The 57671-nt window shown below is 71.7% G+C and carries 55 protein-coding genes (1 of these 55 running past the window's edge); 30 read left to right on the top strand and 25 right to left on the bottom strand.

Going from position 1 to position 57671, the window contains the following annotated elements:
• Nucleotides 1–116 precede the first annotated feature (116 nt).
• On the bottom strand, nt 117–1502 hold the full coding sequence (locus DEU32_RS06845) for a serine hydrolase (RefSeq protein WP_114849900.1): 1386 nt from the start codon (nt 1500–1502) through the stop codon (nt 117–119).
• Between the two features lie 27 nt (nt 1503–1529).
• Entirely contained in the window at nt 1530–2723 is a 1194-nt protein-coding gene (locus DEU32_RS06850; protein ID WP_114849901.1) for a D-alanyl-D-alanine carboxypeptidase family protein, read from the bottom strand.
• Between the two features lie 151 nt (nt 2724–2874).
• Here DEU32_RS06850 and DEU32_RS06855 point away from each other — a divergent pair, with 151 nt between their 5' ends.
• Nucleotides 2875–4011 (top strand): acetamidase/formamidase family protein, encoded by a 1137-nt coding sequence (locus tag DEU32_RS06855; protein WP_114850116.1) that lies wholly within the window; start codon nt 2875–2877, stop codon nt 4009–4011.
• Entirely contained in the window at nt 4008–5528 is a 1521-nt protein-coding gene (locus DEU32_RS06860) for an AtzH-like domain-containing protein (protein ID WP_114849902.1), read from the top strand. Before DEU32_RS06855 ends, DEU32_RS06860 begins: the two co-directional genes overlap by 4 nt.
• Before the next feature lie 51 nt (nt 5529–5579).
• Here the strand turns inward: DEU32_RS06860 and DEU32_RS06865 are convergent, their stop codons facing one another.
• The gene (locus tag DEU32_RS06865) at nt 5580–6398 is read right to left on the bottom strand and encodes an RNA methyltransferase (protein WP_114849903.1); all 819 of its coding nucleotides are present in this window, start codon (nt 6396–6398) and stop codon (nt 5580–5582) included.
• A 74-nt stretch (nt 6399–6472) separates the two neighbouring features.
• Here DEU32_RS06865 and DEU32_RS06870 point away from each other — a divergent pair, with 74 nt between their 5' ends.
• The 3 genes from DEU32_RS06870 (at nt 6473) to DEU32_RS06880 (ending at nt 8883) form a co-directional block, all read left to right on the top strand.
• Nucleotides 6473–7306: a Sir2 family NAD-dependent protein deacetylase gene (locus DEU32_RS06870; RefSeq protein ID WP_058740909.1), complete on the top strand. Its 834-nt coding sequence runs from the start codon at nt 6473–6475 to the stop codon at nt 7304–7306.
• Complete coding sequence (locus DEU32_RS06875; protein ID WP_114849904.1) at nt 7303–7941, top strand: histidine phosphatase family protein; 639 nt, start codon at nt 7303–7305, stop codon at nt 7939–7941. Before DEU32_RS06870 ends, DEU32_RS06875 begins: the two co-directional genes overlap by 4 nt.
• Before the next feature lie 114 nt (nt 7942–8055).
• Nucleotides 8056–8883, top strand: coding sequence for a hypothetical protein (locus DEU32_RS06880; RefSeq protein WP_114849905.1), 828 nt, complete (start codon nt 8056–8058; stop codon nt 8881–8883).
• 96 nt (nt 8884–8979) lie between these two features.
• On the opposite strand, the gene DEU32_RS06885 is transcribed toward DEU32_RS06880, so the two are convergent.
• Together DEU32_RS06885 and DEU32_RS06890 are read right to left on the bottom strand one after the other, a co-directional pair.
• Nucleotides 8980–10059 carry a glycosyltransferase family 1 protein gene (locus DEU32_RS06885; RefSeq protein WP_114850117.1) on the bottom strand — a complete coding sequence of 360 codons (1080 nt, stop codon included), beginning with the start codon at nt 10057–10059 and terminating at the stop codon, nt 8980–8982.
• Between the two features lie 5 nt (nt 10060–10064).
• Nucleotides 10065–11015, bottom strand: coding sequence for an alpha/beta fold hydrolase (locus tag DEU32_RS06890; protein ID WP_058740890.1), 951 nt, complete (start codon nt 11013–11015; stop codon nt 10065–10067).
• 250 nt (nt 11016–11265) lie between these two features.
• On the opposite strand from DEU32_RS06890, the gene treS reads away from it, so the two are divergent.
• The 13 genes from treS to DEU32_RS06955 all read left to right on the top strand — a co-directional run bounded on the left by treS (nt 11266) and on the right by DEU32_RS06955 (nt 24735).
• On the top strand, nt 11266–12978 hold the full coding sequence (gene treS / locus DEU32_RS06895) for a maltose alpha-D-glucosyltransferase (RefSeq protein WP_114849906.1): 1713 nt from the start codon (nt 11266–11268) through the stop codon (nt 12976–12978).
• A 132-nt stretch (nt 12979–13110) separates the two neighbouring features.
• On the top strand, nt 13111–13827 hold the full coding sequence (locus DEU32_RS06900; RefSeq protein WP_058740911.1) for a 3'-5' exonuclease: 717 nt from the start codon (nt 13111–13113) through the stop codon (nt 13825–13827).
• A gap of 78 nt (nt 13828–13905) precedes the next feature.
• Nucleotides 13906–15033, top strand: coding sequence for a DUF475 domain-containing protein (locus DEU32_RS06905; RefSeq protein ID WP_114849908.1), 1128 nt, complete (start codon nt 13906–13908; stop codon nt 15031–15033).
• A 62-nt stretch (nt 15034–15095) separates the two neighbouring features.
• On the top strand, nt 15096–15683 hold the full coding sequence (locus DEU32_RS06910) for a TerD family protein (protein ID WP_114849909.1): 588 nt from the start codon (nt 15096–15098) through the stop codon (nt 15681–15683).
• Nucleotides 15684–15703: 20 nt separating this feature from the next.
• Nucleotides 15704–16285 carry a TerD family protein gene (locus DEU32_RS06915; RefSeq protein ID WP_114849910.1) on the top strand — a complete coding sequence of 194 codons (582 nt, stop codon included), beginning with the start codon at nt 15704–15706 and terminating at the stop codon, nt 16283–16285.
• 43 nt (nt 16286–16328) lie between these two features.
• A complete protein-coding gene (locus DEU32_RS06920) occupies nt 16329–16907 on the top strand; it encodes a TerD family protein (protein ID WP_058740895.1) in 579 nt (192 codons plus the stop codon).
• A gap of 56 nt (nt 16908–16963) precedes the next feature.
• A complete protein-coding gene (locus DEU32_RS06925) occupies nt 16964–18184 on the top strand; it encodes a toxic anion resistance protein (RefSeq protein WP_114849911.1) in 1221 nt (406 codons plus the stop codon).
• Nucleotides 18185–18202: 18 nt separating this feature from the next.
• Nucleotides 18203–18778 (top strand): hypothetical protein, encoded by a 576-nt coding sequence (locus DEU32_RS06930; RefSeq protein ID WP_114849912.1) that lies wholly within the window; start codon nt 18203–18205, stop codon nt 18776–18778.
• A complete protein-coding gene (locus tag DEU32_RS06935) occupies nt 18775–19335 on the top strand; it encodes a TerD family protein (RefSeq protein WP_114849913.1) in 561 nt (186 codons plus the stop codon). The genes DEU32_RS06930 and DEU32_RS06935 overlap by 4 nt, the downstream gene beginning before the upstream one ends.
• Complete coding sequence (locus DEU32_RS06940) at nt 19332–20114, top strand: hypothetical protein (protein WP_114849914.1); 783 nt, start codon at nt 19332–19334, stop codon at nt 20112–20114. Before DEU32_RS06935 ends, DEU32_RS06940 begins: the two co-directional genes overlap by 4 nt.
• A gap of 3 nt (nt 20115–20117) precedes the next feature.
• Nucleotides 20118–21299 (top strand): HpcH/HpaI aldolase/citrate lyase family protein, encoded by a 1182-nt coding sequence (locus DEU32_RS06945; protein ID WP_114849915.1) that lies wholly within the window; start codon nt 20118–20120, stop codon nt 21297–21299.
• Nucleotides 21296–23929: a phosphoribosyltransferase domain-containing protein gene (locus DEU32_RS06950; RefSeq protein WP_220152771.1), complete on the top strand. Its 2634-nt coding sequence runs from the start codon at nt 21296–21298 to the stop codon at nt 23927–23929. Before DEU32_RS06945 ends, DEU32_RS06950 begins: the two co-directional genes overlap by 4 nt.
• Nucleotides 23926–24735, top strand: coding sequence for an HAD family hydrolase (locus DEU32_RS06955; RefSeq protein WP_114849917.1), 810 nt, complete (start codon nt 23926–23928; stop codon nt 24733–24735). Before DEU32_RS06950 ends, DEU32_RS06955 begins: the two co-directional genes overlap by 4 nt.
• A gap of 301 nt (nt 24736–25036) precedes the next feature.
• Here the strand turns inward: DEU32_RS06955 and DEU32_RS06960 are convergent, their stop codons facing one another.
• The 3 genes from DEU32_RS06960 to glgA form a co-directional block, all read right to left on the bottom strand.
• Nucleotides 25037–25285, bottom strand: coding sequence for a type B 50S ribosomal protein L31 (locus DEU32_RS06960; protein WP_058743381.1), 249 nt, complete (start codon nt 25283–25285; stop codon nt 25037–25039).
• Between the two features lie 120 nt (nt 25286–25405).
• On the bottom strand, nt 25406–26188 hold the full coding sequence (locus DEU32_RS06965; protein ID WP_114849918.1) for an ABC transporter ATP-binding protein: 783 nt from the start codon (nt 26186–26188) through the stop codon (nt 25406–25408).
• 10 nt (nt 26189–26198) lie between these two features.
• The gene (gene glgA, locus DEU32_RS06970) at nt 26199–27398 is read right to left on the bottom strand and encodes a glycogen synthase (protein ID WP_114849919.1); all 1200 of its coding nucleotides are present in this window, start codon (nt 27396–27398) and stop codon (nt 26199–26201) included.
• Between the two features lie 47 nt (nt 27399–27445).
• On the opposite strand from glgA, the gene DEU32_RS06975 reads away from it, so the two are divergent.
• Together DEU32_RS06975 and serB are read left to right on the top strand one after the other, a co-directional pair.
• A complete protein-coding gene (locus tag DEU32_RS06975) occupies nt 27446–28687 on the top strand; it encodes a glucose-1-phosphate adenylyltransferase (protein ID WP_114849920.1) in 1242 nt (413 codons plus the stop codon).
• Nucleotides 28688–28780: 93 nt separating this feature from the next.
• The gene (gene serB, locus DEU32_RS06980) at nt 28781–29419 is read left to right on the top strand and encodes a phosphoserine phosphatase SerB (protein WP_114849921.1); all 639 of its coding nucleotides are present in this window, start codon (nt 28781–28783) and stop codon (nt 29417–29419) included.
• Between the two features lie 18 nt (nt 29420–29437).
• Here the strand turns inward: serB and fabG are convergent, their stop codons facing one another.
• Nucleotides 29438–30151, bottom strand: a complete 714-nt coding sequence (gene fabG, locus DEU32_RS06985) for a 3-oxoacyl-ACP reductase FabG (protein WP_114850118.1) — start codon at nt 30149–30151, stop codon at nt 29438–29440.
• A 165-nt stretch (nt 30152–30316) separates the two neighbouring features.
• Between fabG and DEU32_RS06990 the strand changes: the two genes are divergently transcribed.
• Genes DEU32_RS06990 through DEU32_RS07000 form a run of 3 tightly spaced genes read left to right on the top strand, consistent with a single transcriptional unit; the run spans nt 30317 to nt 32072 of the window.
• Nucleotides 30317–30778 (top strand): DUF3099 domain-containing protein, encoded by a 462-nt coding sequence (locus DEU32_RS06990; RefSeq protein ID WP_114849922.1) that lies wholly within the window; start codon nt 30317–30319, stop codon nt 30776–30778.
• A complete protein-coding gene (locus DEU32_RS06995) occupies nt 30778–31086 on the top strand; it encodes a hypothetical protein (RefSeq protein WP_373286835.1) in 309 nt (102 codons plus the stop codon). Before DEU32_RS06990 ends, DEU32_RS06995 begins: the two co-directional genes overlap by 1 nt.
• On the top strand, nt 31083–32072 hold the full coding sequence (locus tag DEU32_RS07000) for an SURF1 family protein (RefSeq protein WP_114849923.1): 990 nt from the start codon (nt 31083–31085) through the stop codon (nt 32070–32072). The genes DEU32_RS06995 and DEU32_RS07000 overlap by 4 nt, the downstream gene beginning before the upstream one ends.
• Nucleotides 32073–32084: 12 nt before the next feature.
• On the opposite strand, the gene DEU32_RS07005 is transcribed toward DEU32_RS07000, so the two are convergent.
• Nucleotides 32085–33683 carry an ABC-F family ATP-binding cassette domain-containing protein gene (locus tag DEU32_RS07005; RefSeq protein ID WP_058743387.1) on the bottom strand — a complete coding sequence of 533 codons (1599 nt, stop codon included), beginning with the start codon at nt 33681–33683 and terminating at the stop codon, nt 32085–32087.
• A 115-nt stretch (nt 33684–33798) separates the two neighbouring features.
• On the opposite strand from DEU32_RS07005, the gene DEU32_RS07010 reads away from it, so the two are divergent.
• A complete protein-coding gene (locus tag DEU32_RS07010; protein WP_114849924.1) occupies nt 33799–34398 on the top strand; it encodes a biotin transporter BioY in 600 nt (199 codons plus the stop codon).
• A 359-nt stretch (nt 34399–34757) separates the two neighbouring features.
• Here the strand turns inward: DEU32_RS07010 and DEU32_RS07015 are convergent, their stop codons facing one another.
• From DEU32_RS07015 to sufB, 5 genes are all read right to left on the bottom strand, one after another.
• Nucleotides 34758–35087: a metal-sulfur cluster assembly factor gene (locus tag DEU32_RS07015; RefSeq protein WP_022902786.1), complete on the bottom strand. Its 330-nt coding sequence runs from the start codon at nt 35085–35087 to the stop codon at nt 34758–34760.
• Nucleotides 35087–35854, bottom strand: coding sequence for a Fe-S cluster assembly ATPase SufC (gene sufC / locus DEU32_RS07020; RefSeq protein ID WP_058727807.1), 768 nt, complete (start codon nt 35852–35854; stop codon nt 35087–35089). The genes DEU32_RS07015 and sufC overlap by 1 nt, the downstream gene beginning before the upstream one ends.
• A 70-nt stretch (nt 35855–35924) precedes the next feature.
• On the bottom strand, nt 35925–36251 hold the full coding sequence (locus DEU32_RS07025; protein ID WP_213143203.1) for a non-heme iron oxygenase ferredoxin subunit: 327 nt from the start codon (nt 36249–36251) through the stop codon (nt 35925–35927).
• Complete coding sequence (gene sufD, locus DEU32_RS07030; protein WP_114849925.1) at nt 36251–37525, bottom strand: Fe-S cluster assembly protein SufD; 1275 nt, start codon at nt 37523–37525, stop codon at nt 36251–36253. Before sufD ends, DEU32_RS07025 begins: the two co-directional genes overlap by 1 nt.
• On the bottom strand, nt 37525–38943 hold the full coding sequence (sufB, locus tag DEU32_RS07035) for a Fe-S cluster assembly protein SufB (protein ID WP_114849926.1): 1419 nt from the start codon (nt 38941–38943) through the stop codon (nt 37525–37527). Before sufB ends, sufD begins: the two co-directional genes overlap by 1 nt.
• A 266-nt stretch (nt 38944–39209) precedes the next feature.
• Here sufB and DEU32_RS07040 point away from each other — a divergent pair, with 266 nt between their 5' ends.
• Nucleotides 39210–40196 (top strand): heme A synthase, encoded by a 987-nt coding sequence (locus tag DEU32_RS07040; RefSeq protein ID WP_114849927.1) that lies wholly within the window; start codon nt 39210–39212, stop codon nt 40194–40196.
• Nucleotides 40197–40622: 426 nt separating this feature from the next.
• Here DEU32_RS07040 and DEU32_RS07045 read toward each other — a convergent pair whose 3' ends face one another.
• Complete coding sequence (locus DEU32_RS07045) at nt 40623–41555, bottom strand: heme o synthase (RefSeq protein WP_114849928.1); 933 nt, start codon at nt 41553–41555, stop codon at nt 40623–40625.
• 395 nt (nt 41556–41950) lie between these two features.
• Between DEU32_RS07045 and tkt the strand changes: the two genes are divergently transcribed.
• The 5 genes from tkt (at nt 41951) to pgl (ending at nt 48816) form a co-directional block, all read left to right on the top strand.
• Entirely contained in the window at nt 41951–44044 is a 2094-nt protein-coding gene (gene tkt / locus DEU32_RS07050) for a transketolase (protein WP_114849929.1), read from the top strand.
• Nucleotides 44045–44172: 128 nt separating this feature from the next.
• Nucleotides 44173–45285, top strand: a complete 1113-nt coding sequence (gene tal / locus DEU32_RS07055; protein WP_114849930.1) for a transaldolase — start codon at nt 44173–44175, stop codon at nt 45283–45285.
• Between the two features lie 192 nt (nt 45286–45477).
• The gene (gene zwf / locus DEU32_RS07060) at nt 45478–47016 is read left to right on the top strand and encodes a glucose-6-phosphate dehydrogenase (protein ID WP_114849931.1); all 1539 of its coding nucleotides are present in this window, start codon (nt 45478–45480) and stop codon (nt 47014–47016) included.
• Entirely contained in the window at nt 47013–47957 is a 945-nt protein-coding gene (locus DEU32_RS07065; protein WP_058742906.1) for a glucose-6-phosphate dehydrogenase assembly protein OpcA, read from the top strand. The genes zwf and DEU32_RS07065 overlap by 4 nt, the downstream gene beginning before the upstream one ends.
• 88 nt (nt 47958–48045) lie before the next feature.
• Nucleotides 48046–48816, top strand: coding sequence for a 6-phosphogluconolactonase (pgl, locus tag DEU32_RS07070; protein ID WP_114849932.1), 771 nt, complete (start codon nt 48046–48048; stop codon nt 48814–48816).
• 226 nt (nt 48817–49042) lie between these two features.
• On the opposite strand, the gene DEU32_RS07075 is transcribed toward pgl, so the two are convergent.
• From DEU32_RS07075 to uvrA, 9 genes are all read right to left on the bottom strand, one after another.
• On the bottom strand, nt 49043–49402 hold the full coding sequence (locus DEU32_RS07075) for an RNA polymerase-binding protein RbpA (protein WP_058742908.1): 360 nt from the start codon (nt 49400–49402) through the stop codon (nt 49043–49045).
• A 2-nt stretch (nt 49403–49404) separates the two neighbouring features.
• Nucleotides 49405–49656, bottom strand: coding sequence for a preprotein translocase subunit SecG (gene secG, locus DEU32_RS07080; protein ID WP_058742909.1), 252 nt, complete (start codon nt 49654–49656; stop codon nt 49405–49407).
• Nucleotides 49657–49828: 172 nt separating this feature from the next.
• Nucleotides 49829–50608: a triose-phosphate isomerase gene (gene tpiA / locus DEU32_RS07085; protein ID WP_114850119.1), complete on the bottom strand. Its 780-nt coding sequence runs from the start codon at nt 50606–50608 to the stop codon at nt 49829–49831.
• Nucleotides 50605–51822: a phosphoglycerate kinase gene (locus DEU32_RS07090; RefSeq protein WP_114849933.1), complete on the bottom strand. Its 1218-nt coding sequence runs from the start codon at nt 51820–51822 to the stop codon at nt 50605–50607. Before DEU32_RS07090 ends, tpiA begins: the two co-directional genes overlap by 4 nt.
• On the bottom strand, nt 51819–52829 hold the full coding sequence (gene gap, locus DEU32_RS07095) for a type I glyceraldehyde-3-phosphate dehydrogenase (protein ID WP_058742911.1): 1011 nt from the start codon (nt 52827–52829) through the stop codon (nt 51819–51821). Before gap ends, DEU32_RS07090 begins: the two co-directional genes overlap by 4 nt.
• 257 nt (nt 52830–53086) lie before the next feature.
• A complete protein-coding gene (whiA, locus tag DEU32_RS07100) occupies nt 53087–54067 on the bottom strand; it encodes a DNA-binding protein WhiA (protein ID WP_058742912.1) in 981 nt (326 codons plus the stop codon).
• Nucleotides 54068–54175: 108 nt separating this feature from the next.
• Complete coding sequence (gene rapZ / locus DEU32_RS07105) at nt 54176–55147, bottom strand: RNase adapter RapZ (RefSeq protein WP_114849934.1); 972 nt, start codon at nt 55145–55147, stop codon at nt 54176–54178.
• A 203-nt stretch (nt 55148–55350) separates the two neighbouring features.
• Nucleotides 55351–57408 (bottom strand): excinuclease ABC subunit UvrC, encoded by a 2058-nt coding sequence (gene uvrC, locus DEU32_RS07110; RefSeq protein ID WP_114849935.1) that lies wholly within the window; start codon nt 57406–57408, stop codon nt 55351–55353.
• Nucleotides 57409–57671, bottom strand: partial view of an excinuclease ABC subunit UvrA gene (gene uvrA, locus DEU32_RS07115; RefSeq protein WP_217507640.1) — the end only. 2743 nt of this gene lie beyond the right edge of the window; the window shows 263 of its 3006 coding nt (coding positions 2744–3006); the start codon falls outside the window, past its right edge — the gene reads right to left on this strand; it ends in the stop codon at nt 57409–57411.

The raw sequence follows: 57671 nt of genomic DNA on the forward strand, positions 1-57671 counted from the left end.
CACCCTGGATCGAGCACTACAACACTGAACGGATCCACTCGAGCCACGGACTCACGCCCGCAGCCCGAGTGTCAACAACCTGACGGCTCAGTACACCTAGCGCGGGCGACGGCCGATCAGTCGGCCGGGCGCCGGAGCGTCAGCGGTCCGTCGTGCAACGGCTGCGTCGCCCAGGCCGAGGTCGCCGTACCGGTGCCGGTGTCGAGCCGGAGGCCGAGCAGATGCGGGCTCTCGACGAAGCGGACGTCGACGGCGACGACCCCCTCGCGTCGGCGGGCCCCGCTCGCGGCGAGCGGACCCTCGACCGCCCACGCGCCCTGGCCGACCGGGCACGTCAGCGTGCCGCCGTCGACCTCCACCGTGACGCGCCAGCCGTCGCCCGAGCGGGCGAGACGCACCCCGTCGGCGACGCCGGTCGCCGCGTAGGACGCGTTCGCGTCGTCGTGCAGCTCCACCCCGTCGACGGGCGGCAGCCCCAGGGAGGCGAGCCGTGCCTCCAGGGCGGTGTCCGCTGCCACGTCGGTGTCCGCAGCGTCTGTGTCCACAGCATCGACGGCGGGCAGCAGGTGCTGCCAGGCCGCGTCGAGGACGGCCTGCATGTCGGTGCTCTGCCCGGTCATGGCGAGGACGACGTCCTGCTCGGGCAGGACGACGCAGAACTGGCCGTACGCGCCGTCGCCGCGGAAGCCGTGCCGGGCCATCCAGAACTGGAAGCCGTAGCCCTGTCGCCAGTCGACGTTCTCCTCGTCCGGGTTCGCGACCTGCGTGCTTGTCGCGGCGGCGACCCAGTCCTCGTCGAGGATGCGCTGGCCGTCCCACACGCCCCGCTGCAGGTACAGCTGCCCGAGTGCGGCGACGGCCGAGGTCGGGGCGTAGCAGCCACTGAAGCCGAGCTCGGCGCCGGTCTCGTCGGTCTTCCAGGCGAGGTTGTCGATCCCGAGGGGTTCGAGGACGTGCGGGCGGAGCCAGTCGACCAGGGAACCGCCGGTCACGCGTCGGACGATCGCCGCGAGCGTGTAGGTGCAGGGCTGGTTGTAGGCGAAGACGCTGCCGGGCTCCTCGTCCGGGGGCGTCAGGAGGAACCCGCGGACGAGGTTCGTCGGGTCGGCGGCGCGGGCGCGCTCGAGGGCCTCCTCGCGGTGCCCGGACGCCATCGCGAGCAGGTGCCGCACGCGGATGCGCCGGCTGCGCTCGTCGGTGACGTCGGCGTCGAGCTCGGGGAAGTACGACAGGACCGTGGCGTCGAGGTCGACCAGGCCGGCGCGGACCGCGGTGCCGACGGCCGCTGCGGTGAAGCTCTTGCTCAGCGAGTAGAGCAGGTGCACGCGGTCGGACGAGTACGGGGCCCACCAGCCCTCGGCGGCGAGCTGCCCGTGCCGGAGCAGTTGGAACGAGTGGGGTTCCACGCCCGGCGTGGACTCGAGGGCGTCGAGGAACGCGGACACCCCGCGCGGGTCGATGCCGAGGGCGGACGGGGTGGACCGGGGGAACGTCGTCGTCACCCCGCCGACACTACGCGGTGCTCGGGGTCAGGCGGCGGTGCCCTGGAACGGGTTCGTCCAACGCCACCAGACGCCGGGATCCTCGATCCCGCGCTCGAGGACGAGCGGCACGGTCACCGGGTCGTGGTCGGAGATCGTGAAGCGCACGCGCCCGACCCGCTCCCCCGCGGCGCCGAAGGTGAGCTGCTCGAGCGTGGTCTTCGCGGTCACGGTGGTCCGTCCCCAGACCAGGACCTCGGCCGCCCTCGCCGAGACGGCGTCGGCCTCGTCCCGCCACGGCGTCGAGAACGTCCCGAACGTCTGCCCGGCGTGCGTCAGGGTGACGACCTGGAAGTTGTCGGCGACCGAGCGCAGGAGCCGCTGCACGTCGACGTCGAGCGAGTCGTGGTCGACCCCGCCGAGCATCGCCCCGACGACCGTGACGGTCCGGCCGCCCCGCTCGTAGGTGGCGGCGAACAGCAGGCAGGCGCCGGCCTGGTCGAGCGTTCCGGTCTTGATGCCCTCGACGCCGTCCATCCCGAGCAGCTTGTTCGAGTTCTCGATCTGCCCGGCGCCAGGGACCGTGGCCTGCGCGGTGCCGACGATCTCCTTGACCACGGGGTCCGCGAGTGCGAGCTGCCCGAGGTCGACGAGGTCGGTCGCGGTCGAGGTGTTGCCCGCGTCCAGGCCCGTCGGCTCGTGGATCGTGGTGTCGTCGAGCCCGTGCGCGTGCAGCCAGGTCGTCGCGGCGCGCTGGTAGGCGTCCATCGAGCCGAACGCCCAGAGTGCGAGCGCGCCGGCGTAGTTGTTCGCGGACTTCATGAGCATGACCTGCATGGTCTGGTACTGCGACAGCTGCAGCCCCGCGGGCATCGGGGCGACCTCGCCGTTCTGCGCAGCGTAGGTCGCGTAGAGCCCCTGCATCTGCGCGTCAAACGTGATCGTCGGTCCCGCCTGGCCCTGTCGGAGCGGCTTCGCGTCGAGGACGACGAGCGCGGTCACGACCTTCGAGATGCTCGCGATCGACCGGGCCCTGCGGTCCCCGCTCGTCCGCAGGCTCTCCGGGAAGTCGGTGGCCTCGACCGCGGTCGCGCCGTAGCCCGGGAAGGACAGCGCCGGCAGCGTCGAGGTCGGGGCGGCGTACGTCGTGGTCCGCGCGCTCGCCGGGGCGAACGGCACGACGGCCGCCGCGACGAGGAACCCGACGACGAGCACGAGGACGGCGACGACGGTGATCGTCACGGGCCTCCTGATGGCGGAGCGGGGGCGACGGACGACTGCTGGCACGGCACAGGAGCGTACCGGGGCGTGACCGGGTGCCGCGTGTGACGAACGTGTAAAACATCGGCGGGACGGCCCGGTGCGGCCCCGGACGCCCCCTACCGTGACGGACATGCTCCACGGATCCACCCCGGGCACCGCGCCCGTGCCGCCGTCCTCGGCCGCCCCCGCCGTGTCTGTCCTGCAACCGGGCACGGGTCCGGTCCGCTCCGACCGGTACCTGCCGGTCGACCCGGAGCAGGCGCTGTGGGGACGCCTGCCGAGCGACGCCGACCGCCCGGTGATGACGGTGTCGTCCGGTGCCGAGGTGACGATCGACACGCTCAGCCACGAGGGGCTCCTGCCGGACCAGGGCAGCGACCCGGTGGCGTTCTTCGCCCGGCACGGCGTGCCCCGCGAGCACGTCCTCGACGACGCGGTCGCCGTGGCCCGTGCCGCTCGCCGCGACCCGGAGCACGACGGACCGCACGTGGTCACCGGCCCGATCGCGGTCGAGGGCGCAGAGCCCGGGGACGTCCTGACCGTCACGGTGCTCGAGACGCTGCCCCGGGTCCCGTACGGGGTCGTGTCGAACCGGCACGGCCGCGGCGCGCTGCACGGCGAGTACCCGGTCGACGGCACGACCGTGAGCGTCTTCGCGGACGTCGTCCCCGGACCGGACGGGCTGCTCGGCCGCATCCCGCTCACCGAGTCCCGCGACCGGTACGCCCGCTTCCCGCTCGCCCCGTTCCTCGGCATCACCGGTGTCGCGACCCCGGGCGAACGGCTCCACTCGGTCCCACCGGGGCGGCACGGCGGGAACGTCGACGTCAACCTGCTGCAGGCCGGAGCCCAGCTGCACCTGCCCGTGCTCGTGCCGGGCGCGTCGGTGTACGTCGGCGACCCGCACTTCGCGCAGGGGGACGGCGAGGTCGCGCTCACGGCGATGGAGGCCTCGCTCCGGGCGACGCTGCGCTTCGACCTGACGCCCGCTGCCGAGGCAGTCCAGCGGTTCGGCGACCTGGTGTGGCCGCTCGTCGAGACGCACGAGTTCCTCGTCCCGACCGGCATGGACCCCGACCTCGACGAGGCCGTCCGGGCCTGCGTCCGGCACGCGATCGCGATCCTCGGCGCCCGCTACGGCATGGAGCCGCACCTGGCGTACGCGTACCTCAGCGCCGCGACCGACTTCAACGTCTCGCAGGTGGTCGACCTCGTCACGGGGGCGCACGCCCGCATCCGCAAGGCCGACTTCGAGGACGTCCGGTGAGCGGGCCGGACGCCCCGGCCGGGCTCCTCGAGGCCCTGGACGCCTACGAGCGCGCCCTCGCCACCGACGACCTCGCCGCGCTCGACGACGCCTTCGTCCGCTCCCCCACGACCCTGCGCGGCGACGACCGCGGTCTGCTCGTCGGCCACGACGCGATCAGCGCCTTCCGCGGCGCGCGCGGTGGGGTCGCGAGCCGGACCCTGACCCGGGTCGAGGTCCGAGCGCTCGCCGACGACCTCGCCCTGGTCGTCGCCGTGTCCACCTTCGACGCGGGCGGCTCCGGCCTGCAGACCCAGCTGTGGCGCCGCCAGGACGGCACGTGGCGGATCGAGGCGGCGCACGTCACCGGACGCCCGCGGGCGTTCGACACCACGGTCTGGCGCGTGCTCGGCGACCCGCTCGTCGCCCCGACCGGGACCGGCCCGCTCGACGGCGAGACCGTCGCCGTGAAGGACCTCTACGCCGTCCCCGGGCACCCCGTCGGTGCCGGGAACCCCACGTACCTGCGGGAGTCGGTCCCCGCCGCGACGGCAGCGGCCGCCGTCGCGGCGCTCCTCGCCGCCGGCGCGTCGATCCGCGGCATCGCGCGGACCGACGAGTTCGCCTACGCGCTCACGGGACGCAACGAACACCACGGCACCCCACCCAACGGGGCGGTCCCGACCGCCGTACCGGGAGGATCGTCCAGCGGCTCAGCGTCGGCCGTCCGTTCCGGGACGGCCGGCATCGGACTGGGCACCGACACGGCCGGCTCGATCCGGGTCCCGGCGTCCTACCAGGGGCTGTGGGGCCTCCGCACGACGCACGGGCTCGTCGACCGGGCCGGACTCCTGCCCCTCGCGCCGTCGTTCGACACCGTCGGATGGCTGACGCGGGACGCCGACACGCTCCTCCGCGCGCTCGACGCCTCGGTGCCGGACGACATCGCCCGACAGCCGGTCGGCGACCCGGTGGTCCTGACGGACCTGCTCGACGCCGCGGACCCGGCGACGCGGGAGGCCTTCCGCGCCGCGGTCGGGCCCGACGTGCCGGAGACCTCCCTCGCCGCGCTCGGACTCCCCGGACTCGACGAGCTGCGCGAGCTGCTCCGGCTGGTGCAGGGCGCCGAGGCCACGGCCGTGCACGGCGACTGGATCGCCGCACACCCGGGAGCGCTCGGCGCCGTCGTCGGTGGACGGTTCGCCGCGGCCGCCGCCGCTCCGGCCGACCAGGTGGCGGCGGCGCGCGAGCGGTTCCCCGTCGTCCGGGCCGCGATCCGCGAGGCGCTGCACGACCGCGTGTTCCTGGCGCCGACCGTGCCCGGCCCGGCTCCCGCGCTCGCCGCCGACGCGGTCGAGCTCGAGCGGGTCCGGACGGCGACGACCGCGATGACCGCGCTCGCGAGCGTCGGCGGCCTCCCGTCGGTGAGCGCGCCGGTGCTCACCGTGGACGGCGCGCCCGTCGGGGGGTGCCTGACCGGCGGGCCGGACACGGACCGCGCCCTGGTGACCGCCGTCGGACGGTGGCTGCCCGCCTGACCCGCCACGATCCTCCCGGCCGGTGCTGCTGCCCGCCGACCGGATCGGTGCCTAGCGGGCCGCCCGCTGCGCGTGGGCGACCGCCCACAGGCCGACGGCGCTCGCCGCAGCCACGTTGAGCGAGTCGACGCCGTGCGCCATCGGGATCCGGACGGTCGTGTCGGCTGCGGCGATCGCGGCGGGCGTGAGGCCCTGGCCCTCGGTGCCCATCACGAGCGCGATCCGCTCGGGGATGTCCTGCACGAAGGCGTCCAGGTCCACCGAGCGGTCGGTGAGCGCCATCGCGGCGAGGTGGAACCCCTGCGCGCGGAGGTCGTCGCCCGCCGCGGGCCAGTCGCCGATGCGGGTCCACGGCACCTGCAGGACGGTGCCCATGCTGACCCGGACGCTCCGTCGGTAGAGCGGGTCGGCGCAGCGCGGGCTGACGAGCACCGCGTCGGCGCCGAGTCCGGCGACGCTCCGGAAGACGGCACCGACGTTCGTGTGGTCGACGATGTCCTCGAGCACGACCACGAGCCGGGCGTCCCGCACGACGTCCGCGACGCTCGGCAGCTCCGGACGGTGCATCGCGGCGAGGGCGCCCCGGTGCATGGCGAACCCGGTCAGCTGCTCGAGCAGGGCGTCGGGCCCGACGAAGACCGGGCCCTCGTGGTCCGCCACCAGGGGCAGCACGCTGTCGAGCCACTTCTCCTGCACGAGGACGCTCCGGGGCACGTGCCCGGCCCGGACCGAGCGCTCGATCACCGTGTTCGACTCCGCGATGTACAGCCCGCCCTCCGGCTCGGAGACCCGTCGGAGCGCCACGTCGGTCAGTCGGGCGAAGTCGTCGAGGCGCGGGTCGTCGAGGGTGTCGATGCGGACGGGGTGCACGGGGCTCGTTTCGTGGGAAGGCGGCTGGGCGGTCGGCTGTTGAGGGTACCGTGGACGACGTGCTGACCGACCCGATGCAGGCCGAGCTGGACCGCGTGGTCGAGCTCCTCGCGGGCAAGCGGATCGCGGTGCTGTCCGGGGCGGGGCTGAGCACCGACTCCGGGATCCCCGACTACCGCGGCGACGGCCGGGTGGTCCGCAAGCCGATGACCTTCCAGGAGTTCCGTTCCGACGCCGCGAAGCGACAGCGGTACTGGGCCGGCTCGCACCTGGGGTGGCGTTCGTTCGCCGCGGCACGTCCGAACGCCGGGCACCGCGCCCTCGCCGCGCTCGAGCGAGCGGGGCTCGTCACCGGGGTCGTCACGCAGAACGTCGACGGCCTGCACCTGCGGTCCGGGTCGCGCCGGGTCGTCGAGATCCACGGCTCGATGGACCGCGCGGTGTGCCTGACGTGCGGGCAGGTCTTCTCCCGCGCCGACCTCGCCGCCGTGCTCGACCGCGAGAACCCGTGGATCGACGAACCCGGGAACGTCGAGCTGCAGCCGGACGGTGACGTCGAGATCACCGACGTCGAGCGCTTCCGCGTGCCCGACTGCTCGGTGTGCGGCGGGGTGCTGAAGCCCGACGTGGTGTTCTTCGGCGAGTTCGTGCCGGCCGAGAAGTTCCGCGAGGCCGTGTCGATCGTGGCCGACGCGGATGCGCTGCTGGTCGTCGGGTCGTCCCTCACCGTGAACTCCGGCGTCCGCCTGGTCGACCACGCCACGCGCCGCAAGCACCCGGTCGTCATCGTGAACCGCGGCACCACCCGCAGCGACCGGCGAGCAGCGGTGAAGATCGACGGCGGGACCACCGAGACGCTCGAGGCCCTGGCGGCGCGTCTGCTGCCGTCTGCGATGATCGACGGGTGACGACGCTCCTCACCCTGGTCCGGCACGGCGAGACCGACTGGAACGCGCAGCGCCGCATCCAGGGCTCCACCGACATCCCGCTCAACGACACCGGCCGTTCCCAGGCGGCCGCGGCCGCAGCACTCCTCGCGCGTCGGTCCTTCGACGCCGTCGTCGCGTCGCCGCTCTCGCGCGCGTACGAGACCGGGTCGATCATCGCCGCCCACCTCGGGCTCGACGTCCCGTCGACCTACCCGGGCCTGGCCGAGCGGTCCTACGGCGAAGCCGAGGGCCTCACCGACTCCGAAGTCGTCGAGCGCTACCCGGACGACGTCGTCCCCGGACGTGAGTCGCGGAGCGCCCTCCTCGCCCGCGCCACCGAGACCCTCGGCGAGATCGCGGTCCGGTTCGACGCGGGGTCGGTCGTCGTCGCCACCCACGGCGCGGTGATCCGTGCACTCGTCAACGCCGCCGCTCCCGGCACCGCGGACCGCTGGTCGACGCCGATCCGCAACGGGTCGGTGCACTCGTTCCGCTGGGACCCCGAGCGCTTCCGAGCCGAGCTCGTCCGGTTCGACGACCCGCTGGACGAGGTCTCCGAGCAGACCGACGACGAATCGTTCGCGGAGCAGAACCCGCTGGAGCGCCGCGGCTGACCCACGACGGCGTCCCGCGGAACCCGCAACCCCCTGACCGTCGCCGGACTACGCTCCGCTGCACGGACGGCCGGCTCCCGGGCCGCCCGACCCGGACGGTGTGAGGGGGACGGCATGGACGCCAGGCGGACCGACGACGACCCACCGTGGTTCGAACGCCCCCTGCCCGACGGTCGGCGCGCCGCCGCGGTCCCGGGTCGACACGCCGCCGCTGCCTCGGGTCGGCTCGCCGCCGCTGACTCGGGTCGGCACGCCTCCGACGACGACCTGGACCGCGCGTTCGGACCGGACACGGCGGCGGTCCGCGCGGTCACCGGGGCGCAGCGCCTGCGACGGGGGTCCCTCGTGCTGCTCGGGTTCGTGGTCGCCGGCGTCGTGATCGCCGTCGTGCTGTCGACCATCGTCGGCAGCGTGCAGAACGGCGTCGGCGGGGTGTTCCCGCAGCCGCAGGCGGCCCTCGACCGGTTCCGCGCCGACGCCAGCGCGGTCCCGGGCGTGCAGGCGGTCCAGGACCCGACCACCGACAAGCAGGCCTTCGCGGCGTACGACGTGGCCGCGGTCGTCGTGGTCGACACCGCGCTCTCCCCCGGTCAGCAGGTCGACGTGGTCACGCGGCTGAGCGCCGCCGCGGCCGACGCCGGCGGCAACGGCGTCCGGGTGACGGCGATCGCGCGGATCGGGGCGCTCGACGTCGGGGTGTCCGCGGACGCCACCGTCAGCCGGCAGCGGTTCGAGGTCGCCCGCTCGGTCGCGGACATCGGCGGCGTGATGGCGGTGCGCTGCTCCTCCGGGCCGGAACGCACGGCGGACGACGCGGCACTCCAGCGGGTCGTCGTGGTGACCGGCGGGACCGGAGCAGTGCTCGACGCCGTGGTCGCGACCGCGTCGGAGCGGACGCACGCCGTCTTCCCGGGAGCGACGGTCACCGCCGCCGACCGGTGACACGGCAGACCCCACGGGGCACGGCGCGCAGCGGACCACGCCGGGCACCGTGCGCGGCGGACCACGCCGGGCGAGGTGCCCCGGCTCGGGCGACCGTCAGCCGTGGCGTCGCGCCCGTTCGGCCACCGCACGTTCGACGGCCTGCACGACCTGCTCGGCGGAGTCCGCCCAGCGGAACCGCGCGGCCTGCTCCAGCGACGCCGCCGACGCCGTGTCCCAGCGCTCCTCGAGCCGACGGACGGCGGCGGCGACGGCCGCGGGCGACGACGGGTCGAAGTACTCCGCGGCGTCGCCGCCGATCTCACGGAAGATCGGGATGTCACTCACCGCGACCGGTGTGCCGACACCCATCGCCTCGACGAGCGGGATGCCGAAGCCCTCGTCGCGGGACGCCGTGACGAGTGCCGTCGCGGACCGCAGCGTCGCGAGGTACTCCTCGTCGGACGCACCGTCGTGCCACACGATCGAGTCCGCCGGCGCGAGCCCCTCGAGCCGCCGACGGTCGGCGTCGGACACCCGGGACATGCAGTGCAGCGTCCAGTCCGGTCCGAGCAGCGGCAGCGCGGCGGCCAGGGTCTCGACGTTCTTATACGGCATGTACGAGCCCATGTAGACGAGGGAGCGCTGCCGCCCGGCCGCCGGGTCGCGCGGTTCCGCCGGGTCCGCCGCGTTGTACGCGACCGTGACCGGGCGCTTCGTGAGCCTGTGCTCCGCGATCAGGCCGGCGGTCGTGCGCGAGACCGTGACCACGCCGTCGGCGCCGTCGAGCAGGAAGCGCTGCGGTGCCCAGCTGAGGTGGAAGAGCCGCCAGCCGAGCCGGATCGGCCACGAGAACTCCCGCGGGGGCGTGCGGTTCCGGTAGTAGATGAGGTCGTGCAGGGTCAGCACGAGAGCGTACCGCCGACCACGCGAACCCATGGTCTGCATGGGCGAGAACACCGCGTCCAGGCCGAGCCGGTTGACGACCCGGGCGACGAACGGTTCCCCCGCGTCGGTCGGCGCCGGGACGAGCTCCCACGGCAGTCCCGACGGCAGCGACTCGAGCTGCCGTTCGTCGTGCACGAGCAGCACGGCGTCGTGCCGGTCGGGCAGGTGCGCCGCGATGCCGGCGGTGAAGCGGCTGATGCCGTCGTGCCGCCCGATGCGGACGTACCGGCAGTCGATGCCGATCCGCAGGCGCGTCACGAGGTCGCCCCGTCCGCCCGGCCGGACCCGGTCCGCCGCGGGTGCCCCGCGCGACGCGGTCGGTCGGCCATCCGCCGGAGCACGGCGTCCGCCGCCGCGCCCGGGGTCTCGTAGTGCACGAGGTGTCCGACGCCCGGGACCACCACGAGCTCGGCGTCCCGCAGCCGGGCCGCGAGGGCCCGCTGCTCGGGCACCGCGGTGATGTCGTCGTGCTCCGCTGCGACGAGCAGGACGGGCACGTCGATGCGGTCGGCGTACTCCGACACGTCGTGCGTGACCGAGGTGCGGAACGCCTCGAGCACGCTCGTGCGGTCCGCGAACGCCGAGAAGTACCGGTCGTGCTGCTCGTGCACCCAGCGGCGGAGGTCGCGGTCGTGGCTCTTCAGCATCGCGACGCTCATCGCCCGGACGATCGCACGGTTCCGGAGCAGCCCGAGCCCGAGCGGCCGCGGCAGCAGGGCCCCCGCGCGGTAGTACCCGATCGCGATGCCGGTGGCGACGGCACGCGGCCCCTGGAGCGCCGGCGCGGCGATGGGGTTCACGAGGACGAGCAGCCGCGTACCGAGCCCGGCGGCGACGGCGGCCGCGGTGACGATCGAGCCGAAGGAGTGGCCGAGCACGACGGTGTCCCGCGTCAGCCCGAGGGCTCGGTGGAAGCCGGTGAGCCAACCGACGTAGCCGTCGATGTCCGACACGGGCAGCGGGTCCGAGATCCCGAAGCCGGGCAGGTCCGGCACGAGCACCCGCTTGCCGACCAGGTGGGCGGCGATCGTCTCGAGGCCGTGGTGGTCGCCGCGGAACCCGTGGACGGCCAGGACCGTCTCCTGCGCGTCGGCCGGCCCGTACTCCCAGTAGTGCGTGGTGCGGCCGTCGACCACGACGGAGCGGTGCACGACGGGCGTCGACGCCGTCAGCGACTGGTACGGGGAGATCACGGGCGCTCGCATCCCGGCCAGTCTACGAAGCGGACCACGCCCCGGACCGCAGCCCACCCCGACGAAGCGGACCACGCACCGGGCCGCAGCCCGCCCCGGCGACGCGCCCCGTGCCTCCAGGCCGGCGAACCGCACGCGACGGAACGCGACCGAACGCGACCCGCGCAACCCGCGCAACCCGCGGACAGTCGCAGGGCCGCGCGCCTACTGTGGCGGGGACGGGCCACGCCGCCGGCCCGCCGACCTTCGACGAGGAGCACGGTTGACGTTCACGGCCCCTATCCAGCTGCCCGGACTCACGCTCGACCCGCAGTGGCACAAGCGCTCGGTCTTCTACGAGTGCATGATCCGCTCGTTCGTCGACTCGAACGGCGACGGGATCGGTGACATCCAGGGCGTCATCGGCAAGCTCGACTACCTGCAGTGGCTCGGCGTCGACGCCCTGTGGCTGCCGCCGTTCTTCCAGTCGCCGATGCGCGACGGCGGGTACGACATCCAGGACTACAAGGCGATCCTGCCGGAGTTCGGCACCCTCGACGACTTCCGCGAACTCGTGACGAAGGCGCACGAGCGGAACATGCGCATCGTCATCGACATGGTCCTCAACCACACGAGCGACCAGCACGAGTGGTTCCAGCAGTCCCGCGAGGACCCGGACGGCCCCTACGGCGACTTCTACGTCTGGCGCGACACCGACGAGCACTACCAGAACATCCGCATCATCTTCGTGGACACCGAGGAGTCGAACTGGACGTTCGACCCGGTCCGTCGACAGTTCTTCTTCCACCGGTTCTTCTCGCACCAGCCCGACCTCAACTACGAGAACCCCGCGGTGGTCGAGGCCGTCTACGACGTCGTCCGGCACTGGCTCGACATGGGCGTGGACGGGCTCCGGCTCGACGCCATCCCGTACCTGTTCCAGTCCGAGGACGGCAACGGCGAGGGCGAACCGGAGACGCACGAGTTCATCAAGAAGCTCCGCGCGATGGTCGACGACGAGTACCCCGGCCGCGTACTCCTGGCCGAGGCGAACCAGTGGCCCCGCGAGACCGCCGCGTTCTTCGGCACCGACGAGGAGCCCGAGTGCCACATGGCGTTCGACTTCCCGGTCATGCCGCGCATCTTCTACTCGCTGCGCGCGCAGCACGCCGCCGAGCTCAAGGCGATCCTGTCCGAGACGCTCGACGTCCCGGAGAAGGCCGCGTGGGGCGTGTTCCTCCGGAACCACGACGAGCTGACCCTCGAGATGGTCAGCGAGGAGTACCGCCAGGCGATGTACGGCTGGTACGGCTACGACCCGCGGATGCGTTCGAACATCGGCATCCGCCGTCGCCTCGCGCCGCTGCTCGACAACTCCCGCGCGGAACTCGAGCTCATCCACGCGCTGCTGTTCTCGCTGCCGGGCTCGCCGTTCCTGTACTACGGCGACGAGATCGGCATGGGCGACAACATCTGGCTGCCCGACCGCGACTCCTCGCGCACGCCCATGCAGTGGACACCGGACCGGAACGCCGGGTTCTCGACCGCCGACCCGGGCAAGCTCTACCTGCCGGTCGTCCAGTCGCTCGTCTACAACTACGCGCAGGTGAACGTCGAGGCGCAGCTCGCGCAGTCCCGCTCGCTGCTGCACTGGGTGCGGAACGTGATCCACGTCCGCAAGGCGCACCCGGTGTTCGGGATGGGCAGCCTGCACGTGCAGGACACCGACAACGAGTCGGTGCTCGCGTTCGTCCGCTCGTGGGAGGGCTCCGGGCAGCAGTTCGGGCCGAGCGCCGAGGACGTCCTGTGCGTGTTCTCGTTCGCCACGAACCCGACGTCGGTCACGGTGTCGGCGCCGGAGTTCGCGGGGCGGCCGCTGTACGACCTGTTCGGCGGTGGGTCGTTCCCGTCGTTCGACGACGAGGGGAACGTCACGCTGACGATGGGGACGCAGTCGTTCTACTGGCTGCACGTCGGACGGCCGGTCACGCAGTAGCGAGCGGACCGGCCTGGAGGCACGGGTCGGGTCCGGCGGGCGGGTCGCGTCGGTCGTGTCGGTGCGTCCGGCTAGCCTCCTGACGTGACGTACTCCGCAGCAGTGACCGACACGTCCGCTCCGGACGCCCCGGTGCAGGACCTCTCCGGTCGCCCCTGGTGGCACGCACTCGGCGTGTTCGACCTCGAGACAACGGGCGTCGACGTCGAGACCGCCCGCATCGTCACCGCGCACGTCGGGCTCATCGACATGACCGGGCGGTCCATCGTCGAGGGCGCCTGGGTGGCTGACCCGGGCATCGCGATCCCCGAGGGCGCCGCCGCGGTGCACGGCTACACCACCGAGCGGGCGCAGGCCGAGGGCCGCCCCGCCGGCGAGGTGGTGGCCGAGGTCATCGCCGCGGTCGAGGCCGTGTTCGCCCGCGGCATCCCGCTCGTCATCTACAACGCCCCGTACGACCTCACGGTGCTCGACCGCGAGGCCCGACGGCACGGCCTGCCCTCCCCCGTTGTCGGCAACGTCGTCGACCCGCTCGTGATCGACAAGGCGCTCGACACGTACCGCAAGGGCAAGCGCACGCTCGAGGCCGCGTCGGCGCTCTACGGCGTGCAGCTCGACGACGCGCACGACGCCGGGGCCGACGCCGTCGCCGCGGGTCGGGTCGCGCAGGCCATCGCCGCGAAGTACCCGGAGGAGCTCGGCGTCTCGGCCGAGGAGCTCCACCGCAAACAGGTCGGCTGGTGCGCCGATCAGGCGTCCTCGTTCCAGGAGTACATGCGGAAGCAGCGCGATCCGGCGTTCACCGCAGACGGCCGCTGGCCCCACCGCGGGACGGCGCCGAGCATGTAGCATCGCCGCGGGGGCTCGTTCGACTGCGAACGTCCTCAGCCCCTGCTCGACGACGCACCGACCGGGAGACCGCCGCACGTGTTCCTGAAGACCTTCGGGTGGTCCCTCGTGATCACCGTCCTCGCCCTCGCCACGGCGCTGATCTACGGCAGCTGGACCGCCGTCGTGATCACGCTCATCCTCGGTGTGCTCGAGATCAGCCTGAGCTTCGACAACGCCGTCGTGAACGCGCGCATCCTCGAGCGGATGAGCCCGTTCTGGCAGAAGATGTTCCTCACCGTGGGCATCGTCATCGCGGTGTTCGGCATGCGTGTGCTCTTCCCGCTCCTCATCGTCGGCATCACCGCGCAGCTGAACCCGGTCGAGGCCGTCCAGCTCGCGCTCGAGAAGGGCCCGATCGACGAGCCCGGCACGTACGCCTACCTGCTGCACGAGGCGCACCCGCAGATCGCGGCCTTCGGCGGGATGTTCCTGCTGATGATCTTCCTCGACTTCATGTTCGAGGACCGCGACATCCTGTGGCTCAAGTGGCTCGAGCGCCCGCTGCACGTGATCGGCAAGCTCCCGATGGTCAACGTCGTCGTCGCCCTCGTGCTGCTCGCCGTCTTCGCGGTGTCCTCGGGCGACCACCAGAGCGTCGTGCTCATCGCCGGCATCGCCGGACTCGTGACCTACTTCCTCGTCACCGGACTCGGCGGGCTCTTCGACGTCGACGACCCGGAGGACGAGGGTGATGCGCTCGAGAGCACCGACCACATGGTGGCCGAGGCCGACCGCATCGTGAAGAAGCGCCGCCTCGGGCACGTCGCCGGCCGTGCGGCGTTCCTGCTGTTCCTGTACCTCGAGGTGATCGACGCGTCGTTCTCGTTCGACGGCGTGATCGGCGCGTTCGCGATCACCGCGGACCCGATCATCATCGCCCTGGGCCTCGGCCTCATCGGCGCGATGTTCGTCCGCTCGCTCACGGTGTTCCTCGTCCGCCAGGGCACGCTCGACGAGTTCGAGTACCTCGACCACGGCGCGCACTGGGCGATCGGCGCCCTCGCCGTGATCCTGCTCGTCACGATCACGACCGAGGTCAACGAGGTGGTCACGGGCCTGATCGGCGTCGTCTTCATCCTCGCCGCCTTCATCTCCTCCGTCGTCCGGAACCGCCGCAAGGCCGCGGCCGAGCAGCCGGCGGAACCCGCCCAGCTCGTCCACTGATCCGCGCGACGACACTGGTCCCGCGCGGACGACACCGAACTGCTCCAACGAAAGGTCACACCATGGGACTCAGCCTCCAGAAGGGCCAGTCGCTCTCCCTCACGAAACAGGACGGCAGCGCACTGACGCGCGTGCGCCTCGGCCTCGGGTGGGACGCCGTCGCCGCGAAGCGCGGGCTGTTCGGCGGCCGCAAGGAGGCCGAGGTCGACCTCGACGCCTCGGCGATCTTCTTCGACGCCCAGGGCACGCCGATCGACTACGTCTGGTTCAACCAGCTCCGCAGCAAGGACGGCTCCGCCCAGCACACCGGCGACAACCTCACCGGCGCCGGTGAGGGCGACGACGAGACGATCCGCATCGACCTGAGCGCCGTGCACCCCGCCGTCGCGCAGATCGTGTTCGTGATCAGCAGCTACAGCCGCCAGACCTTCGACAGCGTCAAGAACGCGTTCTGCCGGGTCGTCGACGACTCCACCGCCGGTGCACCCGAGGTCGTGCGCTACGAGCTCACCGAGTCCGGTCCGCACACCGCCATGGTGATGGCGAAGGTGACCCGCGGCTCGGCTGGCTGGTCGTTCAGCGCGATCGGCGAGCGGGCGAACGGCCGCACCGTCCAGGACCTGGTCGCCCCCGCGGCCGCGGCCCTCTGATCAAGGAACAGGAGACCTCCGTGGCGACCCTCTCGCTGTCCAAGGGCAACAACCTCTCGCTCACCAAGACCGACCCGGGTCTCCGGCGCGCGATGATCGGTCTCGGCTGGGACCCGCGCACGACCGCCGGTGAGCAGTTCGACCTCGACGCCTCCGCGCTGCTCGTCGGCGCGAACGGCCGGGTGCGCTCGAACGACGACTTCATCTTCTACAACCAGCTGCAGTCGAACGACGGCTCGGTCGTCCACCAGGGCGACAACCGCACCGGCGAGGGCGAGGGCGACGACGAGCAGATCCTCGTCGATCTCGACGCCGTCGCCGCCGACGTCGAGCGGGTCGTCATCGTCGTGACGATCGACCAGGCGGACGCCCGTCGGCAGAACTTCGGGCAGGTCCGCGGCGCCTTCTGCCGGGTCGTGAACGACGAGACCGGCAACGAGGTCGTGCGCTTCGACCTCACCGAGGACGCCGCGTCGGAGACCGGCATGATCTTCGCGGAGATCTACCGGTACAACGGTGAGTGGAAGTTCCGCGCCGTCGGCCAGGGCTACGCCACCGGACTCCGGGGCGTCGCCACCGACTTCGGCGTCGTCCTCGACTGACCTCCGCACCCGCACCGACCGCACCACCTGGAAGGACCCGATCATGGCTGGACTCTCCCTCGCCAAGGGCAACAACCTCTCCCTCACGAAGACGAGCCCTGGGCTGACCGTCGCGACGGTCGGCCTCGGCTGGGACCCGCGCACGACCTCGGGCGAGCAGTTCGACCTCGACGCGTCGGCGCTGCTGCTCGGCGAGTCGGGCAAGGTCCGCTCGGACGCCGACTTCATCTTCTACAACCAGCCGCGCAGCGTCGACGGTGCCGTGGCGCACCAGGGCGACAACCGCACCGGTCAGGGCGACGGAGACGACGAGCAGATCACCGTCGACCTGCAGGCGCTCCCCGCCGACGTCGTCCGCGTGGTCATCGCGGTGTCGATCGACCAGGGCGAGGCCCGGCGGCAGAACTTCGGCCAGGTCCGGAGTGCGTACTCCCGCGTGCTCGACCAGGACGGCAACGAGATCGTCCGCTACGACCTGTCCGAGGACGCGGCGCCCGAGACGGCGATGATCTTCTCCGAGCTGTACCGCAACGGTGCCGAGTGGAAGTTCCGCGCCGTCGGCCAGGGCTACACGACCGGCCTCGCCGGCATCGCCACCGACTTCGGCGTCCAGCTCGGCTGAGCCGCTCCCCGCGACCCGCGACCCCGCGACCCCTTCGAACGACCCAGGAGACACCGATGCCCGGACCCCTCGCACCGCCGGAGCCCGCTGACTCGTCCGAGGACGCCCTCGTCCTGCGGCCGGCCGACGCGGCGGAGACGATCACGCCCGACGACGCCCCCGGCATGGTCCCGGTCGACGCCGAGCGGCAGGCGCAGATCGCGGCGCAGGCGCGCGAGTTCGTCGACGAGGTCGCCGCGCTCGACCCGCGCTCCCCGGCGTTCGGCGAGAAGGTCGACGGCATCAACCAGATCGCGGGCAGCGAGATCGCCCGGTCCGGCGGGTTCTCGTCGCGGATGCTCGAGCGGTCGCAGTCCTCGGTCGCGGGGGCCCGCCGGACGGGCGACAGCGCACAGGTGAAGGTCGCGACGACCCTCGGCGACCTGCGCTCGACCGTCGAGGACCTGACCCCGAACCAGGCCGACCTCAGCACCGGCCGGAAGATCCTCGGGATGATCCCCGGCGGCAACAAGCTCGCGAAGTACTTCCAGCGCTACGAGTCCGCGCAGACGCAGCTCGACCGCATCATCAAGTCGCTCATGGCCGGCCAGGACGAGCTCCGCAAGGACAACGCAACGCTCGCCGACGAGAAGGTCCAGCTGTGGGAGACCATGCAGCAGCTGAGCGAGTACGCCGTCTTCGCGAAGGCGCTCGACCAGGCGGCCGTCACGAAGGTCGAGTCGCTGCGGAACGCCGGCCGCGTGGACGAGGCGCAGAAGCTCGAGTCCGACGTGCTGTTCCCGGTGCGCCAGCGGCACCAGGACATCCTCACGCAGCTCGCGGTCTCGGTGCAGGGGTACCTCGCCATGGACCTCGTCCGCAAGAACAACATTGAGCTCATCAAGGGTGTCGAGCGAGCGCGCACCACGACCGTCGCGGCCCTCCGCACCGCGGTCGTCGTCGCTCAGGCGCTCGCGAACCAGCGCATGGTGCTCGACCAGATCGACGCCGTGAACAACACCACGAACGCGATGATCCTGCAGACGAGCGAGATGCTCCGCGACCAGACCACGCGGATCCACCAGCAGGCGACGAACTCCGGCGTCAGCGTGGAGACCCTGCAGCGCGCGTTCGACAACGTGTTCCAGACGATGGACGCCATCGACTCGTTCCGCTCCGAGGCGGCGAAGAACATGTCGTCGACCGTGAGCGCGCTCGAGGCGGGCATCCAGCGGGCGAAGCCCTACCTGGAGCGTGCGCGGCAGAGCGACGACGACCCCCGGTCGGTCGCCCGATGACCTCCGCGGCCCCGCGCCGTGCGTGACCGCTTCCGGGCGCTCTTCGGCCGGGACGACGACCGTGCCGACCACCGGCACGACGATGGGCGCCGGACGCCGACGCCCGACGAAGCGGCTGCGGCCGCCGCGGCCCGGATCGACGTCCGCGGTGCCGGCGGCTCGGCGGACGACCGTGCCGTCGCCGCCGGGCTCGACGACCTGCGCGCGTTCGTCCGTGCCGCGGGAGCCGACCTGCCGACGGTGATCGCCTCGCGGATCCGCCACGTCGAGGACCTCCTGCGCGAGGCCGCCGACACGCCCGTCGCCCGCGGCGCCTCGACGGAGCAGCGCTACCTGTTCCAGGCCGTCGTCGACGACTACCTGCCCACACCCGTCCGCACGTACCGCTCGCTGCCCGCGGCGGACCGGCGCGACGACAGCGACGCCACCCGGACACTCGCCGACCAGCTCGACGTCGTCGCGGAGACGGTGGAGGACATGCACGAACAGATCCGGAGCGGCGCCATCGCCGAGCTCTCCACCCACGGCCGGTTCCTGCGGGAGCGTCTCGGTGACGGCGATCCGGGGTTGCGACTCCGCGGAGCGGACTCGTGAGCGGGCGGCTCGTCCCCGGGGCGAACGCTGCGCTGACGGCCGAGAACCCCGGCCTGACGGCGGTCGTCGTCGGCATCGCGTGGGACCAGATCGTCAGCCGTGGTCCGTCGGCCGAGCTCGTGCCCGTCGCCCTGGTGTGCGGCGCGGACGGACTCGTGCTCTCCGACGAGGACCTCGTCTTCTTCAACCAGCTCGAGAGCGCCGACGCCTCCGTCACGTACCTCGACGAGTCCGACGACGAGGAGATCGACGTCGACCTCGTGTCGGTGCCGGACGTCGTCGACAAGATCGTCTTCGCGGTGTACCTCGACCCGGACCGCCGCTCCCCCGGCGACCTCGGCTCGGTGCGCTCGATGTCGATCCGCGTCAGCGCGCCGGACGGCCGCGAACTGGTCTCCTTCGCGCTGCCGTCGGACCGCAACCACACCATCGACGCCGTGATCCTCGGCGAGCTGTACCGGCACCGGACGGACTGGAAGTTCCGCGCGGTGGGCCAGGGCTACACGACGGGGCTCACCGGGCTCCGGAACGACCACGGCATCGGTCGGCGGCGATGACCTCGGCGCACCCGTACCTCCGGCGGCGGGTCCGACCGGTGCCGCGGGACACGGCCGGCACGCAGCGCGCTGCGGCGACGCCACCGATCGCAGGACCGACGAACGGCGGCACCCCGGCCCCGGGGATCGGGCTGACCCTGTCCGGCCCCACGGCGCGGACCACCCCCGCCGTTTCCGTCACGTCGTCCTCTCCGCGGCCGCAGTCCACCCCGATCCCGACGTCGACCGGCCCCTCGGCGCGCGTCGCCGCCCGGCTCGCAGCCCGCGCTCGACGGGTCCGTCCGTTCCCGGCTCCGGACCCGCGCGACGTGCAGGTCCTCGACGCCGGGACGCCCGTCGTCCGCGTCGACCGTCGGCGTTCTGCCGTCGCGAGCCTCGTCGTCGCGGGTTGCACGAGCACGGTCTGGGAGAGCACCGACCACGTCGTCGGCGCGGCGACCGTCGACGGCGCCACCGCCGGGCGGGCCGTCGGGACCCCGGGCAACCGGCCGCTCGTCGGGTTCGACGACGGGGTCGCCCTCGTCGCGCTCCGGCACGTCCGCAGTCTGCGCCGTGCGCTGTTCATCGCGAGGAGCGCCGAGCGGATGACCGTCGCCCTGCACGACGGCACCACCCTCGCGGTCGATCCCGGCACCGGTGACACGACGACGATCCTCGCGCTGTCGGTCGTCGACGGGGAGCTCGAACTCCGCGCCGAACCGTTCCCCCGGGCCCCGCACGACGGCGAGGTCTTCGCCGCCTTCGGGTTCACCCTCTCCGCACCGTCGATCGGAGCCTGACCCGTGCGCCACTTCGCCGAGCTCGAACGGAGTGATCCGGACGGGCACCGGGCGTTCTTCCGGCAGCCGCCCGAGGACGTCACCCGGAGCAGCGACACCACCCTCCGCGCGGTCGCCCTCGGCGCGACGCTGTACACACCGGGGATCCGTCCGGACCTGGTCCGTGACGTCCGCCGGCAGCGGGAGCTCGGGGCCGCCTCCATCGTGCTCTGCCTCGAGGACTCGGTCGCCGACGCGGACCTGCCCCGCGCCGAGGACAACATCGACGCCGCGCTCCGCGAGCTCGCGCGGTCGGAGGACCCCGACACGCTCCCGCAGCTGTTCGTCCGCGTCCGTGACGCCGAGCACCTGGCGCGCTTCGCCGACCGGGTCGGACCAGAGGCGCTCGACGTCCTGACCGGCATCGTGCTGCCGAAGTTCGAGGCGCAGGACGGCGTCGGGGACCGCTGGTTCCGGGTCCTGGACGACTGCAACGCCGGGCGCCCGGACGACCACCGGCTCGTGGTGATGCCCATCCTGGAGTCGCCGTCGATCATCCACCGCGAGACCCGCACCGACGCCCTCACCGCGATCCGCGACGTGCTGGTCGACAGGCGGCGCGACGTCCTCGCGGTGCGCATCGGCGCGACCGACCTGTCGAGCGTCTACGGGCTCCGGCGGCCGTCGCACCTCACGGTGTACGACGTGCAGGTGCTGGCGTCCGTGATCGGCGAGGTCGTGAACGTCCTCGGTCGCTCGGGCGACGGGTTCGTGGTCGCCGGCCCGGTGTGGGAGCACTACCCCGACTCGGACCGGGTCTTCCGGACGCAACTCCGGTCGACGCCGTTCGAGCAGGCGGGCGACCTCGCCCTCCGCCGGCAGCTGCTGCTCGAGGGCTTCGACGGGCTGCTGCGCGAGGTCACGCTCGACCGCGCGAACGGCCTGACCGGCAAGACGGTGATCCATCCCCGGCACGTGCCCCTCGTGCACGCGATGTCGGTCGTCAGCGACGAGGAGTTCTCCGACGCCGAGGACGTGCTCGCGAACACCTCGGGCGGCGCCGCGGCCTCGCGCTACGGCAACAAGATGAACGAGATGAAGCCCCACCACGAGTGGGCCGAGCGGACGCTGCTCCGGGCCCGTGCGTTCGGGGTGGCCGCACCCGACGTGACCTTCGTCGACCTGCTGGAACGGAGCCTGCCGTGACCCTGCCCACGCCCGCCGACCTCGGGGTCGTGCTCAGCGACGCGCCGAAGGACACCGACGCCCCCGACAGGACCGCAACCGTCCCGCTCGGCGAGCTCGTGCGCGTCGCCCTCCGACGGAACCCGAAGCGCGCGCACCTGCTCGTCTCGACCGTCCTCGCCAAGCACGTCCCCACGGTGCCGGCCGTGGCCCTCGCCGCCGGCGAGGTCCTGGGCGCCCGCGTCGCCGACGTCCTCGACGACGGACACCGGGTCGACGACGCGACGATCGGTCGCCTCACGGCCCTGCTGCCGACGGCCACCACGGACGGGGAACGGGACCGCGCCGACCGGCACCGCGCCGCGACCACGCTCCGCACCGACCTCGCCGTCCACCGCCCGGACCACCCGGACGTCCTCGTGCTCGGCTTCGCGGAGACCGCCACCGCCCTCGGCGCGATGGTCGCCGAGACCCTCGGCGCGCGGTCCCTCCACTCGACGCGGCACGACCCCGAGGGTGCCGTCGCCGCGGCGGGCTTCGACGAGGCCCACTCGCACGCGACCGCCCACCGACTGCTGCCGGAGGACCCGGACTGGCTCCCCGGCGACGGCACGGTCGTCCTCGTGGACGACGAGCTGAGCACGGGCGCGACCGCCCGAGCGACCATCCGCGCGCTCCACGCCCTCGCACCGCAGCGACGCTGGGTGGTGGCGACCCTGGTCGACCTCCGGACCCCGGCGGACGTCGCGGCCACCGACGCCCTCGGTGACGAGCTCGGCGCGCCCGTGACGGTCGTCGCGCTCGGGCGGGGCGCGGTCTCGCTACCCGACGGCCTGCCGCAGGCGGCCGCCGACCTCATCGCGGCCCACGCCGTCGACCTCAGCCCCGGCGCCGTCAGCGCCGACAGCGCCAGCCACGTCGGGACAGGGGACGACCCGACGGACGCACCCCGTGCCTCCCGGCCGGCCGCCGAGGTGACCACCCTGCGCGCCGCGCCGACCGCGACGGACCGCACCGGCGTCCCCGCGAGCCGCACCCGCCTGCCGCGCACCGACGTCGAGGGCACCGCCGCCGACCTCCGGCCCCTGCTCGGGGCCGCCCCCGGACGCGTGCTCGTGCTCGGCGCCGAGGAGCACATGCACACGCCGCTCGTCGTGGCGGACGCGCTCCGGCGCACCGGGCTGGACGTGACGTCCTCGACCACCACCCGCTCCCCCGTCGCCGTGCTCGACGACCCCGCGTGGCCGGTGCGCTCCGGGATCCGGTTCCGGTCGCGCGAACGGACCGTCGACGGTCCGGGTGAGCGGTTCGCCTACAACGTCCGCGGCTTCGACGCGATCGTCGTGCTGCCCGAGCCGGGGACGGACCGCGCGCTGCTCGACGGCGACGACGGCCTCCTCGCCGCCCTGGCCGCGGTGACACCCCGGGTGGTCCTCGTCGAGTCGGCGCTCGACCGGTCCGGCGGCTCCCCAGCCGACGCCGGGCCGCGTCCACTGACCGGGCCGTCGTTCGGGTCGTACGAGCCCGACGACGTCACGTGGCTGCTGCAGGACCTGGCCGACGTCGCACTCGAGGCCGACACCGCCGACCGGGAGCGCGCGATCCAGCTCGAGGGCGCCAACTACGCCGAGTCGCTGCCCGTCGAGTACGTGCCGTCGCCCGCCTACGAGCGGCTCTACGAGGACGCGCTGCACCGCTCGGCCGACCGCGTGGCCGAGGCGGTCGGCATCGTGACCGAGCTCGTCCTGCACGACCGGGGGCGTCCGGTGCTCGTGTCCCTCGCCCGGGCCGGGACCCCGATCGGGATCCTCGTCCGCCGCTGGGCTGCCCGGTACCACGGCGTGCTGCTCCCCCACGTCACGGCGAGCATCGTCCGCGGCGTCGGCATCGACGAGACCGCGCTCCGGTGGCTCGCCGCCCACCACGACCCCGACCAGGTCGTCTTCGTCGACGGCTGGACCGGCAAGGGCGCGATCACCCGGGAGCTCACGGCCGCGCTCGACCGGTTCGCGGAGACCGACGGCGTCCGGTTCCGGGACGACCTCGCCGTGCTGGCCGACCCGGCCGGGTGCACCCCGCTGCACGGCACCCGGGACGACTACCTCGTGCCGTCGGCCTGCCTCAACTCGACGGTGTCCGGCCTGGTCTCGCGCACGGTGTTCAACCGGTCGGTGACGCCGCTCGGCACGCTGCACGGTGCGAAGCAGTACCGGCACCTGGGCGACCGCGACCACTCGCGGGCGTTCGTGGCCGCGATCGAGGACCGGTTCGACGCCGTCCGCCCCCGGGTGATCGCCGCGCTGGCAACCGACGCGGCGCAGGCCCCCACCGCGGCCCCGGCCGCCGACCGCGCCGTGGACTGGCGGGGCATGCGCACCGTCGAGGCGATCGGCGCCGAGTACGGCATCGAGGACCTGCACCTCGTCAAACCCGGTGTCGGCGAGACGACCCGCGTGCTCCTCCGCCGCGTCCCGTGGCAGGTGCTCGTCCGCGACCCCGAGGACGTCGACGTCGCGCACGTCGTCGCGCTCGCTCGCGAACGCGGCGTGCCCGTCGTGACCCGGCCGGACCTGGCGTACAGCTGCGTGGGGCTCATCCACCCACTCGGCAGCCGGGTCGTCGAGCAGCCCGTCACGGCGGCCACGCCGTGAGCGCCGTCGTCGGGTTCGACCTCGACCGCACGCTCGTCTACTCCGCGGCCGCCCTGCTGCTCGAGGGCCCGGACGACCAGGCACCGCCGCTCGTCGTCGCCGAGGTGTACCAGGGCGCGCCCCTGTCCTTCATGACCCGTCCCGCCGAGGACGCCCTCGGCGCCCTCGGCGCGCGCGCGACCGTGGTGCCGGTGACGACCCGGACCGTGGCGCAGTACCGGCGGATCCGCCTGCCCCTGCCCACGGACGGCTGGGCGGTCACCACGAACGGGGCCGTCATCCTGCACGGCGGCACGCCGGACGCCGACTGGGCGGAGTCCCTCCGGTCGGACATCGCGTCCTCGTCGGCGCCGCTCCCCGAGGCCGAGGAACGCTTCCTGGGCCTCCTGCCCACCGGCGCCCTGCTCCGGAACCACCGCGCCGAGGAGCTGTTCGTCTACGCCGTCGTCGACCGCGCGGCGCTTCCCGACGCCGCGCTGCAGGACCTCGTCGCCGCGCTCGACCTGCTCGGGTGGGTCGTGTCGCTCCAGGGCCGCAAGCTGTACGCGGTGCCCCGAGCGATCCGGAAGGAACGTGCCCTCGCCGAGGTCGCCGCGCGTGTCAGCGCCACGACCACCGTCGCCGCGGGCGACTCGCTGCTCGACCGGGACATGCTCGCGTGGGCGGACGTCGCGCTCCGGCCGGCGCACGGCGAGCTCCACGCCGTCGGGTGGACCGCGCCGCACTGCACCGTGACGCACGCCGCGGGCGTGCGCGCCGGCGAGGAGATCGTGGCGCTGGCCGCGGCGGCGGTCGCGCGCGCCTGACCGCGCCGGGCCGCGCAGCCGGGACGCGCGCCGGCCGGGCCGCGCCGCCTGTCCGCCCGCGTCCGCCACGCGGCCACCCACCGGCCTGGAGGCACGGTGCCGCCCCGCCCCGCGCCTCCCGTCCGTCCTCACGCGCTGAGCGACAGCTCGCGCGCTCGCGACCCCGTGACGTGTCGCTGGGCCCGAAACGTGCCCAGCCCTCCCATCGCTCGCCCTCCCGTCGCGCGCCCGCGAGCGCCCGCCCGCACACGCAGAACGGGCGGCCCTCCCGGAGGAGGACCGCCCGTCAGGCGTTCGGGACCTACTTGCTGAAGCCCTTGAAGCGCTGGTTGAACTTCTCGACGCGACCGGCCGAGTCGAGGATGCGCTGCTTGCCCGTGTAGAACGGGTGCGACGCGGACGAGATCTCGACGTCGATGACCGGGTAGGTCGCACCGTCGAGCTCGATGGTCTTGTCGCTGGTCGCGGTCGAACGCGTCAGGAACGTCTCACCGGAGGCCAGGTCGCGGAAGACGATGGCGTTGTACTCGGGGTGGATGTCGGTCTTCATGGAGATTCCTCGGTTGGAGATGGTGGGAATGTGCGGGCACTCGAGTGAGCACCGCACGGGAAGTCTGCGGCGTGCGCCAGCCGTCCACGATACCAGAAGACGGGCCGGAACAGGAGCAGGTCAGGCCGCGCGTGCCGTCCAGCGGCCGGCGTCCTCGGTCACGGTGAGCGCGACGCCGAACGCCTCGGTCAGGGTGGCGTCGGTGAGCACCTCGTCGATCGCGCCGGACGCCTGGACGTGGCCGTCCGCGAGCACCAGGGCGTGGGTGAAGCCCGCGGGGATCTCCTCGACGTGGTGGGTGACCACGACGATGGCGGGCGAGTCGCTGCTCTGCGCGTAGCCGCCGAGCGTCCGGACCAGGCTCTCGCGGGCACCGAGGTCGAGCGACGCGGCCGGCTCGTCCAGGAACAGGACCTCGGGGTCGGTCATGACGGCACGGGCGATCTGCACGCGCTTCTGCTCGCCGTCGCTCAGCTCGCCGAAGGTGCGCTCCGTGAAGGCACCGAGGCCCCACTCCTCGAGCACGCGCTGGGCGCGGCGGACGTCGAGCTCCTCGTACTCCTCGTTCCAGCGACCCGTGACCGAGTACGCCGCGGTGAGCACGACGTCGACGACCTTCTCGGTCACCGGGATGCGCCGGGCGAGCGCGGTGGACGCGAAGCCGATGCGCGGACGGAGGTCGAAGAGGTCGGCGCCGCCCAGGTCGGTCCCGAGCACCTCGACGGACCCCGACGTGGGGAACGTCTGCGCGCCCGCGACCTGCAGCAGCGTGGTCTTGCCGGCACCGTTCGCGCCGAGCACCACCCAGCGTTCGTCGTCCTGCACCTCCCACGAGATCCCGTCGAGGATGGTGGCCCCGTTGCGGACCACGGAGACGTCTGACAAGCGCACGACCGAGGGCATGTGCTCCAGCCTACGGGTTCTGCGCGAGCACCTCGTCGTAGACCTGCCGTGTCCGGTGGGCGATCGCGTCCCACGTGAACTCGGACTCCACGCGGAGGCGTCCGGCGCGGCCCATGAGCTTCGCCAGGCCCTCGTCGGCGAGCACCTCGTCCAGGGTCGCGGCGAGGTCGGCGACGAAGCGGTCGGGGTCGTTCGGGGTGCCCGTGCCGTCCTGCGCCTGGTCGATGGGCACGATGCGCCCGGTCAGACCGTCCGCGACGACCTCGGGGATGCCGCCGGTCTTCGTGCCGACGACCGGGATGCCGCACGCCATCGCCTCGAGGTTCACGATGCCGAGCGGCTCGTAGATCGAGGGGCAGACGAACACGGTGCCGGACGACAGCACGTTCACAACCTCGCGGTGGGAGAGCATCCGGTCGATCCAGACCACGCCCTGCCGCGTCTCGCGGAGCGACTCGACGAGCCCGGTGACCTCGGCCATGATCTCGGGAGTGTCCGGGGCGCCGGCGCACAGCACGATCTGGACGTCCTCGGGGAGCGAGGCCACCGCGCGGAGCAGGTACGGCAGGCCCTTCTGCCGCGTGATCCGGCCGACGAACACCACGGAGCGCTTCGACGGGTCGATGCCGAGCGCGCGGACGGCGTCCTCGTCGACGGTCGGCTTCCACTCCTCGATGTCGATGCCGTTGTAGACGACCCGCACCTTCGCCGGGTCGATCGACGGGTACGAGCGCAGGATGTCGGCCCGCATGGCCTTCGACACGGCGATCACGCCGTCGGCGTTCTCGAACGCCTCGCGCTCCATCCAGCTCGAGAGCCGGTAGCCGCCGCCGAGCTGCTCGGCCTTCCACGGGCGGAGCGGCTCGAGGCTGTGGGCGGTGACCACGTGCGGGATGCCGTGGGTGAGCTGCGCGATCCGTCCGGCGGCGTTCGCGTACCAGGTGTGCGAGTGCACGAGGTCCGCACCGGCGACGTCGGCCGCGATCGCGACGTCCGTGCCGAGGGCCTGCAGCGCGCCGTTCGCCTGCTCCAGGCCGGCGGGCGTGCGGTACGCCCAGACATCGGTCTCGTCGCGGAAGGCCCCGAAGGCCCGCACGCGGACGTCCGTGTCCGTCCCCGACCGCAGCGCTGCGGTGAGTTCGGCAACGTGGACACCCGCTCCGCCGTAGACCTCCGGCGGATACTCCCTGGTCAGCAGATCGACTCGCACTGGTTCAACGTAACGGGTTCGCTGTCCGGACGCCTACTGTGAACCACATGGCACCAAAGAAGGTATTCGGCATCGTCCTCGCCGGTGGCGAGGGCAAGCGGCTCATGCCGCTCACCGCCGACCGCGCGAAGCCCGCAGTCCCGTTCGGCGGGAACTTCCGACTCATCGACTTCGCGCTCTCCAACCTGGTCAACTCCGGGTTGCAGAAGATCGTCGTCCTGACGCAGTACAAGTCGCACAGCCTCGACCGCCACGTCGCGGAGACCTGGCGCATGGAGGGGCTCCTCGGCTCGTACGTCGCCTCGGTGCCCGCGCAGCAGCGACTCGGCAAGCGCTGGTTCGCCGGGTCCGCCGACGCGATCCTGCAGTCGCTCAACCTGCTCCGCGACGAGCGCCCGGACATCGTCGTCGTGGTCGGTGCCGACCACGTCTACCGCATGGACTTCTCGCAGATGATCGAGGCCCACATCAATTCCGGCCGCAGTGCCACGGTCGCGGCGATCCGCCAGCCGATCGGCCTCGCCGACCAGTTCGGCGTGATCCAGGTCGACGAGGACGACCCGACCAAGATCGACGCGTTCCTCGAGAAGCCGAAGGACGCCGTCGGGCTGGCCGACTCCCCCGGCGAGATCCTGGCGTCGATGGGCAACTACGTCTTCAACGCCGACGCCCTCGTCGACGCGGTGCTCCGCGACGGGCAGATCGAGACGAGCGCGCACGACATGGGCGGCGACATCGTCCCGGACTTCGTGTCCCGCGGCGACGCCGGTGTCTACGACCTGCAGCGCAACGACGTGCCCGGTTCGAACGAACGCGACCGGTACTACTGGCGCGACGTGGGGACGATCGACTCGTTCTTCGACGCGCACATGGACCTGATCGCGCCCGTCCCGGTCTTCAACCTGTACAACCAGGACTGGCCGATCTTCAACCAGCAGACGAACCTGCCCCCGGCGAAGTTCGTCCGCGACGGCAACGGCAACACCGGCTCCACGGTCGACTCGATCGTCTCGCTCGGTTGCCTGCTCTCGGGCGCGCAGGTCGAGCGCAGCGTCATCGGTCCCTGGTGCGGGATCGACTCCGGTGCGAAGGTCCTCGACTCGATCGTCTTCGAGCGTGCGTCCATCGGCGCCGGCGCGATCGTCAACCACGCGATCCTGGACAAGGACGTCGTCATCGCGCCGGGCGCGCAGGTCGGCGTGGACCGCGAGACCGACGAGGCCCGCGGCTTCACGGTGACGGAGTCCGGGATCACGGTCGTCGGCAAGGGCGTCCGCGTCGAGGCGTAGCGGGTCACGTCGTCGACGTGGCACCACCGGCCTGGAGGCGCGGCTGACGTCACGGACGTCGGCCGCGCCTCCGGCAGTCGGTACCGTTGGTCCGTGCCCCGCTTCCTCGTCGTCCTCGATGCCGATTCCACCCTCCTCGAGGACGAGGTCATCGAGCTCCTCGCCGACCACGCCGGGACCCGGCCACAGGTGCAGGCGGTGACGGAGCGCGCCATGCGCGGGGAGATCGACTTCGCCGAGAGCCTCCGGGAGCGGGTCGCGACCCTGGCGGGCCTCCCGGCCGACGTCTGCACGCGCGCGCAGCAGGCGGTCCGCGTGACGCGGGGCGCCGACGGACTCGTCCGCGGCGTGCACGCCGCCGGCGGGACCGTGGGCGTCGTGTCCGGCGGGTTCCACGAGGTCCTCGACCCGTTCGCCGCACGGCTCGGGCTGGACCACTGCCGGGCCAACCGGCTCGAGGTCGTCGACGGCGCCCTGACCGGCCGGGTGTCCGGCGACGTCGTGGACGCGGCGGCGAAGGCCGAGACCCTGCGGGCGTGGGCCGCCGAGGACGACGTGCCCCTCTCGCGGACCGTGGCGGTCGGCGACGGCGCGAACGACCTCGTCATGCTCGGCGTCGCGGCGCTGGGCGTGGCGTTCGACGCGAAGCCGCTCGTGCGCGCACGGGCGGACGTGGCGGTCGTGGACCGCGACCTGTCCGCCGTGCTCGCGACGCTGGGCCTGCGGGGCTGACCCGGCCCGCGGGACGGCCTAGTGGCCCATCCCGAGACCGCCGTCGACCGGGATGACCGCTCCGGAGACGTACCCGGCGCCGTCGCCGGCGAGGAACAGCGTGGCCGCCGCGACGTCCTCGACGGTGCCGTAGCGCGCCGCCGGGATCTGCTTCTTGAACTCGGCCTGCAGCTCCTCGGGGAGCGCGGCCGTCATGTCCGTCTGGATGAACCCGGGCGCGACGACGTTCGCCGTGATGCCGCGGGACCCGAGCTCGCGGGTGATCGACCGCGCCATGCCGACGAGCGCCGCCTTCGACGAGGCGTAGTTGACCTGGCCGACCTGGCCGTACGCACCGACGACGCTCGACATGAGGACGATGCGGCCGAACTTCGCCTTCATCATCCCCTTCGTGGCGCGCTTGACGACGCGGAAGGTGCCCGTCAGGTTCGTGTCGACGACGCTCGTGAAGTCCTCCTCCGACATGCGGAGCAGGAGCTGGTCGTTCGTGATCCCGGCGTTCGCGACGAGGACCTCGACCGGGCCGAGCTCGGCCTCGACCTGCGTGAACGCGGCGTCGACCGAGGCGGAGTCGGTGATGTCCGCGGCGACGGTGAGCGCGCCCTCGGGTCCGCCCGTGCCGCTCCGGGAGGTCACGGCGACGCGGTGGCCCTCTGCGACGAAGCGCTCCGCCAGCGCGTGGCCGATGCCGCGGTTGCCGCCGGTGATCAGGACGGTTCGGGGGGTGCTCATGGTCGCTCCGTTCGTGTGGTGGTACCGGGCGTCCGGTCGGTCGGACCCGCCGGACACGCCCGGACGAGCGTACCGGAGCCGGTACCCGCAGTTGTCCCCCGCGCGGCTGGCCCACTGTCGGTGGTGCGGGCTTAGGCTGGTCACCGGGAAGAGGAAGAACACCGTATGAAGTCGCAGCGCACGAAGTCGCGTACCACCGCGATGCAGAGCATCACGACGCTCCCGGACTCCCCGGAGCTGGACCGGGCGCACCGCCTGTCCAAGTACGTCTGGCAGATGGCGTTCCGCGTGGTGTGCTTCGTCGGCGCCGTCCTCATCTGGTCCGCGTGGCACACGTGGCTGGCGGTCATCCCGATCGTCGCCGCGGCCGTCATCCCCTGGGTCGCCGTGATCCTGGCGAACGCCGGCAGCCAGGCAGAGAGCGACATCGTGACGCCCGCCGGTGCCATCGAGCTCTACGACGCCGTCGACCCCCGCCTCCGCGAGCAGCAGGAGGACGCCCGGGCTGAGGCCTACCGCGCCGAGCAGGAGCGCCTGCGTGAACAGGCGCAGCACGCGCAGGAAGAGTGGCAACGGAACGGCGACCGCTCCCGCGTCTGGACCGCGCGGTCGAAGGCCCGGCGCTGATGGGCGCGACCTTCGACCTCTTCACCGAGCCGGGCTCGACTCCGGTGTGCTCACGGGCCGGCTGCAGTGAGACCGCCGAGTGGCGCATCAACTGGCGGAACCCGCGCATCCACGCCACCGACCGGGTCAAGATCTGGGCCGCGTGCGACGAGCACTGCGACTTCCTCGCCGACTACCTCCGTTCGCGGTCCTTCCCGGTGCGGGTGACGGGCATGCAGGAAGAGGTCGAGCGGCTCGAGGACGTCCGGACGCGTGAGGACGCGCCGAAGAACGACGTCGGGGTGCGCTCCACCGGCACCGGACGATGACCGACCCGTTCGACCCGAGCAGCCGGTACGGCCGGAAGCACGCTGCCAAGCTGCAGCGTCAAGCGGAGCGCAGCCGTGCAGGCTCGTCCGGCAGCACCGACACCGCTGCCGACAGCACTGCTGCCGACGGGCCGACCGTCGGCTGGCGGTTCGTCCGCAGCCGCCGGTGGCTCGGCTACTTCGCGATCGCCGTCGCGTTCGCGATCGTCTGCACCCTGTTCGGCATGTGGCAGTGGGACCGGCGGAACGAGGCGGTCCGGCAGAACGAGCAGATCGCCGCGAACTACGACCACACCCCCGTCCCCCTGGACGAGGCGCTCCCGCGCGCGGGCAGCTGGGACGACGGCGACACCTGGCTCCGGGTGCAGGTCACCGGCCGGTACGACGTCGACGAGCAGCTCCTCGTCCGCAACCGCGTGCACAACGGGCAGCCCGGGTTCGAGGTGCTGACGCCGCTCGTCACCGCCGACGGACGCGCCTTCGTGGTCGACCGTGGGTGGGTCCCGACCGGCAACCGGCAGGACGCCCCGGACCACGTCCCCGCTCCCCCGAGCGGCGAGGTCACCGTGACCGCACGGCTGCAGCAGAGCGAACCGCGCATCCCCGGCCGGTCGGACCCGTCCCACACCGACCAGGTGCAGTCGGTCACGCTGCCCGACGTCGCCGACAAGGTGGACGTGCCGATCTGGACCGGTGCCTACGGGCAGCTCGCGTCCGAGTCCCCCGCGCCGGCCCAGGCGGCCCCGCTCGGCTGGGACCGCCCGTCCGCCGACACCGGGCTGCACCTCAGCTACTTCATCCAGTGGTTCCTGTTCGCCGCTGGTGGCTTCGGGTTCCTGGCCTACGTGATGGTGCAGGAGTACCGGAACCTCAACCAGGACGACCCCGACGAGCGTGAGCGCGCGCTCGAGCGGCAGCGGCAGAAGGACGCCAAGCCGAAGTCCGACGACGAGGTCGAGGACCAGCTGCTCGGCGCCGGCCGCTGACGCCCGACGGTCCTACGCGAGCTCGATGAGCTCCGCGTAGTCCTTGTTCCAGTGGTCCTCGGTGCCGTCCGGCAGCAGCAGGACCCGCTCGGGGTTCAGCGCCTCGACCGCACCGGCGTCGTGCGACACCAGGACGACGGCACCCTCGTACCCGGCCAGCGCACCGAGGATCTCCTCGCGCGAAGCGGGGTCGAGGTTGTTCGTGGGCTCGTCGAGCAGCAGCACGTTCGCGCCGGACACGACGATCATCGCGAGCGACAGGCGGGTCTTCTCGCCACCGGACAGGACCCCGGCCTTCTTGTAGCCGTCGTCGCCGGTGAACAGGAACGAGCCGAGCACGCGGCGCGCCTCGGTCTCGGTCAGGTTCGGCGACGCCGACACCATGTTCTCGATCACCGTGCGGTTCACGTCGATGTTCTCGTGCTCCTGGGCGTAGTACCCGATGCGCAGGCCGTGACCCGGCAGGATCTCGCCCGTGTCCGGCTGGTCCGCGCCAGCCAGGATGCGCAGCAGCGTCGTCTTGCCCGCGCCGTTGAAACCGAGGATGACGACCCGCGAGCCGCGGTCGATCGCCAGGTCGAGGCCGGCGAAGATCTCGAGCGAGCCGTACGACTTCGAGAGCCCCTCGGCCATGAGCGGCGTCCGGCCGCAGGCGGCGGGCGTCGGGAATCGGAGCTTCGCCACGCGGTCGACGGCGCGCTCGTCCTCGAGTCCGGCCAGGAGCTTCTCGGCCCGGGCGACCATCTGGTGCGCCGCCGCGGCCTTCGTGGCCTTCGCACCGAACCGGGCGGCCTGGTCCTTGAGCGTCGCGGCCTTCTTCTCGGCGTTCGCGCGCTCCTTGCGGCGGCGCTCCTCGTCGGCGGCACGCTGGCGCTGGTAGAGCTTCCACCCCATGTTGTAGACGTCGATGCACTGCCGGTTCGCGTCGAGGTAGAAGACACGGTTGACGACCTCGTCGACGAGCTCGACGTCGTGCGAGATCACGATGACGCCGCCCGGGTAGGTCTTCAGGTGCTCACGGAGCCAGACGATCGAGTCGGCGTCGAGGTGGTTCGTCGGCTCGTCGAGGATCATCGTGTCCGCGTCCGAGAACAGGATGCGGGCGAGCTCGATGCGGCGGCGCTGTCCACCGGAGAGCGTCTTGAGCGGCTGGTCGAGGATGCGGTCCGGCAGCTTGAGGTTCGACGCGATCGACGCCGCCTCGGCCTCGGCCGCGTACCCGCCGAGGGCGTTGAACTGGTCGTCGAGCCGGCTGTAGCGACGCATGGCCTTCTCGGCGACGTCCGGGTCCTCGCTCGCCATGTCGAGCGTCGCCTGGCGGATCCCCTCCACGAGCTCGCCGAGCCCGCGGGCGTCGAGGATGCGCTTGCGCGCGGTGTCCTCGGGGTTGCCGGAACGAGGGTCCTGCGGCAGGTAGCCGATCTCGCCCGAGCGGTCGATCTTGCCGCCGGTGGGCTGCGTCTCCCCCGCGAGGGCCTTGGTCATCGTGGTCTTGCCCGCGCCGTTCCGGCCGACGAGACCGATCTTGTCGCCCTTCTCGACGCGGAAGGACACGTCCTGCATGAGGAGGCGGGCCCCGACGCGGATCTCGAGTTCGTGCACGGCAAGCACAGAGGACGTCCAATCAGTTGGTGGATGTGCACAACGGTGTGTGCGGGAGGTGCACCGCTACGCTGACGGGACCGATGGTCCCGAACGGGACCAGCAGTCCATTCTAGGAGAATCCATGACGAACGCCACCGGGTTCGCTCGCCGCGCAGTCCTCGCCGACCGCCTCCGCACGCACGGCCTCGCCACCAACGTCGCCCTCGTGGCCGGCGGTGCCCTGTTCACCGCCGCGATGGCGCAGGTGCAGGTCCCGATGTGGCCGGTGCCGATCACCGGACAGACGCTCGCCGTCGTCCTCGTCGGTGCCACCCTCGGTGCACGCCGCGGCACGCTCTCGCTCCTGCTCTACGCGGTCGTCGGCCTTCTCGGTCTCCCCGTGTTCGCCGAGCACACCGGGGGCTTCGCGGCGCTCGTCTCTCCGAGCTTCGGCTACGTGATCGGCTTCGTCGTCGCGGCCGGGGTGGTCGGCTGGCTCGCCGAGCGCGACTGGGACAAGCACTTCCTGCGCGCGGGCGCTGCGATGCTCATCGCCAGCGCCGTTCCCTTCGTCTTCGGCCTGCCCTGGCTCGCGGTCGTCCTCGGCCAGCTCGGCGCGCCGAACGACCTGCAGTCGGTGCTGGCCGCCGGCCTGTACCCGTTCATCGTCGGCGGTGTCGCCAAGGCCCTGATCGCCGCTGGCGTGCTGCCCCTGGCGTGGAAGCTGGTCGGCCGCCGCTGACCTCCGGCGCCCCCCACACGTAGCAGGGCCCCGCACCGGACGGTGCGGGGCCCTGTTGCGTGTCCGGGTCGGACGCGCACGCGCGTCAGCACGCTCTCTCGTCGGAGTGACCGCCTCGGCGAGCGGGCACGACAGGCCGCGAGCGCTTCGCCGGACGGGCACATCCGGTCGGCCGGGGGCGCCGAACGGGCCAGATGTGGCCCATTCGACGGGACGGGTCCGAGCGCGGCGCCCGGACGACGGACGGGAGGCACGGTGCCAGCTGGCACCGCCCTCCCTCGCAGGCTCGGTCGGCGCGCCCCGCGCGCCGCTTCGCGTCGCCGTAGAGCGGGGCGCGCCCGTCCTGCAGGTGGTCGCGACTAGATCGAGAAGCCGAGCGCGCGCATCATCTCGCGCCCGTCGTCGGTGATCCGCTCCGGACCCCACGGCGGCATCCACACCCAGTTGATGCGGAACGCGTCGACGATGCCGTCGAGCGCGTTGGCCGTGTCACCCTCGATGACGTCGGTCAGCGGGCAGCCCGCGCTCGTCAGCGTCATGCTGATCACGAGCGCGTTCGCCTCGTCGTCCATGGCGAGGTCGTAGATCAGACCGAGGTCGACGATGTTCACGCCGAGTTCCGGGTCCTGGACCTCCTTGAGGCCCTCGACGACCTCGTCGAACTTCTCCGGGGAGAGTGCGGTGATCATCAGTTGCCCGCCGCAGCTGCCTGGACGTAGCGGTCGTAGCCCTCGTTCTCGAGGCGCTCGGCGAGCTCGGGGCCGCCCTGCTCCGCGACCTTGCCCGCGACGAACACGTGCACGAAGTCCGGCTTGATGTAGCGGAGGATGCGCGTGTAGTGCGTGATGAGCAGCACGCCGAGGCCGGTCGCGGCCTTCGCGCGGTTGACGCCCTCCGAGACGATCTTCAGCGCGTCGACGTCGAGGCCGGAGTCGGTCTCGTCGAGCACCGCGAACTTCGGCTTGAGGAGCTCGAGCTGCATGATCTCGTGGCGCTTCTTCTCGCCGCCCGAGAAGCCCTCGTTGACGTTGCGCTCGGCGAACGAGCTGTCCATCTTGAGGTCGGCCATCGACTGACGCAGGTCCTTGACCCAGCCGCGCAGGGCCGGGGCCTCGCCGTCGATCGCGGTCTTGGCGGTGCGCAGGAAGTTCGACACCGTGACGCCCGGGATCTCGACCGGGTACTGCATCGCGAGGAACATGCCGGCGCGGGCGCGCTCGTCGACGCTCATCGACAGGACGTCCTCGCCGTCGAGCGTGATCGAGCCACCCGTGACGTTGTAGCGCGGGTGCCCGGCGATCGTGTACGCCAGGGTCGACTTGCCGGAGCCGTTCGGCCCCATGATCGCGTGGATCTCGCCCTCGTTGATGGTGAGGTCGACACCCTTCAGGATCTCCTTGGTGCCCTGGTCGGTGTCGATCGAGACCTGCAGGTCGCGGATTTCCAGAGTGGACATTGCGTGTGTTCCTTCGGTTGCAGCTGGGGTGCGGCGTCAGCCGCGCGGGAAGAGTGGGAGGAGCCGGGGCTCAGTCGACGGGCACGGGGTCGTGGACGTCGACGTACACGTCGCCGTCCCGGACCTCGACCCGGAAGACCGGGACGGGCTCGTAGGCCGGGAAGTTCTGCGGCTTCCCCGTCGCGAGCGAGAACCGGGAGCCGTGCGCCCAGCACTCGAGCGTGTCGCCCTCGACGAAGCCCTCGGCCAGGGAGATGTCCCCGTGCGTGCAGGTGTCGCCGATCGCGTGCACGGTGCCCGCGGAGTCCTTCACGATCGCGACGGCCGTCCCGTCGACGACGACCCGCATCGGGCTGTCGACGGCGATCTCCGACTCGGCGCAGACCTTCTCGGCCATCAGGCGTCTGCCTGCTCGTCGGCGGGCGCGGCCACCGCGGTGCGGCCCTCGGCGAGCTCCTGCTCCACCGCGGCGATGAGGCGCTCCTCGAGCTCGGGTGAGCCGATCTTCTGGATGACCTCCACCAGGAAGCCCAGGACGACGAGGCGACGGGCCTCTTCCTCGGGGATGCCGCGGGCCTGCAGGTAGAACAGCTGCTCGTCGTCGAACCGACCGGTGGCGCTGGCGTGGCCGGCGCCCTCGATGTTGCCGGTCTCGATCTCGAGGTTCGGGATGCTGTCCGCGCGCGTGCCGTCGGTGAGCACGAGGTTGCGGTTCTGCTCGTACGAGTCGGTGCCGTCGCCGGCGCGGCCGATGAGCACGTCGCCGATCCAGACCGTGTGCGCGCCCTCGCCCTGCAGCGCGCCCTTGTAGTTGACCCGGCCGCGCGTGTTCGGCGCGTCGTGGTTCACGTAGACCTGTTGCTCGATGTACTGCCCGGCGTCGGCGAAGTACACGCCGTACATCTCGGTGTCCGCGCCCTGCGCGCCGAGGTGCGTGGACGGGTTGACCCGGACGACGTCGCCGCCGAGCGAGACCACGACGTGCTTGAGGAAGGCGTCCCGCCCCACCTCGGCGAACTGCGTCGACACGTGCACCGCGTCGTCGTCCCAGTCCTGCAGGCTGACGACGGTCAGGCGCGCACCGTCGCGGACGACGATCTCGACGTTCTCGCTGAGCAGCGCCGAGCCACGGTTGTCGATGACGACGATGCCCTGCGCGTGCTGCTCGGCCGTGATGACCGTGTGCGCCGCGCGGGCCTGCGTGCCGAAGTCCGAGCGGGTGATCGAGATGGACTCGTGTGCCTCGGTCGCCTTGACGGTGACCTTGAGCACCGCGTCGCGCGCGGTCCACGCGGCGGCCGCGGCGCGGTCCTCGGGCAGACCCGCGGTCCCGACGGCCGGGTCGTCGCTGCGACCCCACTCGACGTCCGCGCCCTCGGTCTGACGGGCGAGGAACGGGTAGGCGGAGCCGTCGAGTCCGCCGTCGAGCAGCGGCTGGAGCTTGGCGATCGGCGCGAACTTCCAGTTGACCTCGCGACCGGTGACCGGGGCGAACGCGTCGAGGTCACCCGACTGCGGGCGCTCCGAGCGGGTCTGGACGGGGACCTTCTTCGCGGCGGCGTCCGGGGCGTCCCAGCCGCCGTCCGAGTGGGCCTTCGCACCGTGCTGCTCCGAGCCGGGCGCGGGGGCGACCGGCTGGTCGATGCGGGGGGTGGGCGTGGAGCTGCTCACTAGCCGACGGATCCTTCCATGCTCATCTCGATGAGCTTGTTGAGTTCGAGCGCGTACTCCATCGGGAGCTCGCGGGCGATCGGCTCGATGAAGCCGCGGACGATCATCGCCATCGCCTCGTCCTCGGGCATGCCGCGGGACATCAGGTAGAAGAGCTGCTCCTCGCTGACACGGGACACCGTGGCCTCGTGCCCGAGCTGCACGTCGTCGACGCGGATGTCGATGGCCGGGTAGGTGTCGCTCCGACTGACGGTGTCGACGAGGAGCGCGTCACAGCGCACGGTGTTCGCCGCGTGGTGGGCCGCCGGGTCCACCCGGACCTCGCCGCGGTAGCCCGCACGACCGCCGCCACGGGCGATCGACTTCGAGACGATCGACGACGTCGTGTAGGGCGCCATGTGGATCATCTTCGCGCCGGCGTCCTGGTGCTGCCCGGGACCCGCGAAGGCCACCGACAGGGTCTCGCCCTTGGCGTGCTCGCCCGCGAGGTAGATCGACGGGTACTTCATCGTGACCTTGGAGCCGATGTTGCCGTCGATCCACTCCATCGTGGCGCCCTCGTGCGCGATCGCACGCTTGGTGACGAGGTTGTAGACGTTGCTCGACCAGTTCTGGATGGTCGTGTACCGGACGCGGGCGTTCTTCTTGACGATGATCTCGACCACGGCGGAGTGCAGCGAGTCCGACTTGTAGATCGGCGCCGTGCAGCCCTCGATGTAGTGGACGTAGGAGTCCTCGTCCGCGATGATCAGCGTCCGCTCGAACTGCCCCATGTTCTCGGTGTTGATCCGGAAGTAGGCCTGCAGCGGGATCTCGACGTGCACGCCCTTCGGGACGTAGACGAACGAGCCGCCGGACCAGACCGCCGTGTTGAGCGCGGCGAACTTGTTGTCGCCGGCGGGGATCACGGAGCCGAAGTACTCCTCGAAGAACTCCGGGTGCTCGCGGAGCGCCGTGTCGGTGTCCATGAAGATGACGCCCTGCTGCTCCAGGTCCTCGCGGATCTGGTGGTAGACGACCTCGGACTCGTACTGCGCGGCGACGCCGGCGACCAGGCGCTGGCGCTCGGCCTCGGGGATGCCCAGGCGCTCGTAGGTGTTGCGGATGTCCTCGGGCAGCTCTTCCCAGGTCTGGGCCTGCTTCTCCGTGGACTTGACGAAGTACTTGATGTTGTCGAAGTCGATGTCCGACAGGTCGGCGCCCCACGAGGGCATCGGCTTGCGGTCGAAGAGCGTCAGGGCCTTGAGGCGGAGCTTCTGCATCCACTCGGGCTCGCCCTTGCGGGTGGAGATGTCGGTGACGACCTCCTCGGAGAGGCCACGGCGCGCGGACGCACCGGCGGTGTCGGAGTCGGACCAGCCGAACTCGTATTGGCCGAGCCCTTCGAGCTCGGGACGGTCGATGAGCACGTCGGACATGGTCTCCTCGTTTCCTTCTCGCACGGCAGCGTCTCCGGGTGAACCCGTGGCGTCCGGACGCCATTCCACCGCAGACCTCCGACACGCTCGTCACGTGCAGGTCGGCCACGCTGTTGCTGCCTCGCAACGACAATGGTTCCACGCAGTCGTCCGACCGATCCGCGATCACGGCCCATTCGGAGCCGGCGCCTGCCTAGACTTGACTGCTGCTGAACCCTCGAATCCTACAGGTTCGCCGCACCGAACAACAGGAAGGCACCACCCTCGTGACTCGCGTCGGACCCACCGTCGAGCAGAGCGTCGCACCGGACGGCGGCACCGCACGGTGGTGGTCCCTCCCCCGGTCGGTCGACCGCCGCGTGATCTGGCTGGCCTGGGCCTCCTTCGTCGTCGAGGTGGTGCTCATCGGCACCGGTGGGCTCGTGCGCCTGACCGCCTCCGGCCTCGGGTGCCCCACGTGGCCGAAGTGCACCGCCGAGTCGCTCGTGTCGACGCCCGAGATGGGCATCCACGGCGTCATCGAGTTCGGGAACCGGCTCCTCACCTTCGTGCTCGTCGTCGTCGCGATCGCCGCGTTCCTGGCGGTCGTCCGGATGCGCCGTACCCGCCCGGAGCTGTTCTGGCTCGCGTTCGCACAGGGTGTGGCCATCCCGGTCCAGGCCGTGATCGGCGGCCTCAGCGTCCTGACGAACCTCAACCCCTTCGTCGTCGGCCTGCACTTCGTCGTCTCCGCGACCCTCGTGGCGATCACCGCGACGATGGTCTACCGCGCGATGCGGGGGCCCCGTACCGCCGACCGACTCGTCCCGGGCTGGTACCGCGGTGTCGTCAGCGGCACCGTCGCGGCGGTCGCCGTGACCGTGCTCGTCGGGATCCTGACCACCGGCTCCGGCCCGCACGCCGGCGCGGACGAGGCCGTGGACGGCGGCCGTCTGCACCGCACGGGGTTCGACCCCGCCCTCATGGAGCACCTGCACGCGATCCCGGCCTACGCCCTGTTCGCCCTGACGCTCGTGCTCGTCGTCGGCGCGGTCCGCCTGCGCCTGCCGAGCACCTGGGCGCTCCTGCTCCTCGTGGTCGAGTTCGTCCAGATCGCGGTCGGCCTCACCCAGGCCCGCACGGGCCTGCCGGTCGGGCTCGTCGGGACGCACATGGTCCTCGCCGGACTCCTGGTCGGTGCGGTGACCGTCGTGGTCCTGTCGACGCGGGGCACCGCCGGACGCCAGGCCGCGCGGGAACCGCTGCACGCCTGACCCGGCCCACCACCGGAACCCCGCGGGCCCTCGGTCCGCGGGATTCCGTCGTCCCGGGCGCGTCGCGGCTGCGTCGCTGCCGCCGGACGACCGGGATCGCCACCGCGCCGACCGACGGAGCGTCACGTCCGCGGTCGGACGACAGCGGCGGTGACCCACGACGGCGACGATCGACCGTCACGCCGTCACGCCGTCACCCCGGCGCGTGCCGCCGGACCGACGCACCCACCCACCGGACGGGAGGCACGGCACCGGCCCGCCCCGTGCCTCCAGTCCGTCGCCGCGCACCGCCGACGCGAGACGCCCCCGAACGCACGAGACGCCGCCGGAACCGGCGGCGTCTCGTGCACAGGAGGGCGTCTCGGGCGCAGGCGGGCGTCTCGCGGAACGCGACGACCGTCTCCCGGGAGCCCCGGGCGCCCGCCGCTACAGCGAGAAGGTGAAGACCTGCGGCAGCAGGGGGTCGATGCCCACCGCGATGAACAGCAGCGTCAGGTAGGTGATCGAGCTGTGGAAGACGCGCATCGGCTGCACGTGCTCGACGTGCTGGATCGCCCGCGAGTACAGGCGGTGCGACTCGACGACGAACCAGGTGCCGCCGGCCAGCGCGACGACCGTGTAGAGCGGCCCCATGCCGGCGACCGGGATCAGCAGCAGCGAGCAGACGAGCGTCGCCCAGGCGTACAGGACGACCTGCAGGCCGACGACCGTGCGGCCCCGGACCACCGCGAGCATCGGCACGGCGGCCGCGTCGTAGTCGTCGCGGTACTTCATCGACAGCGGCCAGTAGTGCGGCGGCGTCCAGAGGAAGATCACCATGAAGAGGATGATCGGCGTCCACGTCAGCGAGCCGGTGACCCCGGCCCAGCCGATGAGCACGGGCATGCAGCCGGCGGACCCGCCCCAGACGATGTTCTGCGGCGTGCGGCGCTTGAGCCACAGCGTGTAGACGCAGACGTAGATGAGGATCGCGACGACGCTGAGGGCGGCCGCGAGCCAGTTCACGAGGAAGCCGAGGACCGCCGTCGACAGCACGGCGAGCACCCACGAGAACACGAGCGCTTCGCGGTCCGACAGCTCGCCGGTGACGAGCGGACGGGAGCTCGTGCGCTTCATCAGCCGGTCGATGTCGCGGTCGATGTAGCAGTTGAAGGCCGACGCGGACCCGGCGGACATCGCCCCGCCGAGCATCGTCCAGAACACGAGCCACAGGTCGGGGACGCCGCGCTCGGCGAGGAACATCGTCGGCGCGGTCGTGACGAGCAGGAGCTCCATGACGCGCGGCTTGGTCAGCGAGACGTACGCACGGACCTTGCGGGACAGCGTCGAGCGGGGTCGATCGGTGTCGGGCCGGGTCACGGTGGCAGTCGGCAAGGGAACCTCAGTCTGTTCGCGTCAGCTCGCACACTCGGTGGACGGCTCCGTCGTCGTCGGGGCGTGCGTCGACCCGGAATGCACACGGGTCCTGCTTAGTTTAGGCCATCACGGCGCCGCGATGATGCCCCGCCCCGCCGGACCGCCAGAGCCACTGCGGCGCACCGACACGGTGGCCGCGTCACCTGGACACCTTCTGAGTGCGTGGTCACTATGCTGGAGGGGCCTCCCGTAGTGCGCGCCCCGAAGACGTCGGCCGTACCGAGCCGGTCGGCCGCCGTTCGGACGGCAGCACGACACCCGGCCCCGGGACGGCGATCATGTCCGTGCGATGGCACGAGCCCTCGCACATGTCGCAACAACGAAGGGTCAACATCCAAGTGGCTGAATTCACCTGGGACGCCATCGACAAGAAGGCCGTCGACACGGCGCGCGTCCTCGCCGCCGACTCGGTCGAGGCCGCCGGCAACGGTCACCCCGGCACCGCGATGAGCCTCGCGCCCGTCGCCCACCTGCTCTTCCAGAAGGTGATGCGTCGCGACCCCAGCGACTCCACCTGGATCGGCCGCGACCGCTTCATCCTGTCGGCGGGCCACGCCTCGATCCTGCAGTACGTGCAGTTCTACCTGCACGGCTACGGCCTCGAGCTCGAGGACCTGCAGCACCTGCGCAAGTGGGGCTCGAAGACCCCGGGTCACCCGGAGTACGGCCACACCGACGGCGTCGAGATCACCACCGGACCGCTCGGCCAGGGTCTCGCCTCGGCCGTGGGCTTCGGCTACGCGCAGCGCTTCGAGCGCGGCCTGTTCGACCCGGAGACCGCCGACGGCGAGTCGCCGTTCGACCACTTCACCTACGTGATCGCCGGTGACGGTGACATGCAGGAGGGCGTCACGAACGAGGCCGCGAGCCTCGCCGGCCGCCAGCAGCTCGGTCGCCTGGTCGTGTTCTACGACTCGAACCAGATCTCGATCGAGGACGACACCGACATCGCGTTCTCCGAGGACGTCGCCGCCCGCTACGAGTCGCTCGGCTGGCACGTCCAGCACGTCGACTGGAAGAAGACCGGCGAGTACTCCGAGGACGTCGAGGAGCTCTACCGCGCCGTCGAGGCCGCCAAGGCCGAGACGACCAAGCCGTCGCTCATCGTCCTCAAGACGATCATCGGTTGGCCGTCGCCGACCAAGCAGAACTCCGGCAAGATCCACGGCTCCGCCCTGGGTGGCGAGGAGCTGAAGGGCCTCAAGGAGGTCCTCGGCTTCGACCCCGAGCAGACCTTCCACGTCGACCCCGAGGTCCTCGAGTACACGCGCGGCGCCGTCGCCAAGGGCCAGGCCGAGCACGCCGAGTGGACCAAGACCTTCGACGCGTGGGCCGCGGCCAACCCGGAGAAGAAGGCGATGCTCGACCGCATCAACGCCGGCGAGCTCCCCGAGGGCCTCGAGGAGGCCCTGCCGGTCTTCTCCACCGAGAAGGACGTCTCGACCCGCGCCGCCTCCGGCAAGGTCATCAACGCCATCGCGCCGCTCATGCCCGAGTTCTGGGGCGGTTCGGCGGACCTCGCCGAGTCGAACCTCACCACGATCGAGGGCGCGAAGTCCTTCGGTCCGGCCGAGGCGAGCACGAAGACCTGGAGCACCGACCCGTACGGCCGCGTGCTGCACTTCGGCATCCGCGAGCACGCGATGGGCTCGATCCTGTCCGGCATCGTCCTGCACGGGAACACCCGCCCCTTCGGCGGCACCTTCCTGATCTTCAGCGACTACATGCGTCCGGCGGTCCGTCTCGCCGCGCTCATGGGCGCACCGGCGATCTACGTCTGGACGCACGACTCCATCGCCCTCGGCGAGGACGGCCCGACGCACCAGCCGATCGAGCAGCTCACCGCCCTCCGTGCGATCCCGGGTCTCGACGTCGTCCGCCCGGCCGACGCGAACGAGGTCTCCTACGCCTGGCTCGAGATGCTCAAGCACAAGGATCGCCCGGCCGGCATCGCGCTGAGCCGTCAGAACCTCCCCGTGTTCGAGCGCGGTGAGGGCGAGGCCTCCGGCGACACCTTCGCCTCGGCGAAGAACGTCGGCAAGGGCGCGTACGTCCTGGCCGAGGCGCCGAACGGCACCCCGGACGTGATCCTCATCGCGACCGGCTCCGAGGTCCAGATCGCCGTCGACGCGCGCGAGCAGCTCAAGGGCGAGGGCATCAACGCCCGCGTCGTGAGCGCGCCGTCCCTCGAGTGGTTCTTCGAGCAGTCGGAGAACTACCGCGAGCAGGTCCTGCCGAAGGCCGTCACCGCGCGCGTCTCGGTCGAGGCCGGCATCGCGATGAGCTGGCGGGACATCGTCGGCGACAAGGGCCGCAGCGTCTCGATCGAGCACTTCGGTGCGTCGGCCGACTACCAGCGGCTCTTCGCGGAGTTCGGCTTCACGACGGAGCACGTCGTGGCCGCCGCCAAGGAATCGATCGCAGCTTCCTGACCCTCCAGGGCCGGATCCGGTACGCCGGATCCGGCCCTGCTGCCGGGAGGCTCGTGGCGGGTCCCGCCCCGCGCCTCCCGGCCCACAGTCCACGGCCTCCGGGCCGACGAAAGAAGAAGTGGAACACCATGGCTGAGAACACCCCCACCGCCGCCCTCTCCGAGGTCGGCGTCAGCATCTGGCTCGACGACCTCTCGCGGGAGCTCCTCGAGACCGGCAAGCTCTCCGAGCTGATCGAGCAGAAGAACGTCGTCGGCGTCACGACGAACCCGACGATCTTCGCGTCGGCCCTCGCCAAGGGCGAGCGTTACGACGCGCAGGTCAAGGAGCTCGCCGCCGCGGGCACCGACGTGACCGACGCGATCTTCGAGATCACCACCCAGGACGTCGCGAACGCGTCCGACGTCTTCAAGCCGATCTACGACGAGACCAAGGGCTTCGACGGCCGCGTCTCGATCGAGGTCGAGCCGGGCCTCGCGCACGAGACCGCGAAGACCATCGAGCAGGCGAAGTTCCTGTTCGAGAAGGTCGGCCGCGAGAACGTCCTCATCAAGATCCCCGCGACCGTCGAGGGCCTCGAGGCCATCACCGAGGTCATCGGTGCCGGCATCTCGGTGAACGTCACCCTGATCTTCTCGCTCGAGCGCTACCGCGCCGTCATCGACGCCTACCTCGGTGGCCTCGAGAAGGCCAAGGCCGCCGGCCACGACCTCTCGAAGATCCACTCGGTCGCGTCGTTCTTCGTGTCGCGCGTCGACTCCGAGATCGACAAGCGCCTGGACGCCGTCGGCACCGACGAGGCGAAGGCCCTCAAGTCGAAGGCCGGCATCGCCAACGCGCAGCTCGCCTACCAGGTCTGGACCGAGGCGTTCGCCACCGAGCGTGCCCTGGGCCTGCTCGAGGCCGGTGCGAACACGCAGCGTCCGCTCTGGGCCTCGACCGGTGTCAAGGACCCGTCGCTGCCCGACACCCTGTACGTGACCGAGCTCGCCGCGCCGAACACGGTCAACACCATGCCGGGCAAGACGCTCGACGCCACGTTCGACCACGGCGAGATCCACGGCGACGCGATCGCCGGCTCGTACGACGACGCACAGCAGGTCATGGACCAGATCGCCGCCGCTGGTGTCGACTACGACGACGTCGTGGCGCTGCTCGAGAAGGAGGGCGTCGACAAGTTCAACGTCTCCTGGGGCGAGCTCGTCGACACGGTGAAGACCGCGCTCGAGAACAGCAAGTAGGCACCACCGGAGCCCGCGTCCGGTGACGGGACCACCGTCGCCGGACGCGGGCACCCACCGGTCAGGACCTGCCCGCCGGAGCCGCCAGGCGCCTCCCGGCCGGCCCAGACCACCACGACGGCGGAGTCGCCGCTGCCCCCGCAGCGTTGCGCTCCGCCGTCTCCGTTCGACTCACAAGGAGTTCACCGACTCATGTCACCGGTGGCTGTCACCCCGGAGCACAACCCGCTCCGGTTGACGACCGATCGTCGTCTGAACCGGATCGCGGGTCCCAGCACCCTCATCATCTTCGGCGTGACGGGCGACCTGTCCCGCAAGAAGCTGATGCCCGCGGTCTACGACCTGGCGAACCGGGGGCTCCTGCCGCCCGGGTTCGCGCTGGTCGGGTTCGCCCGCCGCGACTGGGAGGACCAAGACTTCTCCCAGCTCGTCCACGACGCGGTCAAGGAACACTCCCGCACCCCGTTCGACGAGGACGTGTGGCGCCAGCTCGAGCAGGGCATCCGCTTCGTCCAGGGATCGTTCGACGACCCCGAGGCGTTCCGGGAGCTCAAGCGCACCGTCGACACGCTCGACGAGGAGCGCGGCACCCTCGGGAACCACGCGTTCTACCTGTCCATCCCGCCGAAGATGTTCCCGGTCGTCACCGAGCAGCTGAAGCTGTCCGGGCTGACCGAGCAGCGGGAGGGCTCCTGGAGCCGGGTCGTCGTCGAGAAGCCGTTCGGTTCGGACCTCCGCACCGCACGCGAGCTCAACGCGATCGTCGAGAGCGTGTTCGCGCCAGACGACGTGTTCCGCATCGACCACTACCTCGGCAAGGAGACCGTCCAGAACCTGCTGACGCTCCGGTTCGCGAACCAGATGTACGAACCCATCTGGAACTCGAACTACGTCGACCACGTGCAGATCACGATGGCCGAGGACATCGGCGTCGCCGGTCGTGCCGCGTACTACGACGGCATCGGCGCGGCGCGCGACGTCATCCAGAACCACCTGCTGCAGCTCCTCGCCCTCACGGCGATGGAGGAGCCCGTCTCGTTCAAGGCCGGTCACCTCCGCGCCGAGAAGGAGAAGGTGCTCTCCGCGGTGCGCCTGCCGGAGGACCTCGCCACCGCGACGGCCCGCGGACAGTACGCCGGCGGCTGGCAGGGCGGCGAGAAGGTGCTCGGGTTCCTCGAGGAAGCGGGCATGGACCCCGAGTCCACGACCGAGACCTTCGCGGCGATCAAGCTCGACATCGCGACCCGTCGCTGGCAGGGCGTCCCGTTCTACCTGCGCGCGGGCAAGCGTCTCGGCCGCCGCGTCACCGAGATCGCGATCGTGTTCAAGCGCGTCCCCGAGGACGTCTTCGGCATCCCGCAGTCCCCCCTCGGCCAGAACGCACTCGTCATCCGCGTGCAGCCGGACGAGGGCGTCACGCTCCGCTTCGGTTCGAAGGTCCCCGGCGTCGGCACGCAGGTGCGCGACGTGACGATGGACTTCGGCTACGGCCACGCGTTCACCGAGGCGTCCCCCGAGGCGTACGAGCGACTCATCCTCGACGTGCTCCTCGGCGACCCGCCCCTGTTCCCCCGGCACCAGGAGGTCGAGCTCTCCTGGAAGATCCTCGACCCGATCGAGGAGTTCTGGGCCACGCAGGGCCAGCCCGAGCAGTACCGTCCCGGCACGTGGGGTCCGGCCTCGGCCGACGACCTGCTCGCCCGCGACGGCCGGACCTGGAGGCGTCCATGAAGATCGACCTGCCCGACACCACGGTCTCGAAGATCCAGAAGACCCTGGTGCACATCCGCGAGGAGGGCGGCGCCGTCGCCCTCGGCCGCGTGCTGACCCTCATCGTCTCGACCGCCCTCGGGCACGAGGAAGAGGCGATCTCGGCCGCGAACGAGGCGTCGCGCGAGCACCCGATGCGCGTCATCATCGTGTCGAAGAACGCCGGGGACACGAAGTCCCCCGGTCGCCTCGACGCGCAGATCCGCGTCGGGAGCGACGCGGGCGCCAGCGAGGTCATCGTCCTCCGCGCGTACGGCGAGACCGCGACCGACGAGGAGAGCCTGGTCACCGGGCTGCTCCTGCCGGACGCCCCCGTCGTCGCCTGGTGGCCCGACGCCGCACCGTCGAAGCCGTCCGAGTCCGCACTCGGTCGGATCGCGCAGCGCCGCATCACCGACGCCGCCGCCCAGAAGGACCCGAACGAGGCGATCGCCGCGCTCGGCGAGTCCTACGTCCCCGGTGACACCGACTTCGCGTGGACCCGGCTGACGCTCTGGCGGAACCAGCTCGCCGCAGCGCTCGACCAGCCGCCGTACGAGCCCATCACCGGCGTCGAGGTCTCCGGTGCGAGCGACAGCCCGTCGACGATCATGCTCGCCGCCTGGCTGCAGCTGCGCCTCGAGGTGCCCGTCCGAGTCGTCACGTCGCCCCGCGCGACCGGCTCGAGCGGCATCCACGGCGTGAAGCTCGAGCGCGAGTCCGGCACGATCGACCTCGAGCGCTCCCTGGTGGACGTCGCGACCCTGTCGATGCCCGGACAGCCGACGCACGACCTGTCGCTGCCGCGCCGCAACCTGCGCGACTGCCTGGCCGAGGAACTCCGTAGACTCGACCCGGACGTCCTCTTCGGGGACGTCGTCAAGCACGGGGTGCCGCAACTCCGCGAGTCGATCGCGGGCTAGCGCCACCCAGGCCGGACCGTCACCCCGGTGGCGGTCCGGCCGACCCGGTCCTGCTCGCGCGCCGGGCCGCCACGAACACGGGAGTCACGTGACCAACGAACGACGGGTGCTGGTGCACCCGGACAAGCAGGCCCTCGGCGCATCCGTCGCCGCTCGCTTCCTCACGAAGATCATCGACGTGCTCGACGAGCAGGAGCGCGCGGACATCGCGATCAGCGGTGGCTCCGTGTCCTCCCTGGTCCTCGCCGCGATCAGCCAGTCGCCGGCGCGCGAGAGCGTCGACTGGTCGAAGGTGCACGTCTGGTGGGTCGACGAGCGCTGGGTCCCCGAGGGCGACGCCGACCGCAACGTCACCGGCACACAGACCGACTTCCTCGACCACGTCGGGATCCCCACCGAGAACGTCCACCCGATGGGCGCCTCGGACGCCGGGCTCTCCATCGACGAGGCAGCCTCCCAGTACGAGCGCGAGCTGCAGGACGCCGCACCCGAGGGCGCCGTCGCACCCCGGTTCGACATCACGCTGCTCGGCGTCGGCCCCGACGGCCACACCGCCTCGCTCTTCCCGGAGTTCCCGCAGCTCGCCGTCACCGACCGTGCCGTGCTGACCGTCGACGACTCCCCCAAGCCGCCGCCGCAGCGTCTGACGCTGTCCTTCCCGGTGATCAACGCCTCGCAGCGTGTGTGGGTCATCCTGTCCGGCGCCGAGAAGGCCTCGGTCCTGGGGCTCGCCCTCGCCGGCGCCGCGGCGGATGAGGTCCCGGTCGGCGGCGTGCAGGGTCGGAAGCGCACGGTGTTCTTCGTCGACCAGGACGCCGCGCGCGACGTGCCCGAGAACCTCATCGCGTCGACGTACTAGGCGCACCCCCGGAAGAGGCCCGCTCGCTACCCCGCGAGCGGGCCCCTTCTGTCACGCTCGGCACCGCGCGGCGACGACTCCTGCCCGGTCGACGAGCGACCGGCGGCATGTCGTGCACATTCGCGAACGGCGAAGCCCCCGCGCCCGTCCTGCGACGCGAGCAGCGACGGGAACGACGAAGGCCCCCGTACCGGATCGGTACGGGGGCCTTCGGACGACCGTGGGGCTACTTCGCGGTGCCGCGACGCTGCCGGAGCTGCTGCAGCGCGTCCTCGAGGAGCTGCGCTGCCTCTTCTTCGGTGCGACGTTCCTTGACGTACGCCAGGTGGGTCTTGTACGGCTCGGTCTTCGCGACGACCGGAGGGTTCTCCTTGTCGCGACCGGCCGGGAGCCCGGTGGACGGCGAGTCGACCGTCTCGGGGATCTCCTCGTCGGGCAGGGTCGCCGAGAAGTACCGGACGACCTCGTTCCCGAGGGCGTCCCAGTACGAGACGGCCACGCGCTCGGCCTGGACCCCGCGGTCCTGCTCCCCCATGGGCCCGGCTCCGACGCGCGAGCCCCGGATTGCACTGCCTCCGCTTGCCATGTTCAGCTCCCCGCTGTGAACTTGTTGATGAGACCGAGCACGATGATCGACACGATCCAGATCAGACCGAGGATCACCGTGATGCGGTTGAGGTTGCGCTCGGCGACGCCGGACGCCCCGAGGTTGCTCGTCACGCCGCCGCCGAACATGTCGGAGAGGCCGCCACCGCGGCCCTTGTGCAGCAGGATGAGGAGCGTGAGCAGGAGGCTCGTGATCGCGAGCAGGACCTGCAGCACGACGGAGAGAATCGCCACGACGTACCTTTCGTGTCAGTCAGCCATGCAAGTGTACCGGGCTGCCGGAGTGACCGGGGCCACCGGCACCGGTGTGGCCCGGCACCGGAGCCGACAGGCACCGGTCTGGCCCGGTACCGGACGCTGACCAGGCCGGCCACGCGGACGTGACCGGCCTGGGAGCGAAGTGGGACTAGAGCCCGACGTGCTGACGGAAGCGCGCGATCGCCGCGAACTCCTGCACGTCGAGCGACGCGCCGCCGACGAGCGCACCGTCGATGTCGGGCTCGCGGAGGAAGCCCGCGATGTTGCCCGACTTCACCGAACCGCCGTAGAGCACGCGCGTGGCCGCAGCGGCCTCGTCGCCCCACGCCGCAGCGATGGCCCGACGGAGCGCGGCGCAGTCGTCCTGCGCCTGCTCGGGCGTGGCGGCCTGGCCGGAGCCGATGGCCCAGACCGGCTCGTACGCCACGACGATCTCGGACGGCTGCACCGCGCGAAGGACCACGTTCAGCTGCTCGACCGGGACGACGCCCGCGCCGCGCTGCTCGCGCTCCTCGCCGGTCTCGCCGACGCAGACGACCGGGACGATGCCGTGCTTGACGGCGGCGGCGGTCTTGGCGGCGACGACCTCGTCGGTCTCCCCGTGCATCGTGCGACGCTCGGAGTGCCCGACGATGACGTACTGCGCGTCGAGTGCCTTGAGGAACGCCCCCGAGACGTCACCGGTGTAGGCACCGGAGTCGTACTGGGACAGGTCCTGGGCACCGAAGCGGATCTCGAGCTTGTCGGCCGAGATCAGCGTCTGCACGCTGCGCAGGTCGGTGAAGGGCGGGAACACCGCGACCTCGACGTCGTCGTGGTCGTGGCGCGCGTCCTTCAGCGTCCAGGCGAGCTTCTGCACCGTGGCGATGGCTTGGAGGTGGTCCAAGTTCATCTTCCAGTTGCCGGCGATGAAGGGCGTACGGCTCATCGGGACCACCCCAGTGCTTCGAGACCGGGCAGCGACTTGCCCTCGAGGAACTCGAGGCTCGCACCGCCACCGGTCGAGATGTGGCCGAACCGGTCGTCGGCGAAACCGAGCGACCGCACGGCTGCTGCCGAGTCACCGCCGCCGACGACCCCGAGGCCGTCGACCTCGGTGAGCGCCTGCGCGACGGTCTTCGTGCCGGCCGCGAAGGCCGGGAACTCGAACACGCCCATCGGACCGTTCCAGAACACCGTCTTCGACCCGGACACCGCCTCCGCGAACCGGGCGGCCGTCTCCGGACCGATGTCGAGCCCGATGCCGTCCGCGCCGAACGCAGTCGACTCGATCGCGTCGGCCGCGACCGTCTCGTGCTCGGCGTCCGCCGCGAAGCCCGAGGCCACGACGACGTCGGTCGGCAGGTCGATCGTCACGCCGAGCTCGTCGGCCTTCGCCAGGTACGAGCGCACGGTGCCGAGCTGGTCCTGCTCGAGCAGCGACTTCGCGACCCCGTGGCCCTGGGCCGCGAGGAACGTGAAGAGCATGCCGCCGCCGATGCAGAGCGTGTCGACCTGCGGGAGCAGGTGGTCGATGACCCCGAGCTTGTCGCTGACCTTCGACCCGCCGAGGACGACCGTGTACGGCCGCTCGGGGTCCTTCGTCAGGCGCTCGAGCACCGTCAGCTCGGACTCGATGAGCGAGCCGGCGGCGCTGGGCAGCGCCGCGGCGAGCTCGTAGACCGAGGCCTGCTTGCGGTGCACGACACCGAAGCCGTCCGACACGAAGGCGTCGCCCAGGGCGGCGATCCGCTTGGCGAAGCGCTGGCGATCGGAGGCGTCCTTCGAGGTCTCCTCCGGGTTGAACCGGAGGTTCTCGAGCAGCAGGACGTCGCCGTCCCCGAGGGCCTCGGCGGCCGCGGTCGCGTCGTCGCCGACGGTCTCGCCGACGAACGTGACCTCTTTCCCGAGCAGCTCGGAGAGCCGCTGCCCCACGGGAGCGAGCGAGTACTCCGGCGCCGGCGACCCGTCGGGACGACCGAGGTGCGAGATCACGATGACCCGCGCTCCGGCGTTCACCAGGGTGTTCAGCGTGCCCAGCGACGCCCGCACGCGGCCGTCGTCCGTGATCTTGCCGTCCTTGAGCGGGACGTTCAGGTCGCAGCGGACGACGACGCGCTTGCCGGCGAGGTCGCCGAGGTCCTCGAGGGTGCGGAGGCTCATGCCGAGAGTCGCTCGCCCACGTACTCGGTGAGGTCGACGAGGCGGTTCGAGTAGCCCCACTCGTTGTCGTACCACGAGGTGATCTTCACGAGGCCGCCGATGACCTTGGTCAGGCCGGAGTCGTAGATCGAGGAGTGCGGGTCCGTGGTGATGTCGGTCGACACCAGCGGGTCCTCGCTGTAGAGCAGGATGCCCTTGAGCGGGCCCTCGGCGGCCTCCTTGTAGGCGGCGTTGATCTCGTCGACGGTGACCTCGGACTTGGTCTCGAGGGTCAGGTCGGTGATCGAACCGGTGGGCACCGGCACGCGGAGCGCGTAGCCGTCGAGCTTGCCGGCGAGCTCCGGCATGACCAGGCCGATGGCCTTGGCCGCACCCGTGGAGGTCGGGACGATGTTCAGGGCGGCGGCACGGGCACGACGCGGGTCCTTGTGCGGGCCGTCCTGCAGGTTCTGGTCGGCGGTGTAGGCGTGCACCGTCGTCATCAGGCCACGCTCGATGCCGAACTTGTCGTGGAACACCTTGGCGAGCGGCGCGAGGCTGTTCGTGGTGCAGGACGCGTTCGAGATGATGTGGTGGTTCGCCGGGTCGTACTGGTCCTCGTTCACGCCGAGCACGATGGTGACGTCGTCACCCGTGGCCGGGGCGGAGATGATGACCTTCTTGGCGCCCGCGTCGATGTGCTTCTGCGCGTCGGCGGCCTTGGTGAAGAACCCGGTCGACTCGATGACGACGTCGACACCCAGCTCGCCCCAGGGGAGGTTGGCGGGGTCGCGCTCCGCGAGGACCTTGATCGGCTTGCCGTCGACGACGATGCTGTCGCCGTCGAGCTCGACGGAGACGCCGAGGCGACCGGTGACGGAGTCGAACTTCAGCAGGTTCGCGAGCGCCGCGTTGTCGGTGAGGTCGTTCACCGCCACGATCTCGAGGTCGGAGCCCTTCGCGAGGGCGGCCCGGAAGAAGTTACGGCCGATGCGGCCGAAGCCGTTGATGCCGATCTTGACGGTCAATGGATCTCCTGGTGGGTGTGGAGCGCCCCGGGGGCGCTGCTTTCGGAGTCATGGGCCCTTCGGGCCCACGTGTGGTGGACGATACGCCCCGTAACGTCGCCGTAACGACCCTAGCAGTCGGACACTGCGGACCCGCGCCGGATGACGGTCCGTCCGGACGGTCGCGCGGCCGTCCGCGGACGCGCCCCGACGACGGACGGGAGGCACGGTGCCAGCTGGCACCGTGCCTCCCGTCCGGTGGGTCGTCAGACCCGCGATCAGGCGCCCTCGAGCTCCTCGGGGACGCTCGCCTCGGTGCCCGGGATGCCCAGGTCGGAGGCGCGCTTGTCCGCCATCGCGAGGAGGCGGCGGATGCGCCCCGCGATCGCGTCCTTCGTCATCGGCGGCTCCGCGTGCTGACCGAGCTCGTCGAGCGACGCGTCGCGGTGCTCGAGGCGGAGCGAGCCGGCGTACTTGAGGTGGTCGGGGACCTCGTCGCCGAGGATCTCGAGCGCGCGCTCGACGCGGGCGCACGCGGCGACCGCGGCCTGCGCGGAGCGGCGGAGGTTCGCGTCGTCGAAGTTGACCAGGCGGTTCGCGGTCGCACGGACCTCGCGGCGCTGGCGCATCTCCTCCCAGTCGGCGTTCGTGCGGGCGGCGCCCATGACGGTCAGCATCTGCCCGATGGCCTCGCCGTCGCGGATGACGACGCGGTGCACGCCGCGGACCTCGCGGCCCTTCGCGGCGATGCCGAGGCGCGACGCGGCACCGACGAGGGCCATCGCGGCCTCGTTGCCGGGGCAAGTGACCTCGAGCGCGGCCGCGCGGCCCGGGTCGGTGAGCGTGCCGGAGGCGAGGAACGCACCGCGCCAGATGGCGGCGAGGTCTTCGCGGTTGCCGGTGGTGAGCCGGTTCGGCAGGCCGCGGACCGGACGGCGACGGGCGTCCATCAGACCGGTCTGGCGCGCGAGGGTCTCCCCCGCCTCGAGCACGCGGACCAGGTAGCGGGTGCCCCGACGCGACGAGGCGGACGAGCCGACGCTCGCCTCGGAGCGGACGCCGTAGAGCTCGGCGAGGTCCTTGCGGACGCGGTGGACGATGATCCGGGTGTCGAGCTCGACCTCGACGGCGATCCGGCCGGAGATGACGTGCAGGCCACCCGCGAACCGGAGGATCGTGGCGAGTTCGGCGGCGCGGACCGTGTTGCGGTTCACGACGACCCTGGCCAGTTCGTCCTTGACCTCGGCAGTCAACGGCACAGCATCATTCCTAACGTTTCTTCTGGTGGGGTCCGCAGGCCCGCGCACTGGTGAGCACCGGAGGGCTCCTGAGCACGACACGCTCGTGAGCGACGGCCGGAGGGGCGGTCACTCCCGGCCGAGGTCTCGGTTCTGCACACGCACGGCGACGTCGGGCATGCTGCGGAGGAGGTTCGCCAACTCGGCGACGACGGCGACCGAACGGTGCTTGCCGCCGGTACAGCCGATGGCGATCGTAGCGTGTCTTTTGTTCTCGCGCTGGTATCCCGCTAGGACAGGCTCCAGCACGGCCGCGTACCGCTCGACGAACGAGCGGGCTCCCGGCTGCGCGAGCACGTAGTCCGAGACCGGGGCGTCGAGGCCGGTGTGGGGGCGCAGCTCGGGCACCCAGTACGGGTTCGGGATGAAGCGGACGTCGGCCACCATGTCGGCGTCGGCGGGCAGGCCGTACTTGAAACCGAAGCTCATCAGCGTCACCTGCACGCCGACGAAGTGGTCCTCCGCGAAGCGCTCGGTGACGGTGTTCGCGAGTTGGTGGATGTTCAGGTCCGAGGTGTCGATGATCACGTCGGCGGCGTCGCGCAGGGCCGACAACCGGGTCCGCTCGCGGCCGATGCCGTCGAGGAGCGTGCCGTCCTCCTGCAGCGGGTGCGGCCGGCGGACCTGCTCGAAGCGGCGGACGAGCACGGCGTCGGTGGCCTCGAGGAAGAGCACCCGCACGCGGGCCGAGGCGCTCGCGCGGACCTGGGCGACGGCCTGCTCGGGGTCGGTGAAGAACCGGCCGCCGCGGACGTCGACGACGGTCGCGATCTTCGGGATCTTCTCCCCCGCCCGGTCGGCGAGCTCGGTGAGTGGGCCGAGCATCTGGGTCGGGAGGTTGTCGACGACGTACCAGCCGAGGTCCTCGAGGGCCTTGCCGACGGTCGAGCGTCCGGCGCCGGACATGCCCGTCACGATGAGGATGTCGTGCTGCTGGGTCGTCCGGGCGGGGGTGGCGGGGCCGTCGTGGCCCTGCTCGGGGCTGTCGTGCTCGTGACGGTGGCTGCTGTCGTGCTCGTGCTCGGCGTTGCTGTCGCTCATGGTCGGGGGCTCCGTCGTCGCGGTCCGGGCGGCGCGCCCGGGGTGTGTCGGCTGCGGGTCCAGGCTATCGCCCGGCCCGCTGGGTCGGCTGTCCGGGTCGGCTGTCCGGGTCGGCGGTGCTGGTCGGTGATCGGATCAGCCGCGTCCGGTCGGTTGCAGCTGGTCGGCTCTCCGGGTCGGGACCCGGCCTGCTGGGCCCGCGGTCAGGCCGGGCGCAGGGGGCCGTCCTCGGAGACCGTCGGTACCTGGACCGGTCCGGTCGGGGTGCTCGTCGGACTGCTGGGTTCGACTGCGCTGCCCGGGCCGGCCGGGCCGGACGGGCCGGACGGGCTGGCCGGGCTGGCGGCGCTGGCGGTCAGTGCGCTGGCCGGGGTCTGCGCCAGCTTCGTGACGACCGCGGCCGCGGTCGCCGGGCCGACCCCGTTCACCTCGGCGATCTGCTCCGCCGTCGCCTCGCGCAGCCGCGACACCGACCCGAAGTGCTTGAGCAACGCGTTCACCCGCGTGGGGCCGAGCCCCGGCACCTCGGACAGCTGGGACCGGACGTCGCGCTTCCGGCGGGTCCGCTGGTGCGTGATCGCGAACCGGTGGGCCTCGTCACGGATGCGCTGGATGAGGAACAGGGCCTCGGAGTTGCGCGGCATGATCACCGGGAAGTCGTCGTCCGGCAGCCAGAGTTCTTCGAGGCGCTTCGCGATGCCGACCAGGGCGATGTCGTGCACACCGGCCTCGTCCATCGCCCGCTTCGCCGCCTGCACCTGCGGCTGCCCGCCGTCGACGATCAGCAGCTGCGGACGGTAGGCGAAGCGCTTCGTCGGCTTCGTGCCCTCGACGACGTCGTCACTCGTCGCGTCCGGGACGTCGGGCACCGAGGCGTCCTCGTCGAGCCGCGCGAGTCGACGGGAGAGCACCTGGTACATGCTGTCCGTGTCGTCGGTCGTCTCGGCGATCGTGTACCGGCGGTACTGGTCCTTGCGCGGCAGCCCGTCCTCGAAGACGACCATCGACGCCACGACGTTCGTGCCCTGCAGGTGCGAGATGTCGTAGCACTCCATCCGGAGCGGCGCCTCGGTCATGCCGAGGGCCTCCTGGATGTCCGCCAGCGCGGCCGACCGGGTGGTGTAGTCCGCGCTCCGCTTCGTCTTGTAGAGCATGAGCGCCTGCGCCGCGTTCTGGGCGGCCGTCCGGGCGAGCCCGGCCCGGTCGCCGCGCTGGGCGGTGCTGAGCTTGGTGCCGCGGCCACCCCGACGTGCGCTGAGCCACTGCTCGAGGGCCTCGGCGTCCTCTGGCAACTCCGGCACGACGACCTCGCGCGGGGGTTCCTCGCTCGTCGCGTACTGACCCTGGACGATCTGCTCGACGAGGTCGCCGGTGCTGATGTCGAGCTCCTTGTCGACGACCCAGCCCCGGACACCGCGGATGCGACCGCCGCGGACCGAGAACAGCTGCACGGCGGCGGCGAGCTCGTCCTCGGCGACGCCGAACAGGTCGAGGTCCACCGAGTCTCGGAGCACCACGGCCGACTTCTCGAGGACGGCCTCGAGCGCTCCGACCTGGTCGCGGTAGCGCGCGGCCTGCTCGTACTGCATGGCGTCCGCCGAGGCCGCCATCCGCTGCTTCAGCTCGGTGATCACCCGGCGGTCGTAGCTCGCCATGAAGCGGACGAACTGCTCGACGATCGCGCGGTGCTCGGCGATCGTCACCTTCTGCGAGCACGGGCCGCCGCACTTCCCGATCTGCCCGGGGAAGCACGGCTTGCCGGTCTGCATCGCCCGCTTGTACGACGAGTCGGAGCAGGTGCGGATCGGGAACACCTTGATCATCAGGTCGATGGTGTCGTGGACCGCCCAGATCTTCGGGTAGGGCCCGAAGTACTTCGCGCCCTTGATCTTCCGGTTCCGCGTCACCATCACCCGCGGCGACTCCTCGCCCAGGGTGATCGCCATGTACGGGTACGACTTGTCGTCCCGGAACTTGACGTTGAACGGCGGGTCGAACTCCTTGATCCACGTGTACTCGAGCTGGAGGGCCTCGATCTCGGAGCCGACCGTCGTCCACTCGACGCTGCGGGCGGTGAGCACCATCCGGCGCGTCCGCTCGTGCAGGGTCGGCAGCGGGGCGAAGTAGTTGCTCAGCCGCGCGCGGAGGTTCTTCGCCTTGCCGACGTAGAGCACCCGACCGGCTTCGTCGCGCCACCGGTAGACGCCCGGGTCGGTCGGGATCTCCGACGCCTTCGGCCGCCAGGGGACGGTGTTCGCCACCTAGCGCGCACCCGCCTTCTGCTTCGCCGTGCGGGCGCCGACGGCCTGCTGCTTGCCGACCCGGGCGTCCTGCGCGTCGAAGATCTCGCGGAGGAACACCCCGGTGTGGCTCTCGGGGACGTCCGCGACGTGCTCGGGCGTGCCGACCGCCAGGACCGTGCCACCACCGGCGCCGCCCTCCGGACCCATGTCGACGAGCCAGTCGGCCGACTTGATGACGTCGAGGTTGTGCTCGATCGTGATGACGGTGTTGCCCTTGTCGA

This window comes from Curtobacterium sp. AG1037 (assembly GCF_003349855.1).
In the GTDB taxonomy this organism is placed as follows: Bacteria; Actinomycetota; Actinomycetes; order Actinomycetales; family Microbacteriaceae; genus Curtobacterium; species Curtobacterium citreum.

Bases quoted from the DNA above. Each gene is read 5' to 3' on its own strand.
- DEU32_RS06855 (WP_114850116.1), top strand. From the start codon at position 2,875: ATGCTCCACGGATCCACCCCGGGCACCGCGCCCGTGCCGCCGTCCTCG.
- DEU32_RS06870 (WP_058740909.1), top strand. From the start codon at position 6,473: ATGCAGGCCGAGCTGGACCGCGTGGTCGAGCTCCTCGCGGGCAAGCGG.
- DEU32_RS06880 (WP_114849905.1), top strand. From the start codon at position 8,056: ATGGACGCCAGGCGGACCGACGACGACCCACCGTGGTTCGAACGCCCC.
- DEU32_RS06890 (WP_058740890.1), bottom strand. From the start codon at position 11,015: ATGCGAGCGCCCGTGATCTCCCCGTACCAGTCGCTGACGGCGTCGACG.
- DEU32_RS06910 (WP_114849909.1), top strand. From the start codon at position 15,096: ATGGGACTCAGCCTCCAGAAGGGCCAGTCGCTCTCCCTCACGAAACAG.
- DEU32_RS06920 (WP_058740895.1), top strand. From the start codon at position 16,329: ATGGCTGGACTCTCCCTCGCCAAGGGCAACAACCTCTCCCTCACGAAG.
- DEU32_RS06925 (WP_114849911.1), top strand. From the start codon at position 16,964: ATGCCCGGACCCCTCGCACCGCCGGAGCCCGCTGACTCGTCCGAGGAC.
- DEU32_RS06940 (WP_114849914.1), top strand. From the start codon at position 19,332: ATGACCTCGGCGCACCCGTACCTCCGGCGGCGGGTCCGACCGGTGCCG.
- DEU32_RS06960 (WP_058743381.1), bottom strand. From the start codon at position 25,285: ATGAAGACCGACATCCACCCCGAGTACAACGCCATCGTCTTCCGCGAC.
- DEU32_RS06965 (WP_114849918.1), bottom strand. From the start codon at position 26,188: ATGCCCTCGGTCGTGCGCTTGTCAGACGTCTCCGTGGTCCGCAACGGG.
- DEU32_RS06975 (WP_114849920.1), top strand. From the start codon at position 27,446: ATGGCACCAAAGAAGGTATTCGGCATCGTCCTCGCCGGTGGCGAGGGC.
- fabG (WP_114850118.1), bottom strand. From the start codon at position 30,151: ATGAGCACCCCCCGAACCGTCCTGATCACCGGCGGCAACCGCGGCATC.
- DEU32_RS06990 (WP_114849922.1), top strand. From the start codon at position 30,317: ATGAAGTCGCAGCGCACGAAGTCGCGTACCACCGCGATGCAGAGCATC.
- DEU32_RS06995 (WP_373286835.1), top strand. From the start codon at position 30,778: ATGGGCGCGACCTTCGACCTCTTCACCGAGCCGGGCTCGACTCCGGTG.
- DEU32_RS07000 (WP_114849923.1), top strand. From the start codon at position 31,083: ATGACCGACCCGTTCGACCCGAGCAGCCGGTACGGCCGGAAGCACGCT.
- DEU32_RS07010 (WP_114849924.1), top strand. From the start codon at position 33,799: ATGACGAACGCCACCGGGTTCGCTCGCCGCGCAGTCCTCGCCGACCGC.
- DEU32_RS07015 (WP_022902786.1), bottom strand. From the start codon at position 35,087: ATGATCACCGCACTCTCCCCGGAGAAGTTCGACGAGGTCGTCGAGGGC.
- sufC (WP_058727807.1), bottom strand. From the start codon at position 35,854: ATGTCCACTCTGGAAATCCGCGACCTGCAGGTCTCGATCGACACCGAC.
- DEU32_RS07025 (WP_213143203.1), bottom strand. From the start codon at position 36,251: ATGGCCGAGAAGGTCTGCGCCGAGTCGGAGATCGCCGTCGACAGCCCG.
- sufB (WP_114849926.1), bottom strand. From the start codon at position 38,943: ATGTCCGACGTGCTCATCGACCGTCCCGAGCTCGAAGGGCTCGGCCAA.
- tal (WP_114849930.1), top strand. From the start codon at position 44,173: ATGGCTGAGAACACCCCCACCGCCGCCCTCTCCGAGGTCGGCGTCAGC.
- zwf (WP_114849931.1), top strand. From the start codon at position 45,478: ATGTCACCGGTGGCTGTCACCCCGGAGCACAACCCGCTCCGGTTGACG.
- DEU32_RS07065 (WP_058742906.1), top strand. From the start codon at position 47,013: ATGAAGATCGACCTGCCCGACACCACGGTCTCGAAGATCCAGAAGACC.
- DEU32_RS07075 (WP_058742908.1), bottom strand. From the start codon at position 49,402: ATGGCAAGCGGAGGCAGTGCAATCCGGGGCTCGCGCGTCGGAGCCGGG.
- tpiA (WP_114850119.1), bottom strand. From the start codon at position 50,608: ATGAGCCGTACGCCCTTCATCGCCGGCAACTGGAAGATGAACTTGGAC.
- DEU32_RS07090 (WP_114849933.1), bottom strand. From the start codon at position 51,822: ATGAGCCTCCGCACCCTCGAGGACCTCGGCGACCTCGCCGGCAAGCGC.
- rapZ (WP_114849934.1), bottom strand. From the start codon at position 55,147: ATGAGCGACAGCAACGCCGAGCACGAGCACGACAGCAGCCACCGTCAC.